The sequence below is a fragment of the Proteus genomosp. 4 str. ATCC 51469 genome (assembly GCF_003144375.1).
Lineage (GTDB): Bacteria > Pseudomonadota > Gammaproteobacteria > Enterobacterales > Enterobacteriaceae > Proteus.
In genome coordinates this window covers 1-57,671 of record NZ_PENV01000001.1, presented here as the reverse complement: position 1 = coordinate 57,671, position 57,671 = coordinate 1, and the positions used below count along the sequence as shown (strand labels likewise).

44 protein-coding genes and 4 tRNA genes (1 of these 48 running past the window's edge) are annotated in these 57,671 nt (G+C 39.4%); 32 read left to right on the top strand and 16 right to left on the bottom strand.

The genetic code is table 11. The features are described 5' to 3' along the window. Positions 1-692, top strand: the 3' portion of a protein-coding gene (alr, locus tag DK866_RS00250; RefSeq protein WP_109407250.1) for an alanine racemase. The gene continues 532 nt to the left of window position 1, outside the view; the window shows 692 of its 1,224 coding nt (coding positions 533-1,224); its start codon lies off the left edge, out of view; its stop codon occupies positions 690-692. Between the two features lie 25 nt (positions 693-717). On the opposite strand, the gene DK866_RS00245 is transcribed toward alr, so the two are convergent. The 3 genes from DK866_RS00245 to ackA all read right to left on the bottom strand — a co-directional run bounded on the left by DK866_RS00245 (position 718) and on the right by ackA (position 4,483). Further along, on the bottom strand, positions 718-906 hold the full coding sequence (locus DK866_RS00245; protein WP_109407249.1) for a Hok/Gef family protein: 189 nt from the start codon (positions 904-906) through the stop codon (positions 718-720). Positions 907-1,058: 152 nt separating this feature from the next. Beyond that, complete coding sequence (gene pta / locus DK866_RS00240) at positions 1,059-3,203, bottom strand: phosphate acetyltransferase (protein WP_036935553.1); 2,145 nt, start codon at positions 3,201-3,203, stop codon at positions 1,059-1,061. Between the two features lie 77 nt (positions 3,204-3,280). Further along, complete coding sequence (gene ackA, locus DK866_RS00235) at positions 3,281-4,483, bottom strand: acetate kinase (RefSeq protein ID WP_072068617.1); 1,203 nt, start codon at positions 4,481-4,483, stop codon at positions 3,281-3,283. 392 nt (positions 4,484-4,875) lie between these two features. On the opposite strand from ackA, the gene yfbV reads away from it, so the two are divergent. From yfbV to DK866_RS00215, 4 genes are all read left to right on the top strand, one after another. Continuing rightward, a complete protein-coding gene (gene yfbV, locus DK866_RS00230) occupies positions 4,876-5,331 on the top strand; it encodes a terminus macrodomain insulation protein YfbV (protein WP_072068616.1) in 456 nt (151 codons plus the stop codon). 139 nt (positions 5,332-5,470) lie between these two features. Next, positions 5,471-5,965 (top strand): YfbU family protein, encoded by a 495-nt coding sequence (locus DK866_RS00225; protein WP_072068750.1) that lies wholly within the window; start codon positions 5,471-5,473, stop codon positions 5,963-5,965. 34 nt (positions 5,966-5,999) lie between these two features. Continuing rightward, positions 6,000-6,662, top strand: a complete 663-nt coding sequence (locus DK866_RS00220) for a sugar phosphatase (RefSeq protein ID WP_109407248.1) — start codon at positions 6,000-6,002, stop codon at positions 6,660-6,662. Positions 6,663-6,771: 109 nt separating this feature from the next. Then, a complete protein-coding gene (locus DK866_RS00215; RefSeq protein ID WP_109407247.1) occupies positions 6,772-8,601 on the top strand; it encodes an SLC13 family permease in 1,830 nt (609 codons plus the stop codon). Positions 8,602-8,659: 58 nt separating this feature from the next. Here DK866_RS00215 and yfbR read toward each other — a convergent pair whose 3' ends face one another. Then, positions 8,660-9,241 carry a 5'-deoxynucleotidase gene (gene yfbR, locus DK866_RS00210; protein ID WP_004243705.1) on the bottom strand — a complete coding sequence of 194 codons (582 nt, stop codon included), beginning with the start codon at positions 9,239-9,241 and terminating at the stop codon, positions 8,660-8,662. 135 nt (positions 9,242-9,376) lie between these two features. Continuing rightward, positions 9,377-10,591, bottom strand: coding sequence for a pyridoxal phosphate-dependent aminotransferase (locus tag DK866_RS00205; RefSeq protein WP_072068611.1), 1,215 nt, complete (start codon positions 10,589-10,591; stop codon positions 9,377-9,379). A gap of 853 nt (positions 10,592-11,444) precedes the next feature. Here DK866_RS00205 and hexA point away from each other — a divergent pair. From hexA to nuoN, 14 genes are all read left to right on the top strand, one after another. Continuing rightward, positions 11,445-12,362 carry a transcriptional regulator HexA gene (hexA, locus tag DK866_RS00200; RefSeq protein WP_109407246.1) on the top strand — a complete coding sequence of 306 codons (918 nt, stop codon included), beginning with the start codon at positions 11,445-11,447 and terminating at the stop codon, positions 12,360-12,362. A gap of 801 nt (positions 12,363-13,163) precedes the next feature. Then, entirely contained in the window at positions 13,164-13,616 is a 453-nt protein-coding gene (locus DK866_RS00190; RefSeq protein WP_072068609.1) for an NADH-quinone oxidoreductase subunit A, read from the top strand. A 17-nt stretch (positions 13,617-13,633) separates the two neighbouring features. Next, a complete protein-coding gene (locus DK866_RS00185) occupies positions 13,634-14,308 on the top strand; it encodes a NuoB/complex I 20 kDa subunit family protein (RefSeq protein WP_004243697.1) in 675 nt (224 codons plus the stop codon). A 76-nt stretch (positions 14,309-14,384) separates the two neighbouring features. Continuing rightward, entirely contained in the window at positions 14,385-16,181 is a 1,797-nt protein-coding gene (gene nuoC, locus DK866_RS00180; protein ID WP_109407245.1) for an NADH-quinone oxidoreductase subunit C/D, read from the top strand. A gap of 2 nt (positions 16,182-16,183) precedes the next feature. Continuing rightward, complete coding sequence (nuoE, locus tag DK866_RS00175) at positions 16,184-16,729, top strand: NADH-quinone oxidoreductase subunit NuoE (protein ID WP_109407244.1); 546 nt, start codon at positions 16,184-16,186, stop codon at positions 16,727-16,729. Further along, positions 16,726-18,090 carry an NADH-quinone oxidoreductase subunit NuoF gene (gene nuoF / locus DK866_RS00170; protein WP_072063177.1) on the top strand — a complete coding sequence of 455 codons (1,365 nt, stop codon included), beginning with the start codon at positions 16,726-16,728 and terminating at the stop codon, positions 18,088-18,090. Before nuoE ends, nuoF begins: the two co-directional genes overlap by 4 nt. Before the next feature lie 53 nt (positions 18,091-18,143). After that, positions 18,144-20,876 carry an NADH-quinone oxidoreductase subunit NuoG gene (nuoG, locus tag DK866_RS00165; RefSeq protein WP_109407243.1) on the top strand — a complete coding sequence of 911 codons (2,733 nt, stop codon included), beginning with the start codon at positions 18,144-18,146 and terminating at the stop codon, positions 20,874-20,876. Next, positions 20,876-21,853, top strand: a complete 978-nt coding sequence (gene nuoH, locus DK866_RS00160) for an NADH-quinone oxidoreductase subunit NuoH (RefSeq protein WP_006533300.1) — start codon at positions 20,876-20,878, stop codon at positions 21,851-21,853. The genes nuoG and nuoH overlap by 1 nt, the downstream gene beginning before the upstream one ends. A 14-nt stretch (positions 21,854-21,867) precedes the next feature. Then, positions 21,868-22,410: an NADH-quinone oxidoreductase subunit NuoI gene (nuoI, locus tag DK866_RS00155; RefSeq protein ID WP_006533299.1), complete on the top strand. Its 543-nt coding sequence runs from the start codon at positions 21,868-21,870 to the stop codon at positions 22,408-22,410. Positions 22,411-22,422: 12 nt separating this feature from the next. Further along, entirely contained in the window at positions 22,423-22,956 is a 534-nt protein-coding gene (nuoJ, locus tag DK866_RS00150) for an NADH-quinone oxidoreductase subunit J (protein ID WP_072063175.1), read from the top strand. Then, positions 22,953-23,255: an NADH-quinone oxidoreductase subunit NuoK gene (nuoK, locus tag DK866_RS00145; protein ID WP_023581731.1), complete on the top strand. Its 303-nt coding sequence runs from the start codon at positions 22,953-22,955 to the stop codon at positions 23,253-23,255. The genes nuoJ and nuoK overlap by 4 nt, the downstream gene beginning before the upstream one ends. Then, positions 23,252-25,087 carry an NADH-quinone oxidoreductase subunit L gene (gene nuoL, locus DK866_RS00140; protein WP_109407242.1) on the top strand — a complete coding sequence of 612 codons (1,836 nt, stop codon included), beginning with the start codon at positions 23,252-23,254 and terminating at the stop codon, positions 25,085-25,087. Before nuoK ends, nuoL begins: the two co-directional genes overlap by 4 nt. A gap of 19 nt (positions 25,088-25,106) precedes the next feature. Continuing rightward, entirely contained in the window at positions 25,107-26,636 is a 1,530-nt protein-coding gene (nuoM, locus tag DK866_RS00135; RefSeq protein ID WP_109399896.1) for an NADH-quinone oxidoreductase subunit M, read from the top strand. 6 nt (positions 26,637-26,642) lie between these two features. Then, positions 26,643-28,112 (top strand): NADH-quinone oxidoreductase subunit NuoN, encoded by a 1,470-nt coding sequence (gene nuoN / locus DK866_RS00130; RefSeq protein WP_109407241.1) that lies wholly within the window; start codon positions 26,643-26,645, stop codon positions 28,110-28,112. A 59-nt stretch (positions 28,113-28,171) separates the two neighbouring features. Here nuoN and DK866_RS00125 read toward each other — a convergent pair whose 3' ends face one another. Continuing rightward, on the bottom strand, positions 28,172-29,218 hold the full coding sequence (locus DK866_RS00125) for an alpha-xenorhabdolysin family binary toxin subunit B (RefSeq protein WP_109407240.1): 1,047 nt from the start codon (positions 29,216-29,218) through the stop codon (positions 28,172-28,174). A 15-nt stretch (positions 29,219-29,233) separates the two neighbouring features. After that, positions 29,234-30,445, bottom strand: coding sequence for an alpha-xenorhabdolysin family binary toxin subunit A (locus DK866_RS00120; RefSeq protein ID WP_109407239.1), 1,212 nt, complete (start codon positions 30,443-30,445; stop codon positions 29,234-29,236). A 211-nt stretch (positions 30,446-30,656) separates the two neighbouring features. On the opposite strand from DK866_RS00120, the gene DK866_RS00115 reads away from it, so the two are divergent. The 6 genes from DK866_RS00115 (at position 30,657) to menE (ending at position 38,033) form a co-directional block, all read left to right on the top strand. After that, positions 30,657-31,988, top strand: a complete 1,332-nt coding sequence (locus tag DK866_RS00115) for an isochorismate synthase (RefSeq protein ID WP_109407238.1) — start codon at positions 30,657-30,659, stop codon at positions 31,986-31,988. A gap of 352 nt (positions 31,989-32,340) precedes the next feature. Beyond that, complete coding sequence (gene menD, locus DK866_RS00110) at positions 32,341-34,035, top strand: 2-succinyl-5-enolpyruvyl-6-hydroxy-3-cyclohexene-1-carboxylic-acid synthase (RefSeq protein WP_109407237.1); 1,695 nt, start codon at positions 32,341-32,343, stop codon at positions 34,033-34,035. Then, positions 34,010-34,777, top strand: a complete 768-nt coding sequence (gene menH, locus DK866_RS00105) for a 2-succinyl-6-hydroxy-2,4-cyclohexadiene-1-carboxylate synthase (protein ID WP_109407236.1) — start codon at positions 34,010-34,012, stop codon at positions 34,775-34,777. Before menD ends, menH begins: the two co-directional genes overlap by 26 nt. 12 nt (positions 34,778-34,789) lie before the next feature. Beyond that, entirely contained in the window at positions 34,790-35,647 is an 858-nt protein-coding gene (gene menB / locus DK866_RS00100) for a 1,4-dihydroxy-2-naphthoyl-CoA synthase (RefSeq protein WP_109407235.1), read from the top strand. Beyond that, entirely contained in the window at positions 35,647-36,618 is a 972-nt protein-coding gene (gene menC / locus DK866_RS00095; RefSeq protein ID WP_109407234.1) for an o-succinylbenzoate synthase, read from the top strand. The genes menB and menC overlap by 1 nt, the downstream gene beginning before the upstream one ends. Continuing rightward, positions 36,606-38,033, top strand: coding sequence for an o-succinylbenzoate--CoA ligase (menE, locus tag DK866_RS00090; protein WP_109407233.1), 1,428 nt, complete (start codon positions 36,606-36,608; stop codon positions 38,031-38,033). Before menC ends, menE begins: the two co-directional genes overlap by 13 nt. Positions 38,034-38,211: 178 nt before the next feature. Here the strand turns inward: menE and DK866_RS00085 are convergent, their stop codons facing one another. After that, positions 38,212-39,666, bottom strand: a complete 1,455-nt coding sequence (locus tag DK866_RS00085; protein ID WP_109407232.1) for a catalase — start codon at positions 39,664-39,666, stop codon at positions 38,212-38,214. 284 nt (positions 39,667-39,950) lie between these two features. On the opposite strand from DK866_RS00085, the gene DK866_RS00080 reads away from it, so the two are divergent. Further along, positions 39,951-40,493 (top strand): YfaZ family outer membrane protein, encoded by a 543-nt coding sequence (locus DK866_RS00080; RefSeq protein WP_109407231.1) that lies wholly within the window; start codon positions 39,951-39,953, stop codon positions 40,491-40,493. An 83-nt stretch (positions 40,494-40,576) separates the two neighbouring features. Here the strand turns inward: DK866_RS00080 and tyrP are convergent, their stop codons facing one another. The 6 genes from tyrP to ubiG form a co-directional block, all read right to left on the bottom strand. Beyond that, the gene (gene tyrP, locus DK866_RS00075) at positions 40,577-41,788 is read right to left on the bottom strand and encodes a tyrosine transporter TyrP (RefSeq protein ID WP_109407230.1); all 1,212 of its coding nucleotides are present in this window, start codon (positions 41,786-41,788) and stop codon (positions 40,577-40,579) included. Between the two features lie 182 nt (positions 41,789-41,970). Then, positions 41,971-42,204, bottom strand: coding sequence for a YgdI/YgdR family lipoprotein (locus tag DK866_RS00070; protein WP_072068590.1), 234 nt, complete (start codon positions 42,202-42,204; stop codon positions 41,971-41,973). Positions 42,205-42,294: 90 nt separating this feature from the next. Continuing rightward, a complete protein-coding gene (yfaE, locus tag DK866_RS00065; protein WP_109407229.1) occupies positions 42,295-42,573 on the bottom strand; it encodes a class I ribonucleotide reductase maintenance protein YfaE in 279 nt (92 codons plus the stop codon). Between the two features lie 25 nt (positions 42,574-42,598). Beyond that, positions 42,599-43,729 carry a class Ia ribonucleoside-diphosphate reductase subunit beta gene (gene nrdB / locus DK866_RS00060; RefSeq protein ID WP_109407228.1) on the bottom strand — a complete coding sequence of 377 codons (1,131 nt, stop codon included), beginning with the start codon at positions 43,727-43,729 and terminating at the stop codon, positions 42,599-42,601. An 11-nt stretch (positions 43,730-43,740) separates the two neighbouring features. After that, complete coding sequence (gene nrdA / locus DK866_RS00055) at positions 43,741-46,032, bottom strand: class 1a ribonucleoside-diphosphate reductase subunit alpha (RefSeq protein WP_109407227.1); 2,292 nt, start codon at positions 46,030-46,032, stop codon at positions 43,741-43,743. A gap of 348 nt (positions 46,033-46,380) precedes the next feature. Further along, positions 46,381-47,118 (bottom strand): bifunctional 2-polyprenyl-6-hydroxyphenol methylase/3-demethylubiquinol 3-O-methyltransferase UbiG, encoded by a 738-nt coding sequence (gene ubiG / locus DK866_RS00045; RefSeq protein ID WP_109407225.1) that lies wholly within the window; start codon positions 47,116-47,118, stop codon positions 46,381-46,383. 172 nt (positions 47,119-47,290) lie between these two features. Between ubiG and gyrA the strand changes: the two genes are divergently transcribed. Next, positions 47,291-49,918 (top strand): DNA topoisomerase (ATP-hydrolyzing) subunit A, encoded by a 2,628-nt coding sequence (gene gyrA, locus DK866_RS00040; RefSeq protein WP_109407224.1) that lies wholly within the window; start codon positions 47,291-47,293, stop codon positions 49,916-49,918. A 192-nt stretch (positions 49,919-50,110) separates the two neighbouring features. Then, positions 50,111-52,945 carry a two-component system sensor histidine kinase RcsC gene (gene rcsC, locus DK866_RS00035; RefSeq protein ID WP_109407223.1) on the top strand — a complete coding sequence of 945 codons (2,835 nt, stop codon included), beginning with the start codon at positions 50,111-50,113 and terminating at the stop codon, positions 52,943-52,945. Positions 52,946-53,252: 307 nt separating this feature from the next. Here the strand turns inward: rcsC and rcsB are convergent, their stop codons facing one another. Together rcsB and rcsD are read right to left on the bottom strand one after the other, a co-directional pair. Then, positions 53,253-53,909, bottom strand: a complete 657-nt coding sequence (rcsB, locus tag DK866_RS00030; protein ID WP_036935620.1) for a response regulator transcription factor RcsB — start codon at positions 53,907-53,909, stop codon at positions 53,253-53,255. Positions 53,910-53,911: 2 nt separating this feature from the next. Next, positions 53,912-56,620: a phosphotransferase RcsD gene (gene rcsD / locus DK866_RS00025; protein WP_109407222.1), complete on the bottom strand. Its 2,709-nt coding sequence runs from the start codon at positions 56,618-56,620 to the stop codon at positions 53,912-53,914. A gap of 202 nt (positions 56,621-56,822) precedes the next feature. Between rcsD and DK866_RS00020 the strand changes: the two genes are divergently transcribed. From DK866_RS00020 to DK866_RS00005, 4 genes are all read left to right on the top strand, one after another. Then, a tRNA-Ser gene (locus DK866_RS00020) sits at positions 56,823-56,910 on the top strand. A 6-nt stretch (positions 56,911-56,916) separates the two neighbouring features. Then, positions 56,917-56,992, top strand: a tRNA-Thr gene (locus DK866_RS00015). Between the two features lie 293 nt (positions 56,993-57,285). Continuing rightward, positions 57,286-57,373, top strand: a tRNA-Ser gene (locus tag DK866_RS00010). Positions 57,374-57,379: 6 nt separating this feature from the next. Then, positions 57,380-57,455 (top strand) — tRNA-Thr (locus DK866_RS00005). Positions 57,456-57,671: the final 216 nt, after the last annotated feature.

The following is a 57,671-nucleotide window of genomic DNA, read 5'->3' as shown; positions in this document are numbered from 1 at the left end:
TTAATAACAATGCGGGGCTTGAAGAAGCAAAGCAAATTGCTCAATTAGCTAACCTTAAAGTGGTTGGCATTATGTCTCATTATCCTGAAGAAGATGCGGATAAAGTAAGAGAAGATCTCGCTCGTTTTAAACAGCAATCACAAAAGGTATTGGATGTTACTGGGCTAAACCGTAAAGACGTTACTCTGCATATGGCAAATACTTTTGCCACAATTACCGTACCTGGATCATGGTTAGATATGGTGCGTGTAGGCGGGATTTTTTATGGTGATACCATCGCAAGTACAGATTACAAACGTGTTATGACTTTTAAATCCAATATTGCCTCAATCAATTATTATCCTAAAGGTAATACTGTTGGGTATGATCGCACTTACACACTAAAACGTGATTCAGTATTAGCTAATATCCCTGTTGGCTATGCAGATGGTTATCGTCGAGTCTTTAGTAATGCAGGACATGCTTTAATTGGTGGTCAACGTGTGCCTGTTTTAGGTAAAACATCAATGAATACGGTGATTGTTGATATTACCGATCTTAAAAATATCAATTCAGGGGATGAAGTCGTGTTCTTTGGTAAGCAAGGTAATGCAGAGATCACTGCTGAAGAGGTTGAAGATATTAGTGGTGCACTGTTTACAGAGATGTCGATTTTGTGGGGGGCGACCAATCAGCGTGTACTCGTGGATTAAAGTAGGGTACTTGTGATCACCAATCTCAACAACTTTTGAGAGAAATTGTGGGGGAATTTCCCCCACAAAACGATTTATCGCAAGATAAAATAGCTTGAACTACGGTGTCGCCACTACTGATATTAAAAGAACATAATCTTTCATGTTTCAGTAAAGCAAAACACCAAACTGTAATACATACAGTAATCAGCCCTAATAGGGCAAGCTTAGTCACTTCTCTTGACACTCTTTTATAAAGGAGACAGAATCAAGTTGGTTGTTTTTGAGACTGCCTCGAATTTTAGTCAAATAAGAAATCTGTAGAATAAAAAACGCCAAATGAAATTAATCATCTGGCGTTTTTTTATTTGAAGCGAACTTCAATAATTATGCGTTTTCTTGTTGGCTTGCTTGAATAGCTGTCAACGCAACGGTGTAGACGATATCGTCTACTAATGCACCACGAGAAAGGTCATTCACTGGTTTACGCATACCTTGTAACATTGGTCCGATTGAAACCAAGTCAGCTGAACGTTGTACCGCTTTATAAGTGGTATTACCGGTATTCAGATCAGGGAAGATAAACACAGTCGCTTTACCTGCAACTGGTGAGTTTGGTGCTTTAGATTTAGCAACATCAGCCATAACAGCTGCGTCGTATTGTAAAGGACCATCAATCATCAGATCAGGGCGTTTTTCTTGTGCTAAACGTGTTGCTTCACGAACTTTCTCTACATCGCTACCTGCACCAGAGTTACCAGTAGAATAAGAGATCATCGCAACGCGAGGGTCGATACCGAATGCAATTGCAGAGTCTGCAGATTGGATTGCGATTTCAGCCAGTTGTTCCGCTGTTGGATCTGGGTTAATTGCACAGTCACCATAAACATAAACTTGTTCTGGTAACAGCATAAAGAACACAGAAGACACTAATGAGCTACCCGGTGCAGTTTTGATTAACTGTAGTGGTGGGCGAATAGTGTTAGCAGTTGTATGAACAGCACCAGAAACTAGGCCGTCTACTTCGCCTTTTTCCAGCATTAATGTGCCAAGAACAACGTTATCTTCTAACTGTTCACGAGCAACAACTTCCGTCATACCTTTATTTTTGCGCAGTTCAACTAAGCGAGGTACATAGATTTCACGTACTTCTTTAGGATTGACTAATTCAATGCCTGTGCCTAATTCAACACCTTGTGCAGTTGCTACGCGACGAATTTCTTCAGGATCGCCTAACAGTACGCAAGTAGCGATACCACGATCAGCACAAATTGCTGCTGCTTTAACAGTACGTGGCTCATCACCTTCTGGTAAAACGATACGTTTTTTCGCTTTACGTGCTAATTCTGTTAATTGGTAACGGAATGCTGGTGGTGATAAACGGTTAGGGCGTTCAGAGTTAGCGGTCAGTGAATCAATCCATTGTGTATTGATATGTTGAGCAACGTAGTTCTGAATTTTTTCAATACGTTCATGGTCATCAGCAGGCACTTCTAAGCTAAAGCTTTGAAGATTTAAAGAAGTCTGCCAAGTGTTTGCATTAACCATAAAGATTGGTAAGCCAGTTTCGAATGCACGTTCACAAAGTTGTTTGATAGGAGCATCGATTTGGTAACCACCTGTTAGTAGGATTGCACCAATTTCAACGCCATTCATTGCTGCAAGGCACGCTGAAACTAATACATCTGGGCGATCCGCAGAAGTTACTAAAAGTGAACCAGGGCGGAAGTGCTCTAACATGTGTGGAATACTACGGGCACAGAAAGTCACAGACTTAATACGACGGGTTTCAATATCGCCTTTATTGACGACAGTCGCATTTAAGTGTTTTGCCATATCTGTTGCACGGGTAGCGATTAAATCGAAGTTCCAAGGAATGCAACCCAGTAAAGGCAGTGGGCTATTCTTTTCAATGGTTTTTAAATCGACATTAGAGATAATCGCTTTACTTGAATCATCAAATATTTCAGATAAGTCAGGGCGAGTACGGCCTTGATCATCAACAGGTGCATTTAGTTTGTTAACAATAACACCGGTGATATTTTGGTTTTTTACACCGCCAAATTCAGCACGTGCAAATTCAATACGCTCTTTTAGCTGTTCAACCGTGTTGTTACCTAATGCAGTAACGAAAACAATTTCAGCACCTAATGTTTTTGCAATTTCATAGTTTAATGATTGTGCAAAAGGGTGCTTACGCATAGGTACCAGACCTTCGATGAGAATAACTTCTGCATCAGCGGTGTTTTCATGGTATCTAGCAACAATTTCTTCCATCAGAACATCTTTTTGGTTTGAGCTGAGCAGAGACTCAACATAATCCATGTTTAAAGGTTCTGATGATTGAATAGTGGAGTGAGAACGGATAATTGCAGTTGTCTGATCTAATGCGCCTTTTACACGAGGTTGTGCAATAGGTTTGAACACGCTAAGGCGAACGCCTTTTTGTTCCATAGAACGGATAACACCCAAGCTGACGCTGGTTAAACCTACGCGTGTATCAGTTGGGACTAACATAATTGTACGGGACACGGAAACCTCTTTAAATATCGGTTGCTCGTTATGTAAAACAGTACTGCCAGCATGACACTGGCAGTACATCAAAGAACTTAAGCGGTCAGGCGACTTGCGTCCTGAGCGATAACTAACTCTTCGTTAGTTGGGATAACAACAGCAAGACGGCTGTTATCGGTAGTGATAGTGCCTGATTTACCGAAACGTGCATCTAAGTTACGTTGATGATCAACTTCAAAACCTAATAGAGCCAGTTTTTTCAGAGATAATTCACGTACCATTGCTGCGTTTTCACCGATGCCACCAGTAAAGATAATAGCATCTAAACGACCTTCCATCAGTGCACAGTAAGAGCCGATGTATTTCGCTAAACGATGGCAATAAACGTCCATTGCACGTTTAGCATCTGCTTTAGTTTCGTAGTTATCTTCAACATAACGGCAGTCACTAGTGACTTCAGTTAAACCTAATAAGCCTGATTCTTTAGTTAGCAGTTTATTAATATCATCAACGCTCATACCTAAAGTATCGTGTAAATGGAATACGATAGCAGGGTCGATATCACCACTACGTGTACCCATCACTAAACCTTCTAATGGAGTCAGACCCATAGAAGTATCAACACATTTACCGTTAACGATAGCAGATACAGAACCACCATTGCCTAAGTGGCAAGTGATTACATTCAGTTCGTCAACAGGTTTGTTTAACATTTTAGCGGCTTCACGGGAAACGAAGAAATGGCTAGTTCCGTGAGCACCGTAACGACGGATGCTGTGATCTTTATATAAGCTGTATGGCAGTGCATACAGATAAGCTTCTTCTGGCATTGTTTGGTGGAATGCAGTGTCAAATACCGCAACCATTTTCTCAATTAAATGAGGGAATGCTTTACGCGCTTCTTCAATACCAATAAGGTGAGCTGGGTTATGTAATGGAGCAAATGGGATAGCAGCTTCAATACCTTTGATAACTTCGTCAGTGATCACGACAGATTTAGTGAACTTCTCACCACCGTGAACAATACGGTGACCAATTGAAGCGATTTGTGCAGACAGTTCTGGTTTTTCAGCCAGAATAGTATTTACGATAAAGTTTAATGCTTCGCTATGAGCAGCACCTGCGCCTAACGCAGCTTCATGTTTTTGGCCATCCATTTTCCACTTCAGGCGGGCTTCAGGAAGGTTGAAGCATTCAGCCAAACCTGAAAGGAATTCTTCACCATTTTCTGGGTTGATAATTGCAAATTTAAGAGAAGAACTACCGCAGTTCAGTACCAGCACCAGCTTACTTGACATGGAATTACCTATTTATCTTGTTGTCGTAGTGTCTTTTATATTATAAAGACGGTGGTTAATAAAACGTCAATCATAAAAGCCTATCGCATTACTATGATGACATTAATGACGCGCATCATGCTTAAAGTAAAAAACTTGATGCTAATTATAGTTGCCAATCATTAATTGGACGATTTTTATTCACCCATTAGCTTTTCGCGTTAAAATCGGCGAAAAGGGTTGAAAATCACGCCGGCAAACAAAATATAGCGCTTTATTGCCACAAACCTTTAGAATGGGCACAGGATACAGAGTAAAGGCAACAAAGACAAAATATACTTAATTCTACTAAAAGATTTTTATTCTTTATAGATATTTTTTAAAAGTTACAGAAGAAATTGATTGAGGTCATTATGAGCGAACCGACAGTGACTCCTCCCGGCTTTTTTAAGAAGCTTCGTTTGGGTAATGAGTATTTAAAAACCTGGCCGGTTGAAAAGCAATTAGCGCCCGTATTCCCTGAAAATCGCATTGTCAAAGCAACACGATTTGGCATTCGCTATATGCCGCCGATCGCCATTTTTACAATGACATGGCAAATTGCTTTAGGGGGAAGTTTAGGGCCTGCAATTACAACAGCGTTATTTGCCTGTAGCCTGCCAATGCAAGGGTTATGGTGGTTAGGTAAGCGTGCAGCAACCCCTCTTCCAGGCACATTATTACGCTGGTTTTATGAGATACGTGAGAAATTTGAAGAAGCAGGCATTGCTTTAGCACCTGTGGAACAAACGCCGACTTACCTTTCTCTAGCACATTTATTAAAACGTGCTTTTAAGCAACTTGATCGCTCTTTTCTTGATGATGTGTAGAACATTTGTTCTACCTTCGTCATTTGTCATTATAGTCCTTAGAATTACCCCGTTGAGATCAAAAAACGCGTAGTTAACACTACTCAATACTTTTGATTAATGTCATGCTCTCCTCAATGATTTCTTTGGAGAATTAATGATGGAAATGACACACGCACAACGCTTGATCCTCTCTAATCAATATAAAATGATGACTATGATGGATCCTGATAACGCTGAACGTTATCGTCGCTATCAGACAATCATTGAACGCGGTTACGGATTACAATTACGTGAACTAGACCGTGATTTTGATGAAATGTCAGAGGAGACTTGCCGTACCATTATTAACGTCATGGAAATGTACCATGCACTGCAAGTTTCTCGCGATAACTTAAAAGACCAAGAAATGCCGGATGCTCGTCGTGTTGCATTTATTGGCTTTGATGCGGCGACAGAATCCCGTTATCTTAGTTATGTGCGTTTTATGGTGAATACAGAAGGGCGCTATACGCATTTTGATAGTGGCAGTCATGGTTTCAACTCACAAACACCAATGTGGGAAAAATACCAAAGAATGCTGGCTGTTTGGTTAGCCTGTCCTCGTCAATATCACCTTAGCGCCGTTGAAATCCAACAAATTCTTAATGCGTAATAAGTAACGCATCATTCTAAGGTAGGCATAAATTATGGCGATCACATGTAAAGGCTTTCTGTTTGATTTAGATGGAACATTAGTTGATTCATTACCCGTTGTTGAATATTGTTGGGCGTTATTTGGTGAACGCGTTGGCGTATCAACACAAGAGATTAATGACTATATTCATGGAAAGCCAGCCATTGAGTCGATTCGCCATTTTATGCCTAATGCTTCTGAACAAGAGATAACAGATACCTTTCGTTGGTTAGAAAAATTAGAATCAACACAAACAGAAGGTTTAGCACCGCTTCCGGGGGCTATTGAGTTAATTAATCACCTTAATGAATTAGATATTCCGTGGGCAATTGTGACTTCAGGTACCGTACCAATCGCATCAACGCGCCAATCTGTCACTGGTATTCCTGAACCTAAACATTGGGTTACAGCGGAATGTATTAGTAAGGGTAAACCTAATCCTGAGCCTTATCTTTTAGGAGCCAAAAAATTGGGTTTATTGCCTCAAGAGTGTGTAGTTTTTGAAGACGCAGCGGCCGGTATTTACTCTGGTTTAGATGCAGGATGTCAAGTCGTTGCTGTTCATGCCCCTTTATCCCTTCCTCGCCGTAATGAGATTCATTTAATTATTGATTCTTTAAATGATATTCAAATCGAGAGGCAAGCTGAAAAAGTGATAATAACGCACAAAAGATAGTCTTTTCTTTGATCATACTAGAAGACTTATCGATGTAAAAATGGTCTACTTATCAATGTAGTGAATTGATGTCTTAACCTGTTTTCACTTATTGCTGATCGAGGCCATTTTGAATAGCGAATTATTATGGGTTTTAAGCCTGCTATTGATAGCTATTGTCCTTTTTACGACCAACAAAATCCGCATGGATGTGGTCGCTTTACTTGTCATCATCGCATTCGTTCTTAGCGGTACACTTACATTAAATGAAGCCACAGTAGGATTTAGTGATCCTAACGTATTACTTATTGCTGCCCTTTTTGTTATTGGCGAAGGGTTAGTGAGAACAGGCGTGGCTTATCAAATGGGTGACTGGCTTGTACGTGTTGCGGGTAGCAGTGAAGTTAAAATGCTTGTGCTATTAATGATATGTGTTGCAAGTTTGGGGGCTTTCATGAGCTCAACAGGCGTGGTAGCTATCTTTATCCCTGTTGTGCTGAGCGTTGCTGCTCGGATGAAAACATCACCAGGTCGTTTAATGATGCCGCTAGGTTTTGCGGGCCTTATCAGTGGATTAATGACCTTAGTGGCGACTCCGCCTAATATGGTTGTTAACAGTGAATTAGTCAGAGAAGGATTGCCAAGTTTTCAATTTTTCTCCATTACACCAATTGGTATTGCTGTATTGTTTGCCGGTATTCTATATATGCTGGTAGTACGTCGTTGGTTAGGAAATAACGATAATGGGAAGCAAAAAGAGGCTTATCGTCGTACTTTCCGTGATCTTATTCGTGATTATCAATTAGCAGGACGTGCTCGTCGTTTAGCCATTCGTAAAGGCTCCCCACTTATAGGTCATTCACTTGATGAATTGCACCTACGTTCTCGTTATGGTGCAAACGTTGTTGGTATCGAACGCTGGAGGCGGTTTCGGCGTGTGATGGTCAGCGCAACAGGGGGCACTGAATTAAGAGAGCGTGATGTTTTATTGGTAGATATGTCTGCCAGTGATGTTGATTTGCGCGAATTTTGTCGTGAACAGATGCTAGAGCCGATGGTATTACGAGGAGAATATTTCTCTGAACAATCCCGCGATGTCGGTCTTGCTGAAGTATCTATGAATCCAGATTCAGAGTTATTAGGCAAATCATTAAGAGAGATAAAATTCCGTACTCGCTACGGGTTAAACGTTGTTGCTATTCGGCGAGAAGGTAATGCGTTACCGGGTAAAATTGTTGATGAGCCATTACGTCTTGGTGATGTGTTGTTGGTTATTGGTGATTGGAAGCTTATTCGGGTTTTATCGACTAAACCACGTAATTTTATCGTGTTAAATTTAGCCGCAGAAATTGAAACGGTTGCGCCAGCTTCATCACAAGCACCTCATGCATTATTTTCGTTAGCATTAATGGTGGCATTAATGGTGACAAATGAAGTGCCTAACTTTATTGCTGCACTTATTGCTTGTTTATTAATGGGTAAATTCCGTTGTATTGATATGGAAAGTGCCTATCGTTCTATCCATTGGCCAAGTATTATCTTGATTGTGGGTATGATGCCATTTGCCGCGGCATTACAAAAAACGGGCGGTATTGAGCTTATTGTAAATGGTTTAATGGATGTCGCTGGTAGTGCAGGGCCTCAAGTGATGTTGGTATGTTTATTTGTACTCTGCGCATCAATTGGGTTGTTTATCTCAAATACCGCAACGGCGGTATTAATGGCTCCTATTGCGATTGCCGCTGCAAATCAAATGAATGTTTCACCGTTACCATTTGCAATGGTGATTGGTGTTGCTGCATCAGCCGCATTTATGACACCTGTATCATCACCAGTTAATACACTTATTCTTGAACCTGGCGGTTATAAATTTGCAGATTTTATTAAGATTGGTGTGCCATTTACGATTATTGTAATGTTTATTAGCGTATTCTTGATCCCGCTATTATTTCCATTCTAATATTTTGCATTTTTCTAAAACGCCGTTTAGTTATTATAAACGGCGTTTTTTTGATCATTTACTCACTAATTTCATCAAGAGATAAACTAAACCCAGGTACAAACACCTTCATAAAATAGTCCATTTCAGGGCTGTGTCTTTCTGCCAATGTTTTTTCTAAGCGATTTTTTGCTAGATTAAATTCACTGTTACCTGCAGCAAGTTCTTCAAGGCATTTTAAATAAGCACATAAACTATCCGCTTGTTTGACAATAAAGGTTTCTTCCTCACTATGTAATTGTTCATCAATAAGAGGACGAAAATCTTCTTGTAATTCTTCGGGTAGCATTTCAATTAATTTTTGCTGTGCGTATTTTTCTATTTTTTTATATTCATGAGCAATCTGTGGATTATGGTACTTAATTGGGGTTGGCATATCGCCAGTGATCACTTCGCTGGCATCATGATACATCGCTTGTAATGCAATACGCTCCGCATTGACATTACCATCAAACTTACGATTTTTAATCACCGCTAAAGCATGGGCGACAAAAGCGACTTGTAAACTGTGCTCAGAAACATTTTCTTGGCGAATATTACGCATTAAAGGCCAACGAGTAATGAGTTTCAAGCGAGAAAGGTGGGCAAAAAAGTAACTCATAATATCTCCCAATTGCGTGATTGAAGACATTATTGTGAGTGGATAACTAACAGATGTAAACGTCAATAAAAAAGAAAATAAAAAAACGCAATATAACGGGTTGTTATACTGCGTTTTCTCTAATAGAAGACAATTTTATTGGTGATAACCCACAATAAAGCGTCCAAATTTTTGAATTGCCATATCTAAATCATCTTCACGGGGAAGGGTGACGATACGGAAATGGTCTGGATATGGCCAGTTAAAGGCCGTACCTTGTACCAGTAATACTTTTTCTTGCAGTAATAAATCAAGGATCATTTTCTGATCGTCTTTAATACTGTAGCGATTAAGGTCTATTTTAGGGAACATATACAATGCACCCATAGGTTTAACGCAAGACACACCAGGAATTTGATTGATCAATTCCCAAGCTCGATTGCGTTGTTCGTATAAGCGACCACCCGGTAGAATAAATTCGCTAATACTTTGATAACCACCTAATGCAGTTTGAATGGCGTGTTGCATCGGAACGTTGGCGCATAACCGCATGGAAGCCAGCATATTTAAGCCTTCAATGTAGCTTTTAGCATGCTTTTTAGGGCCGTTTAATACCATCCAACCTTGGCGGAAACCTGCAACGCGATAGGTTTTTGATAAACCGTTAAAGGTGACTGTTAATAAGTCAGGTGCCATCGCTGCAATAGAGTGATGTTCGGCATCATCATAGAGAATTTTATCGTAGATTTCGTCGGCGAAGATAATTAGGTCATGTTGACGAGCTATTTCAACGATTTCCATCAAAATATCTTTGCTATATACAGCACCTGTTGGATTGTTTGGATTGATAATGACAATACCACGGGTATTTTTTGTAATTTTGCTACGAATATCATCGAGATCAGGGAACCAGCCTTGTTGTTCATCACACATATAATGAACTGCGTTTCCCCCGGAAAGGGAAACAGCTGCTGTCCATAAAGGATAATCTGGAGCTGGTACCAGCATTTCATCGCCATTATTTAATAAGGCTTGCATCGCTTGTACGATTAATTCAGAAACACCGTTACCAATATAGATGTCTTCAACAGTGACGTCACGCATGTCACGAGCTTGATAATGCTGCATGATTGCTTTGCGCGCAGAGAACAGTCCTTTTGAATCACTATAGCCCTGTGAGCTTGGTAGATTGCGAATAACATCTACTAAAATTTCATCAGGTGCTTCAAAGCCAAAAGGTGCCGGGTTACCAATATTGAGTTTTAAAACTTTATTACCTTCTTCTTCCAGACGTTTTGCTTCTTGCAAAACCGGACCTCTAATGTCGTAACAGACATGTTCGAGTTTGTTTGATTTTTTAATCTGATTCATAGCGCGTTTACCTAATAGGGTCTGACGTGTATCTCTACTGTGGCGACTTAGCGACATTTATCGCCAATTGCTATTCATATAGAAAGATACAAATGAAAAGGCTGTCCCAGCAAATAACTGTTCTATCACTCTACTCTTACGTTACAAACTTTTGAAGATGCTAGGTAATTTTTGGTGTAAAAGGTCAGTTTATTCTTAGAATGTTATTTTGATGACTGATTGCGTGGCTTATGTAAGGTTTATATTTCAGTTTCAAGAATAATTCTGGATTATTATTCTGGTGAATAAGGGCTTTTTAGTGTGGTTATTAGAAATAAGTTGATGTGATACATAGGTAGATGGAATGTTGCATAATCAATTATTGAATAATTTTATCGGATTTGTATTATCTGACTTAATATATTAAATTTTCAAATAATATGGTTAAATCTACTTTATTCTATAGCAATCAATCAGTTTAAGTATAAATTAAATTTAAATCTTAAATTTAATTTATAGGGGAAGATACTTAAATCGGAATACATAGTTAAGATAATTTAAATTATTTTCAAAATGTTAAAATTTATGTACGAGAAAGCAATATAGTATGATCCAAGTCTAACTTGTGATGATGGTATGCAGTTCTTTCTTGTGAATGCTTGAAATGATAATAAAATTTAATTTGTTACAAAAAGATGCAATTCCTTTCTATCTAGGAGGTGTAAACGATAAGAAACAAATGTAAAGTATTCGGTATGTCTTTGCTCTCCTTTTCAGAGTAGAGTACTGTCTAATTAGAAGTCTTTTTTAGACTTTTGATAAAAAACACCAGGTATATGTAATTTAAAAATCAAAAATAAGTGAAGAATAAACAATGATTAATGCAAATCGTCCGATAATGAATCTCGACCTCGATCTGCTTAGAACGTTTGTAGCTGTAGCAGATTTAAACACGTTTGCAGCCGCAGCGGCTGCCGTATGTCGAACCCAGTCTGCTGTTAGTCAGCAGATGCAACGTTTAGAGCAATTGGTGGGCAGAGAGCTTTTTGCCCGTCATGGTCGTAATAAGTTACTTACAGAGCATGGCCTTCAATTATTAGGTTATGCACGTCAAATTTTACGTGCGAATGATGATGCAACTGCGTCATTAACGTATAGCGATGCGGAAGGGGAGTTACGTATTGGTGCCTCTGACGACTCTGTTGATACTTTATTGCCTTTTTTATTAAATCGTATCGCATCAGTATATCCGCGTTTAGCGGTTGATGTACGTATTAAACGTTCTCAATATATTGAAACAATGCTAGATAATCATGAAATTGATTTAGCATTAACAACAGCCCGTATTGGTCATCATCCGCGTACAGCGTTACGCACCGCACCTGTGTTATGGCACTGTGCGCCTGATTTCCAAATACAAATGAATGAGCCGATCCCTTTAGTTGTGATGGATGAAACAAACCCATTCCGTCAATTAGCAACGAACACACTAGATGATGCGGGCATTCAATGGCGTATTGCTTATGAAGCGGCTTCTTTATCAGCTGTTCGTGCTGCCGTAAATGCAGAAGTGGGTATTACAGCGCGTCCACTTGAAATGCAAAATGCCGATTTACGTATTTTAGGCGAAAGCGAAGGTTTACCTCGTTTACCTGAAACACAATATTGGTTATATCGTAACTTTGATGAACAAAATGAAGCGGTGTTAACAGTATTCAATGCAATTGAAAACAAGAAAACACCTTATACCGTCACTGCACCTGAAGATATTAGCTCTACTGATCTGGAATAATCACATTAATCGTTGTGTAAATATTGAGTGTTAAAACACAAAAATTAAAGATTAAAAAAAACAGTCAAATAAGACTGAATAGTGATGAATAATGATAAACGGGAATAGATGCAATTAAGCGCATTTATTTCCGTTTTTTTATTGTCATATTTGGATATAGTAACATTATGTTAATATTTATGTTGGTTTATGTATTTATCTTTGTGACATTTCATTCCATAACCGCCTTAACTACTTGTTAAAAAAATGTTTACCTTCCTCCTTGGTTAATCAGTTGTAGGATTTGTTAACAAATAAAAAGATTGTCTAGGTTTTTAGAGAATAAAAACGCAAATCAAAACGGATATTTGACCTCCTCCACAATATTGGAAAGTTAATTTGTTAAAATTTGGATAAATTTTAAACTGATTAAGTATTTTTTCGACTATTTTGTGAGTTTGATCAAGAAAATAAGGCACATTTGCCTGTGTTGAGTCAGGTTTTTCCTGAGATACTGGTGTAGTAAAATCGAATTATCGGTTAGACTAAGCGTGTTAGCAAAAATTTTGTAGATTGACTGACACGTTTTAGCATTAGCCAGTAATTGGGTGTTAAAAATGAGTGTTAAATTTGTTAAATCGCGATAGAAAACAGCGTAATTTATTACAAAGTTTTCTAAAAAATAAGAAAGGTATAAATAGACTGTTATTATTTCTTTAATTAGCAAGCCTGTTTAATTCGCCTTTTTTTTCGTAATTAGAAATGTGGTGTAAACCGCCGGATAAGAGTTGGTTAATTGACACCACCTTTGATGAGTAAGCAATGAGTATGTCTACAACCACCGAAGTTATCGCCCATCATTGGGCATTTGCTGTCTTCCTCATAGGCGCATTGGGGTTATGTTCGCTCATGTTGTTGGGTGCCCGCTATTTAGGCGGACGCGCACAGGCAAGGGCAAAGCATGTTCCTTATGAATCTGGTCTTGATTCTGTTGGCAGCGCTCGTCTGCGCATGTCGGCTAAATTCTATTTAGTTGCCATGTTTTTCGTTATTTTCGATGTTGAAGCACTGTTTCTTTATGCCTGGGCTGTTTCCGTTCGTGAAGTCGGCTGGTTAGGCTTTATTGAAGCATCAGTCTTCATCGCTATTTTATTAGCTGGATTATTCTATTTGGTTCGTATAGGTGCATTAGATTGGACGCCTATTCGCTCTCGCCGTGAAACTGCGAGTAAAAGCCATGTTCGATTAACCAGCGGCAAACATCCGCAGCAGTAATAAGCGAGGCATTAGAAATGGATTATACCCTCACCCGCATAGATCCGAACGGTGAGAATGACCGTTATCCCCTGCAATCACAGGAAATTGTCAGTGACCCATTAGATGCTCACGTTCATCGCAGCGTGTATATGGGAAAACTGGAACATGCGTTGCATGACGTTGTGAACTGGGGACGGAAAAACTCTTTATGGCCATATAACTTTGGTCTTTCTTGTTGTTACGTTGAAATGGTGACGTCATTTACAGCTGTGCATGACGTGGCTCGTTTTGGTTCAGAAGTATTACGTGCATCCCCTCGTCAAGCTGACTTTATGGTGGTTGCAGGTACTTGCTTTACAAAAATGGCACCGGTTATTCAGCGTTTATACGATCAGATGTTAGAACCTAAATGGGTTATCTCTATGGGTGCATGTGCTAACTCTGGTGGTATGTATGACATCTATTCCGTAGTGCAAGGTGTGGATAAGTTCATTCCAGTTGATGTGTATATTCCTGGATGTCCGCCACGCCCTGAAGCTTATATGCAAGCATTAATGTTATTACAAGAGTCCATTGGTAAAGAACGTCGCCCATTATCATGGGTTGTCGGCGACCAAGGCGTTTACCGTGCCAATATGCAATCAGAACGAGAAAGAAAACACGGTGAGCGTATCGCAGTCAAAAATCTGCGTACTCCTGACGAAATTTAAAGGCTTTTGCCTAAGACGTAACCAGAGCAATGTGTTGCGATCATAGTAACCCTGATCAAAGTTGTGGTGAATAGAAATGACCGATCAGATAGCGCAAAAAGGCGCTCGGCCAGCGTGGGAAACGACCGATCATATTGATGATCAGGTGGTTAATGAACTGCGTCAGAAATTTGGGCCAGATGCGTTTACGTTCCAGCCTACTCGTACTGGCATGCCAGTTGTTTGGGTTAAGCGGGAACAACTCATTGAGGTAATGCAATACCTCAAATCTTTACCAAAACCTTATGTCATGCTGTTTGATATGCATGGCTTTGATGAGCGCCTTCGTACGCACCGTCAAGGCTTGCCTGCAGCAGACTTTTCCGTTTTCTATCATCTGATATCAATCGATCGTAATAAAGATATTATGTTGAAAGTCGCATTAAGTGAAAATGATCTTAATGTTCCGACAATCACATCTCTCTTTCCTAACTCGAATTGGTATGAGCGTGAAGTCTGGGATATGTTTGGGATTGTCTTTAATGGGCACCCAAATTTACGCCGTATAATGATGCTTCCTGATTGGGAAGGTCATCCACTGCGTAAAGATTATCCTGCTCGTGCGACAGAGTTCGATCCTTATGTGCTGACAAAGCAGAAGCAGGATCTGGAAATGGAATCGCTGACATTTAAACCTGAAGAGTGGGGAATGAAACGCGGTACGGAGAATGAGGACTTTATGTTCTTAAACCTCGGCCCTAACCATCCATCCTCTCACGGTGCATTCCGTATTATTCTTCAGCTTGATGGTGAGGAAATCGTCGACTGTGTACCTGATGTGGGTTATCACCACCGTGGTGCTGAAAAAATGGGTGAGCGCCAATCTTGGCACAGCTATATCCCATATACAGATCGAATCGAATACCTTGGCGGATGCGTTAACGAAATGCCTTATGTACTTGCAGTGGAAAAACTTGCTGGTATCGAAGTGCCTGAACGCGTTAAAGTCATTCGTGTCATGCTGTCTGAGCTATTTCGTATTAATAGCCACTTACTGTATATCAGTACCTTTATCCAAGACGTTGGTGCAATGACACCGGTGTTCTTCGCCTTTACTGACCGTCAAAAAGTCTACAACATTGTTGAAGCGATTACTGGATTCCGTATGCACCCTGCATGGTTCCGTATTGGCGGTGTTGCTCATGACTTGCCACGCGGTTGGGAACGTTTATTACGTGAATTCTTAGATTGGATGCCAAAACGTCTAGATTCTTACGTAAAAGCAGCGTTGCAAAACAGTATTTTGAAAGGTCGTACTATCGGTGTCGCCTCATATAACTCGAAAGAAGCGTTAGAGTGGGGTGTCACAGGTGCTGGTCTTCGTGCAACAGGCGTTGAGTTTGACGTGCGTAAATGGCGTCCATATTCAGGTTATGAAAACTTTGAATTTGAAATTCCTGTCGCAAGTAATGGTGACTGTTACGATCGTGTAATGCTGAAAGTAGAAGAGTTACGCCAGAGCTTACGCATTTTAGAACAGTGCTATAAAAACATGCCAGAAGGGCCATTTAAAGCAGACCATCCACTGACAACGCCTCCACCAAAAGAGCGCACATTACAGCATATCGAAACCATGATTAATCACTTCTTACAGGTTTCATGGGGCCCGGTTATGCCTGCTAATGAATCATTCCAGATGGTTGAAGCCACTAAAGGGATCAACAGCTATTACTTAACCAGTGATGGCAGCACAATGAGCTATCGCACACGTATTCGTACGCCTAGCTTTGCTCACTTGCAACAAATCCCAGCGGTTATCCGCGGTAGCTTGGTTTCTGACTTGATTGTGTATCTGGGAAGTATTGATTTTGTAATGTCGGATGTGGATCGTTAATCATGCAAAATGAATTAAACCAAAAAGATGATGCGGTGCAGATTGAAGTTGTTGATGTCACGCATTCAAAGAAAGCGACGTTTGTATTAACTGAAGAAGAACGTGCTGAAATTGAACAAGAAAAACATCACTACGAAGATCCGCGAGCAGCATCTATAGAAGCACTGAAAATTGTGCAAAAGAACCGTGGATGGGTGGAAGACGGCGCAATCTATGCGATTGCGGATGTTCTTGGTATCCCTGCTAGCGATGTTGAAGGCGTTGCTACGTTCTATAGCCAAATTTTCCGTCAACCCGTTGGTCGTCACATTATTCGTTTTTGTGACAGCGTGGTTTGTCATATTACAGGTTATCAAGGCATTCAAGCAGCAATTGAAAAGCATCTTAATATCATCCCTGGTCAAACAACACCAGATGGTCGCTTTACATTACTGCCAACCTGCTGTTTAGGTAATTGTGATAAAGGTCCTACCATGATGGTAGATGACGATACTCACAGCTTTGTTAAACCTGAAGAGATTGAAACGTTACTGGAGCAGTATCCATGACAGCAATTTCAGGAGCAAAACCGATTATTCGTAGCGCAGAAACGCACCCGCTAACGTGGCGCTTACGCGATGATCGTCAGCCTGTATGGCTGGATGAATACCGTGCTAAAAACGGTTATAAAGCGGCAGAAAAAGCATTAAAAGGCATGTCACCGACTGAAGTTACGACAGAAGTCAAAGATGCTGGCCTAAAAGGTCGTGGTGGTGCTGGATTCTCAACAGGCTTGAAATGGAGCCTGATGCCAAAAGATGAAAGCATGAATATCCGTTACATCCTTTGTAATGCAGATGAAATGGAGCCGGGAACATATAAAGACCGTCTCTTAATGGAAGAACTTCCACATCTGTTAATTGAAGGGATGATTATCGGTGCTCACGCACTAAAAGCTTATCGTGGTTATATTTTCCTTCGTGGCGAATATATTGAAGCGGCTAAGCATTTACGCCATGCAATTGAGGAAGCAAAAGCAGCGGGTTTCCTTGGTAAAAATATCTTCGGTTCAGGTATTGATTTTGAACTGTTCGTTCATACAGGTGCTGGTCGTTACATCTGTGGTGAAGAAACAGCATTAATCAACTCCTTAGAAGGTCGTCGTGCTAACCCGCGCTCTAAACCACCATTTCCTGCAACATCAGGTGCATGGGGTAAACCAACCTGTGTCAATAACGTTGAAACACTGTGTAATGTGCCCGCGATTATTGAACATGGCAAAGATTGGTATATCGGCTTAAGTGAAGGCAAAAGCCCAGATGCGGGTACTAAATTAATGGGATTCTCAGGTCGCGTGAAATTTCCGGGCTTATGGGAATTACCATTTGGTACAACAGCGCGTGAGATCCTTGAAGATTACGCAGGCGGTATGCGCGATGGTCTTAAGCTGAAAGCATGGCAACCAGGTGGTGCAGGTACTGACTTTCTAACTGAAGATCATCTCGACCTCCCAATGGATTTTGGCACGATTGCAAAAGCAGGTAGCCGTTTAGGCACAGCGCTTGCGATGGCAGTAGATAATGAAATTAATATGGTTTCATTAACTCGCAACTTAGAAGAATTCTTTGCGCGTGAATCTTGCGGCTGGTGTACACCTTGTCGTGATGGCTTGCCATGGAGTGTCGAAATCTTACGTGCGATAGAAAACGGTAAAGGCCGCCCTGGTGATATTGAAACCCTTGAGCATTTATGTCGTTCTTTAAGTCCAGGACACACATTCTGTGCTCACGCACCGGGTGCAGTAGAACCTTTACAAAGCGCCATTAAATATTTCCGTGAAGAATTTGAAGCGGGCATTATTCAAGAAGATTATACCAATGCCAACTTAATCAGAGGTATTCAGCCTAACTTGCTGAAAAGCCGCTGGTAATTTTTCACGACACATTCTAGGTTTAACGCCTGCTGTGCAGGCCTTTGGGAAGCATGCTGACTATGGCTACGATTCATGTAGACGGCAAAGAATATGAAGTTAACGGGGCTGATAACCTGTTAGAAGCCTGTCTTAATTTAGGCTTAGATATTCCTTATTTTTGCTGGCACCCAGCGCTGGGAAGCGTTGGCGCTTGCCGCCAGTGTGCGGTTAAGCAGTATCAAAATGCTGAGGATACCCGCGGTCGTTTAGTGATGTCTTGTATGACACCAGCGACTGATGGCACGTTTATTTCTATTGATGACGAAGAAGCGAAGAAATTCCGTGAAAGCGTTGTTGAATGGTATATGACAAACCATCCTCATGACTGTCCAGTTTGTGAAGAAGGCGGTAACTGCCACCTTCAAGATATGACGGTAATGACAGGTCACACTATGCGTCGCTATCGCTTTACAAAGCGTACACATAGAAACCAAGATCTGGGACCGTTTATTTCTCATGAAATGAACCGTTGTATTGCTTGTTACCGCTGTGTTCGTTACTACAAAGACTATGCTGATGGTACTGATTTAGGTGTCTTTGGTGCACATAACAACGTTTTCTTTGGACGTGTTGAAGATGGCACATTAGAGAGCGAATTCTCGGGTAACTTGGTCGAAATTTGTCCGACGGGTGTATTTACTGATAAAACTCACTCATCACGTTATAACCGTAAGTGGGATATGCAGTTTGCACCAAGTATTTGCCAAGGTTGTAGCATGGGTTGTAACACAAGCCCAGGTGAACGTTATGGTGAATTACGTCGTATTGAAAACCGCTATAACGGGACTGTAAACCGCTATTTCCTCTGTGACCGTGGTCGTTTTGGCTATGGCTATGTGAACTTAGCAAGCAGACCTCGTCAACCTAAAAAACGTTTAGGTAGTAACTGGTTAGAGATCAATGCTGTTCAAGCAACTCAAGCTGCTGCGGATATGCTGAAAAAAAGCCAGCGTATTGTCGGTATTGGCTCACCGCGTGCAAGTATCGAAAGTAACTTTGCATTACGTGAAGTTGTGGGTGCTGAAAACTTCTATAGCGGTATTTCTGCATCAGAGCAGAAACGTTTGACATTAATGCTAGAGATTTTACAAAACGGTGGTGTTCATACTCCATCTCTACGTGAAATTGAAGATTACGATGCGGTTTTAGTGTTAGGTGAAGATTTAACGCAAACCGGTGCTCGTATGGCATTGTCTGTACGCCAAGCAGTGAAAGGTAAAGCACGCGAAATGGCTGCTGCACAAAAAGTCGCTGACTGGCAAATTGCTGCGATTATGAATATCGGGCAACGTGCGAAATATCCTCTGTTTGTGACTCATGTTGATGAAACTCGTCTTGATGATGTTGCTGCGTGGAGTTATCGTGCCCCGGTTGTTGATCAAGCACGCTTAGGTTTTGCAATTGCCAATAACATTAATGGTGAAGCACCTGCGGTTGATGGTATTGATGAAGCGCTGAATAAACATATCGAGATGGTTGTTCAAGCACTTTCTCAAGCAAAAAAACCATTAATTATCAGTGGTAGTCATGCAGGTAGCGAAGACGTTATTAAAGCCGCTGCCAACATTGCGTTTGCATTAAAAGCAAAAGGCAATGAAGTGGGACTTTCTTTCGTTGCTGATGATGCAAACAGCATGGGTCTTGCCATGATGAATGCGCAACCTCTTGATGATGCGTTAAAAATTATGCGCAGTGGTCAAGCTGACACCGTTGTTGTTATGGAAAACGATTTATATCGCCATTACGACGCTGATGTGATTGATGATGCGGTTGCGAAAGTGGATAACTTAATTGTTATTGATCATCAGCAAACAGACATTATGGCGAAAGCACATCTGGTTCTCCCTGCTTCTTCATTCGCTGAAAGCGATGGAACAATGGTGAGTCAAGAGGGCAGAGCACAGCGTTACTTCCAAGTTTTCGAACCTTCTTTCTATAACAAAGAAGTCGTGATGCATGAAAGCTGGCGTTGGTTAAGTGCGGTTGATTCACAATGGCATGAAAGAACACTGGATTGGACACAGTTAGACAATGTGATTGAACATTGTGCAACACGTCTTCCTCAGTTTGCGGGCATTGTTGATGCTGCACCGAATGCGTCATTCCGTATTCGCGGTCAAAAACTGGCACGTGAACCACATCGTTATAGTGGTCGTACATCTATGTTGGCGAATGTGTCTGTTCATGAACAGCGTCAGCCAAAAGATATCGACACGCCATTTGCATTCTCAATGGAAGGTAATAACAGCCCAACAGCGCCTCGTCAGCAAATTCCATTTGCATGGGCACCGGGTTGGAACTCACCTCAAGCATGGAATAAATTCCAAGCCGAAGTGGGTGGCAGCTTACGCTTTGGTGATCCAGGTGTGCGTCTAATTGAATGTGGTGATAATACACTAGGCTACTTCACGGATATTCCTGCGCCATTTAATGCACAGAAAAATCAGTGGACTGTCGCACCTTGCTACCGTTTATTTGGTAGTGAAGAATTATCACAACGTGCGGAAGTTATCCAATCTCGTATGGAAACGGCTTATCTAACATTGAGCGAATCTGATGCACAAGCATTAGCGTTAACTCAGGGTCAGCAAGCCATGTTTACTTACGAAGGTCGTGAATTCACCTTACCTGTGAAAATCAGTGCTCACCTGACTCAAGGTCAAATCGGCTTGCCGTTAGGTATGGCAGGTATTTCTCCATCGCTGGTGGGTGTATCGGTTCGTCAACTGCGGGGTATTGCATAATGAGCTGGTTATCTCCTGAAGTTACAGAGATTTTACTCACCGTTCTAAAAGCCGTGGTGATCTTGCTTGTCGTGGTCACCTGTGGTGCTTTTATGAGTATGGGGGAACGCCGTTTACTGGGATTATTCCAAAACCGTTATGGGCCTAACCGTGTAGGTTATGCAGGTTCAGCACAGCTAATTGCGGATATGATCAAAATGTTCTTTAAAGAGGACTGGATCCCAAAATTTGCTGACCGCTTTATCTTCACCATAGCACCAGTAATTGCGTTTTCATCTTTATTGCTGTCATTTGCCATTGTACCTGTTAGCTCAACATGGGTTGTTGCTGACTTAAACATCGGTATTTTATTCTTCTTGATGGTTGCGGGTATCGCGGTTTATGCCGTGTTATTTGCGGGTTGGTCAAGTAACAATAAATACTCATTGTTAGGTGCTATGCGTGCATCAGCACAAACCGTAAGTTATGAGGTGTTCTTAGGACTCTCAATCTTAGGGGTTGTTGCTCAAGCAGGCTCTTTTAACTTGACAGATATTGTGAATTCACAAGCGAATATGTGGAATGTCATTCCACAATTCTTCGGCTTTATTACGTTTGCGATTGCTGGCGTTGCTGTTTGTCACCGTCATCCATTTGACCAACCAGAAGCAGAACAAGAACTTGCTGATGGTTATCACATTGAATATTCCGGTATGAAATTCGGTCTATTCTTTGTCGGTGAATATATCGGGATCGTTGCAGTATCAGGTCTTATCGTGACGTTATTCTTTGGTGGTTGGCAAGGTCCTTTCTTACCATCATTCATTTGGTTTGCACTGAAAACAGGATTCTTCATGATGATGTTCATCCTTATTCGTGCATCGTTACCGCGTCCGCGTTACGACCAAGTGATGTCTTTTGGTTGGAAAATTTGCTTACCGTTAACTCTTATCAACCTGCTGGTAACTGCTGCAGTGATACTTTACAACGCTCAATAAGGGGTGATTGAACCATGACTTTAAAAGAGTTATTGACTGGTTTCGGCACCCAGGTACGAAGCATTTGGATGATTGGCTTACACGCCTTCGCCAAACGCGAAACACAGATGTACCCGGAAGAACCTGTCAATGTTGCACCACGCTACCGTGGACGTATTGTATTGACGCGTGATCCCGATGGTGAAGAGCGCTGTGTTGCTTGTAACTTGTGTGCAGCAGTTTGTCCAGTTGGCTGTATTTCATTACAGAAAGCAGAACATGAAGATGGTCGTTGGTATCCGGAATTTTTCCGTATCAACTTTTCTCGCTGTATTTTCTGCGGTTTATGTGAAGAAGCTTGTCCAACAACGGCGTTACAATTGACGCCTGATTTTGAAATGGGTGAGTTTAAGCGTCAGGATCTGGTTTATGAAAAAGACGATTTGTTGATTTCTGGACCCGGCAAATATCCTGAATATAACTTTTACCGTAAAACAGGTATGGCGATTAACGGCAAAGATAAAGGTGATGCAGATGATGAAGCTAAACCTATCGATGTCAAAAGCCTGTTACCGTAAGGAGCGATATTCATGGAATTTGCATTTTACATCGCGGGGCTGATTGCCATCCTTGCAACATTGAGAGTTATCACTCATACCAATCCAGTACACGCATTGTTGTACTTAGTGATTTCATTGATTGCACTCTCTGTGGTTTTCTTCTCGCTGGGCGCCTATTTCGCAGGTGCATTAGAAATCATCGTTTACGCTGGCGCCATTATGGTGTTGTTCGTTTTCGTGGTGATGATGCTCAACTTAGGTAAATCCGTCGTTGATCAAGAGAGAAAGTGGCTACAACCGAAGTTTTGGATTGGGCCAGCACTTTTATCTCTGATGCTATTAGTCGTGCTTATTTATGCAATTAGTAGTGTTACTCACGGTGAAATTACTGGAGAAATAATTGGCGCGAAAGAGGTCGGTATTAGCTTGTTTGGGCCTTATATTCTGGCTGTTGAGTTAGCATCTGTTCTCTTATTGTCAGGATTAATAGTTGCTTATCACATTGGTCGTGATCAGAGCCATGACGATCTCGTCGAAAACGAAAACGCAGGGGAGCAAAAATGATACCTCTTCAACATGGTTTGATCTTGGCTGCGGTACTGTTTGTGTTAGGTTTTACCTGCTTAGTACTTCGCCGCAACCTGTTGTTTATGTTGATCGGACTAGAAATTATGATTAATGCGGCTGCACTGGCATTTGTTGTCGGTGGTAGCTTTTGGGGTCAAACAGATGGTCAGATAATGTATATTCTGGCAATCAGCTTGGCAGCGGCAGAGGCAAGTATTGGTCTGGCATTGTTGTTACAGCTTCATAGACATCGCCAAAACATCAATATTGATACAGTCAGTGAGATGCGCGGATGAATATACTCTATTTAACCATTCTGCTACCACTGCTGGGATTTTTACTGCTCGCTTTCTCACGTGGTCGTTGGTCTGAAAACGTATCAGCATGGATTGGTACAGGTTCGGTTGGTTTATCGGCTTTAGTTGCACTTTGGGCTGGTATGGATTTCTTTGCCAATGGGCAAGAAACTTATGTTCTGACTTTATGGAACTGGATGTCAGCAGGGAATTTTAATATTCCATTCACTCTGGTTCTTGATGGTCTTTCATTAACCATGCTGGGTGTTATTACCGGTGTTGGCTTTCTTATTCATATGTATGCATCGTGGTATATGCGTGGAGAAGAAGGATATTCTCGCTTCTTTGCTTATACCAACTTATTTATCGCAAGTATGGTTGTTTTAGTACTGGCTGATAACATGATGCTGATGTATATGGGTTGGGAAGGGGTTGGCCTATGTAGCTACCTGTTAATTGGTTTCTATTATAGCAATCCTGCCAATGGCGCAGCGGCGATGAAAGCGTTTATCGTAACGCGTATCGGTGATGTGTTCTTAGCTATCGGTATGTTTATCCTGTTTGACCAATTAGGTACATTAAGCTTCCGTGAAATGGCAGTGCTTGCTCCTGAGCAATTAGCAGTAGGTTCAAGTGTTATTAACTGGGCAATGTTAATGGTATTAGGCGGTGCCGTAGGTAAATCTGCACAGCTTCCATTACAAACTTGGTTAGCCGATGCAATGGCAGGCCCAACACCTGTATCTGCATTAATTCACGCCGCAACCATGGTTACAGCAGGTGTGTACTTAGTGGCACGTAGCAATGCGCTATTCTTAATGGCACCAGAAGTACTGGAGTTAGTCGGTATTATCGGTGCTGTGACATTAGTGTTAGCGGGTTTTGCTGCCTTAGTACAAACAGATATTAAACGTATTCTTGCTTATTCAACCATGAGCCAAATTGGTTATATGTTCTTGGCTTTAGGCGCTCAAGCATGGGATGCCGCAATTTTCCACTTAATGACCCACGCTTTCTTTAAAGCGTTACTGTTCTTATCCGCAGGTTCGGTAATTGTAGCCTGCCACCACGAACAGAATATCTTTAAGATGGGAGGGTTACGTAAGAAGATCCCATTTGTTTATGCATGTTTCTTAATTGGTGGTGGCGCATTAGCGGCATTACCACTATTAACAGCAGGGTTCTTCAGTAAAGATGAAATCTTATGGGGTGCGTACTCAAACGGGCATTTTAACTTAATGCTAGCAGGGTTAATTGGTGCGTTATTTACGTCACTTTATACCTTCCGTTTGATTTTCATCGTATTCCATGGTGAAACCAAAACCGAAGCACACCAAGTTAAAGGTTTTACACATACTTTCCCATTAGCGGTATTAGCACTGTTATCAACGTTTATCGGTGCATTAATTACTCAACCGTTAGGTGCTGTGTTCCCTGAAGGAAGCACATCTCATGATGGTAAGTATGTGTTAGAAATACTTTCTGGTGTGGTAGCGATTGTAGGCGTTGCCATTGCAGCATGGTTATACCTGAAACAGCGTCAATGTGTTTCTAAGGTTGCCAATACTCGTACTGGTCGTTTCTTCTCAACATGGTGGTTCCATGCTTGGGGATTCGATGCTCTGTATGAAGTGCTGTTTGTCAAACCTTATAAAGGGGCGGCGTGGCTTATCCAAAATGATCCTGTGAACCAATTCTTTAATTTATTTGGTTGCTTGCTTAAAGGCACCAATAAAGGATTAAGTTTCAGTGAAAATGGATTAGCACGTTGGTATGCGGCTTCTCTCGGTTTAGGTGCAGTGCTGGTTATCGCTCTGCTGCTTCTGGTTTAATTAAGGGACACATTGCGCCATGTTATTACCCTGGCTAATACTTATTCCCTTCATCGGTGGCCTGCTAAGTTGGCAGGCTGAACGAATCGGCTCGCAAGTTCCTCGCTGGGTTGCGTTGCTGACGATGGGATTAACACTCGTTATTTCTGTGCAACTTTGGTTGCAAGGCGATTATCAACTACTCAGTGCTGATGGAGCACCACGCTGGACAGAGTATTACTTTGTGCCGTGGATACCTGCGTTAGGGATCAACATCCAGTTCGCACTTGATGGTATGTCATTGCTGATGGCTGTTTTAACCGCAATTTTAGGTATTTTGGCGGTGCTCTCTTCGTGGAGTGAAAACCAACCATCACAAGGTGCTTTTCATTTTAACCTGCTGTGGATCTTAGCAGGTGTAATGGGCGTATTTTTAGCAACAGACTTGTTCTTATTCTTCTTCTTTTGGGAAATGATGTTGATCCCAATGTATTTCCTGATTTCTTTATGGGGACACAAAGGAAGTAGTGATAAAGCACACGTCAGTGCAGCAACAAAATTCTTTATCTATACACAGGCAAGTGGCCTGTTAATGTTGCTGGCCATTATCGGTTTAGCGGTTGCTTTCTACCGTGAAACAGGTATTTGGACGTTTAGCTATGACACCTTATTACAAGCGCACACCGTATTAGGTACCGAGCTACAATTTATCCTGATGCTAGGTTTCTTCGCTGCATTTGCGGTGAAAATGCCAATTGTTCCTGTTCATGGCTGGTTAGCCGATGCGCACGCAGAAGCACCAACAGCGGGTTCTGTTGACTTATCCGGTATTTTGTTAAAAACAGCAGCTTACGGTTTATTACGTTTTAACTTACCACTGTTCCCAGAAGCATCAGCATTGCTTGCTCCTGTGGCAATGTGGTTAGGTTTAATTACCGTATTTTATGCAGCATTACTGGCATTTCGTCAGACAGATATTAAACGTCTTGCGGCTTACAGTAGTATTTCTCACATGGGCTTTATCGTGATTGCGATTTATGCTGGCTCTGTATTGGCTTATCAAGGTGCTATCATTCAGATGATCACTAACGGTTTGTCAGCTGCAGGTCTATTTATCATGTGTGGCATGCTGTATGAGCGCTTAGGTACGCGTGATATGAATCAAATGGGTGGATTGTGGAAAAGCATCCGTTTCTTACCTGCGTTTTCACTGTTCTTTGCAGTTGCCTCTTTAGGTATGCCAGGAACAGGTAACTTCGTTGGTGAGTTTATGATCCTGTTTGGTACTTATGGCAACTTTAAGCTGATCACGATTATTTCGGTCTTTGGTTTAGTCTTTGCATCTGTTTACGCACTATGGATGATGCAACAGGCTTACTACGGTTCACCGAAAACAGCTGAAAGAACCTATAAAGGGTTGGATCTGAGAGAATTCTTTATCCTGATCACCTTGGTCGTTTTACTGGTTATTTTGGGCTTCTTCCCACAACCAGTATTAGACACCTCGGCATCAGCGATGGAAAATCTCCAGACTTGGTATTCCGCTTCTATTTCAACAGTAAGGCCGTAATTCGCCATGACAATAACTCCTGAACAATTGATCGCAATGCTACCGCTATTAATCGTCGGATTGACGGTGGTGGTTGTGATGCTGTCCATTGCGTGGCGACGCGATCATTTCACCATTGCCACTTTGACAGCAACGGGTTTCATTATTGCGTTGGGATCACTCTATTACGTTAATGCATTAGGCGTCGTTGACGTGACCACGCTTTACCATGTTGATGGATACTCTAGCTTCTTTACTGCGCTAGTTATTCTTTCTGGTATTGGTACTATCGCTTTTGCTTATCCTTGGTTAGAAGGCTATCAAGATAACAAAGAAGAGTTTTACTTGCTGATTGCGATTGCAGTAGTGGGGGGGATTTTACTCTCATCTGCTCATCATTTCGCATCGATGTTTATTGGTATTGAATTGCTGACATTGCCACTGTTTGGTCTTATCGGCTATGCATTCCAACAACGTCCATCACTGGAAGCGGGTATTAAATACATGCTGCTTTCAGCAGCTGCGTCTTCTTTCTTACTGTTTGGTATGGCACTGCTCTATGCAGAAGCAGGAAACCTTTCCTTTACTGCTATGGGACAAAGTTTAAGTGATAGCAATATCCATAAACCATTAGTGCTTGCAGGTTTAGGCATGATGTTGGTGGGAATTGGATTTAAATTATCTTTATTCCCATTCCAATTATGGACACCTGATGTTTACCAAGGTGCGCCAGCACCAACGGGGGCATTCTTAGCCACTGCAAGTAAGATTGGTATTTTTGCAGTTGTGATGCGTTTATTCCTTGAAGCGCCTGCAGCAGATAGTGAAACCTTACGAATGATCTTAGGTTTCATGGCAATTGCCTCTATTCTGTTTGGTAACATTATGGCGTTAACGCAAAAAAGCGTGAAGCGCTTACTGGGTTACTCTTCGGTATCACATCTTGGTTATCTGCTAGTGGCATTAATTGTATTGCAATACAGTCCTGTGCTGGCGCAAGAAACGGCCGAAATCTATTTAGCTGGTTACTTGTTTGCAAGCTTAGGTGCATTTGGTGCAATCGCGGTAGCTTCAAGTCCTTATCGTGAAAGCGAAATGGATTCACTAGAAGATTACCGTGGATTATTCTGGCGCCGTCCTGTTGTTGCTGTAGTTATGTCCCTGATGATGTTATCACTGGCTGGTGTACCAATTACCTTAGGATTCATTGGTAAACTATATGTGATTATTGCAGGTATTAACTCAAGCTTATGGTGGTTAACTGGTATGGTCGTGCTAGGCAGTGCGATAGGTTTATTCTACTACCTACGCGCAGCTGCGATTGTTTTCTTACGTAAACCAGACAATGACAATACGCCAGCGGTTGCAACCACATCACAAAATATGGCGACATTTGTTGCATTAATCTGTGCGATTGTTGTGATTGCATTAGGTGTATGGCCACAACCATTAATTGAATTGACGAATTTTGCGATTATTGCACCTGCTGTAAATTAATCGTAAGAACAAAAAATTCAAATAATAAAACGGCTCTTTTATAGAGCCGTTTTTTATGGTTAATTTTCGGTGTATTTTAATTGTTCTTTATTACTATAATATAAAGTGAAGTTATCTAAGAATGGAAAAAGGGGGATAAGAATTTTTTCCGTTAATGACATATTACTTTTTAAAGTTGTAAATTGTGAATTTATCATTTTCCAAGACTCCTTTAACACGACTAATTGTTCAATGAACTCCCTTAAAAAAAGGTCAATATCAATTAACATATAGTAGTGTTTTAATGTAAATGAAGTATTTTGCTTCTCATTTTTTAATTGGCTAAGTTGTTTTATTTGTGAAAGAAAAAGTGTTGTGAGTTGATGACGAGTTTCAACAATTTTAGCATATGAAAAACCATGGTTTAATGTAGAAAATAACGTATTAAGTATTTCTATCAATGAAGATAAAATACTTTTTTCCTTATTTTCAATGTTAAGTGCTTCAATTTCTGATTTTAAAGGAATAGAGCCATTAAAAAGGTCAAAAAAACTCCGTTTGTTTAAAATATCTTCACTTTGGCGTATGATATCGAGTTCTTGTTTTGTCTTTTCATTTTCATGCTCTAATGTTGCAATTTGAGTTGTTAATGTATTGATGAAATTTTCTTTATCAATAATAAAAGGCATAACCCTATCACTAACAAACTGTGTTTTAAGTTGATTTATTTCTGATGAAAGAAATAAACAATGTTCATCAATGATTTTTTTAGTTTCATTGACTTCATTTAGAAATATATCTAGTATCTCTTTCTTTTCCTCTTCTAATTTTATTTTTAATTCGATACTGAGTGAATCTTTTTTTATCTCATTATCAATTTCATTAACTATTTTAAATGTATCATTAAGTAATTTTTGTCTTAATCTTGTTTTTAAAATAAGTGAGAAATAGATAATATTTTCAATATTTTTATTGTTTCTTTCTATAAATAAGGTTAATTCGTTATTGAAATCATTATTCATGTAACATTTATTATTACTTAAATAAAGAATGTTTCGATAAGCATGAAATAGTTTTGTATGCTCAAATAGTATTTCAGGAGTTACCTGTTTTTTACTATTATTCATAACAATTTCCTTTTGTTAATTTGATGAGTAAAAAGAAGAGAGTGCATTATCAAAAGAAATAAAAATCTCTTTTGAATAGCCAATAACCATATACCAAGGTGAAATGATTTTTTCTAAATAGATACTAAATTTAATGAGTTCTAATGCATTGTTTATTTTATTGAAGTTACTTATTGATGCATCTATCTCTGTTATTATGGCCTGCCAGACATATTCAATATGTTCTAATGCTATATTTGTATCTTCGATAAGTTGTTCTACATCGTCCAATTCAATATAAAGAGAATTTAAATAGAGAGATAAATTAGTATAGATATCTATCTCCTTATTAAGGCTTTTTACTTTTTCTATTGATTCATTTCTCTTTTTGCGTATTTTTTCAGCTTTAGCGCCAAAAATACCTCCTGTAATAATAACGCCAATAATACCTGCCGCAAGTCCTGTAAAAGCAAGACCAACATAGTTTTTATACTCCTCTTTTAATATTTTAATATCTTCAATCAGTAAGTCTCGTTCATCAATGAGAGAGATATTATTACTATTATTGAATTCATTAATGAGTTTTTTTTTGTTAATGACCTCATGATAAATAGATTGATATTGTATATTTCTACTATCTTTCCCACCCATTATTTTACTTCTAAAGGTAGATAAGAGATCTTTTATTTTAAGGGTTTTATCTCGTTCAGTTTCGATATCTTGTTTCATACTTTCTAATATATGAATAAGTTGGGTCGAAATTTGTTTATCCTGATCGGTATATTTAATATTAGCTAATTCTTGATCAGAAAGATCATTGATAACAGTTGAGATTTTGGTTAATAAAGGCATTTGGCTAATAAATAAGATGATATTTTCACCCGTGGATGTTATTTCCCTTCCCATGATTTCTAAATCAATAGCTTGTTGTTTTATTGCATATTCAATTTTATTCCATTCAAATGCATGTTCTCGGATACGAACAAAAAGAGACAAGATATTATCAGAGGAGAGCTGTTGTATGCTTATTTCATTGTAACCAATAAAATTGATAACATCTTCTAATTTGTAAGGGAGTGAAAGTGCTTTGTTAATATAAGATTTTATCTTAATTAAATCATGAGAAGTAACAATTCCGGGTAAGCGCCCATTTTCGTTATCTATTCCGAGTATTAAGCTGAGTGCCTCTTTGGGAATATCGGGCGTTTCGATAATTTTATCTATATGTTCATAGGTGGTTGTATCCATATAACCTCTCTTATGTATAATGATTTTTTATCTATACAGCATGTTCTTAGAATGATTTGTTTACTATTTAGGATTTACAGATTAATGCTTCTACTTTGTAACATGAAAAATACAAAACTTTGATAAATGACAAAGGTTATAATTAATCAGCTCTTTGATAATTCTTATAGAGACGTATAATCTCCCTTTTAATTAGTTGTGGGTATTTGGAGTGGAAAAGGTTAATCCTGTGTTTTCGACACTGTACGAAAAAGTTAAAAAAATAAATCTGACAGCACAAGGTAATCTTTTACATTTGAAAGTCGCCTTGCCGTCAGAGGTTTCGTTCCCATTACTCTCATGGCTTGCTGCCCAGGTGTATTATCCGCAATTTTACTGGCAGCATCGCGATGAGAGTGAAGAAGTGGCAGCATGTGGGCAATTATGTTGCTTCAATCATATTCAAGACGCTCGCCAATTTTTAGCAATTCATCAGTCTGATATAAATATTGATGATGTGCGTATTTGGGGCTTAAATGCGTGGGATACCATTATTCCTGGCCGTATAGATGAGATAAATGGGGATGATGCCTATCTTTTTTTACCTAAAATTGAAATTAGGCGCCACCAGCAACAGCTTTCTGTTCATTTAAATCTACTTGATGACGCTGATAAAAAAGACACCTTAGATTTTCTGCAAACATTAAATCAATCGCTAGATATTGAGCCTCTTTCTGTTTCTGTGACTCAAGTTAATCACTCTTTAACGCAAGAGCAGTGGACTCATTATCTTGATATTGCATTAGATGAAATTAACCAAGGTTTATTTGAAAAAGTAGTGCCAGCAAGGGCTACATGCTTAACATTAGATAATCCACTTAAAGCCATTCAATTTATGAAAGCAAGTCGTGATGTCAATCATCATTGCTATCATTATATGCTGGCATTTTCACCTTCAGATGCCTTTATGGGATCAACTCCTGAAAGATTATATAAACGTGATGATTTGATGTTGTATACCGAAGCGTTAGCTGGAACTGTAGCGAGTTCGGATAATGAGCAACAAGCGACAGCGTTTGCAGATTGGCTGATGAATGACAAAAAAAACCAGCATGAAAATTTGGTCGTCGTTGATGATATTTGTCAACGATTACAAGGTGGTGTTGACGGTATTGATGTCTCTCCAGCTGATGTTATCCGTTTACGTAAAGTACAACATCTTCGTCGTTATATTCATGGAAAATTAATTAATTCAGATGATATTGATTGTTTAAAACGATTACAGCCAACTGCGGCGGTGTGTGGATTACCAAGAAGTGTTGCGCGCACTTTTATTCGTAAACATGAGCCTTTTGAGCGTCGTTGGTATGCTGGATCTGCAGGGTATTTATCGCTTCCTCATGCCGAATTTGCAGTAAGCTTGCGTTGTGGTGAGTTGCACGATGATACCTTGACGCTGTATGCAGGTGCGGGTGTTGTGGCAGGCTCTGATCCACAGCAAGAGTGGACAGAAATTGAAAATAAAGCGGCGGGTTTACGAACATTGCTAGAGAAAGAGAGTTAATTTTCTACTAAAAGTCTGAGTTAGAATAAATAGCATCAGCAATAATCATCATAATTTGATGGGTGTTTTTTTACAGTCAGTTATTTAGTGCTACTCTTCAAATAACCACTGCTAGTTGTTAACTAATTGATGCTATTCTTTAGCACTGTAGCGTTATTTATTCTTGTTCTTAACGATAAAAAAGAGCGCTTTGAAAATAAGGCGGACAATTCGCCTAAATAATGCACTCTTTGAGTGTTTTCTTTAACGATTTATTTAACGAAAACTTCTGTTCATTGAACTAGGCTAAGGAAAAGTATTTAGGAACAGATATTATAATAGCAATTGCAGGTTTTCGTTGTTGGGATGATCAATGTCTAATAGTTCGTTTAATCGCCAATGGGCTAAAGTTATACTCGAAACTTTGACTCGTCATGGTTTACGCCATATCTGTATCGCACCCGGATCACGTTCGACTCCTTTAACACTCGCAGCTGCCGCTAATCAAAAATTAATATGTCATACGCATTTTGATGAACGTGGGCTTGGTCATTTAGCTTTGGGGTTGGCAAAAGCAACCAAAGATCCTGTTGCAGTGATTGTGACATCAGGTACCGCTGTCGCTAATTTGTATCCGGCATTAATTGAAGCGGGATTAACAGGGGAGCGAGTTATCTTTTTAACCGCAGACCGACCGCCCGAATTAATTGATTGCGGTGCAAATCAAGCTATCCGTCAGCAAGGTATTTTTGCAACGCATCCTTCACAAACACTCTCTTTACCACGACCGACAACGGATATTCCCGCAAGCTGGTTAGTTTCTACACTTGATAATGCGATGAATACATTGGTTCATGGCGCATTACACGTTAATTGTCCTTTTGCTGAACCGTTATATGGTGATGATGTTGAAACATTAACACCATGGACTGAGGCTTTAGGGAATTGGTGGCAAAATGATAAACCGTGGTTACAAGAAACTCGCTTTAACGCAGTTTCAACACATCCTCAATGGAATGAGTTACGCCAGAAAAAAGGTGTTGTGATCGCAGGGCGTATTAGCCCAGAAGAAGGTGTTGAAGTCGCAAAATGGGCATCACAATTAGGTTGGCCTTTATTAGGTGATGTATTATCCCAAACTGGACAACCATTACCTTGTGCCGATTTATGGTTGAATAACTCACAAGCAAAATCAGAACTTAATAATGCCGAAATCGTTATTCAATTTGGCTCAAGCTTAACAGGTAAACGTTTATTGCAATGGCAGGTGGGATGTTCTCCCAACACTTATTGGATTGTTGACCCTATTCCAGGACGCTTAGATCCCGGTCATCATCAAGGTGAAAAATTCACATTATCACCCATGCAATGGTTAAGGGCACACCTAGCTGTTGATAATTTACCTTGGGCTAAAGCATTAACGAGTATAGCTACACAAACCTATCAAAAGGTAAGTGAAATAACGAATTATTTTGGTGAAGCACAGGTTGCACATCAATTAGATAAATTACTTCCTAGTGATGGACAGTTATTTGTTGGCAATAGTCTGATAGTGAGATTAATTGATGCTTTTGCTCGATTACCACAAGGTTATCCGGTAATGAGTAATCGAGGTGCAAGTGGTATTGATGGTTTAATTTCAACCTCTGCAGGTGTTCACCGCGCGACAAAAAAGCCAACATTAACAATTTTGGGCGATTTATCGGCACTGTATGATTTAAATAGTTTGGCGTTACATCAACAAGTTTATGCACCTAATGTTATTATCGTAGTGAATAATAACGGTGGGCAAATATTTTCTATGTTACCTACGCCAGAGGCAGAACGAGAACGTTTTTACTGTATGCCTCACTCATTAAATTTCAAACATGCAGCCGCAATGTTTGGTTTGCATTATGTATCACCAACAAGTTGGGATGCACTGTTAACGACTGTTCAGGATTGCTGGACAGGGGCGCCAACAACAACATTAATTGAATTAATTGTTGATGATACTGATGGTGCAAAAACATTAAATCAGCTGGTAAAACAGGTAACATCTCATGACTTTAGCATGTCAGCGATATAATACCCATAATGAAGGGCCTTGGTTAGTTTGGTTGCATGGGCTATTAGGTGAAGGTTGTGAATGGGAGCCTGTCATTCAGGCTTGCCATGAATATCCATCACTTGTGATTGATTTGCCTCGTCATGGTGGTTCTGCATCTATCAGCGCAAAAGATTTTGTTGAAGTGAGCACTTTGTTAACAGACACTCTAAAAGAGCAAGGTATTGATCACTATTGGTTAATTGGTTACTCGTTAGGTGGCAGGATCTCGATGTATCATGCATGTTTTGGTGATACGGCAGGGTTAATGGGATTGATTGTAGAAGGTGGCAACCCAGGTTTAAATGATGCAACAGAAAGGCAAAATCGTATTGCACATGATAAACGTTGGGCTGAGCGTTTTCGTAATGAACCTATTTGTGATGTATTAACACAATGGTATCAACAACCTGTATTTGCTGATCTAAGTGATGAAAACCGACAATTACTGATTGAAAAACGTCGCCATAATGCGGGGTTTTGTATTGCAGAAAGTTTAGAGATGCTTTCTTTAGGTCATCAGCCTTGGCTAGTCTCTGAATTGCAGCAACTCACTTTGCCATTTATTTGGCTTTGTGGTGAGAAAGATAAAAAATTTCAAGCGATAGCGCAGCAATATTCGCTACCATTAACGACTATCCCGCAAGCTGGACATAATGCACATCAGGCACAGCCAGCTGCTTATGCTGCGGTGATAAATCATGTTTTATCCCTCTTTGGTTAAAGGAACCTAATTATGCTTTACCCGAGCGAAGAAAAGTTATATGCACCGATTGAATGGCTAGATTGTTCTGAAGGTTTTGAAGATATTCTCTACCATAAATCAGTCGATGGCATTGCAAAAATTACGATTAACCGCCCGCAAGTGCGTAATGCTTTCCGTCCTTTGACAGTGAAAGAGATGATCCAAGCATTAGCCGATGCACGTTATGATGACACAATTGGTACTATTATTTTAACAGGTGCAGGTGAAAAAGCATTCTGTGCTGGTGGTGACCAAAAAATTCGTGGTGACTACGGCGGATACCGTGATGATAGCGGTACGCATCACCTGAATGTGTTGGATTTCCAACGCCAAATCCGTACTTGTCCGAAACCTGTTGTGGCAATGGTCGCTGGTTATTCTATTGGTGGTGGTCATGTGCTTCATATGATGTGTGACTTAACTATCGCGGCAGAAAACGCTATTTTTGGTCAAACAGGCCCTAAAGTGGGTTCTTTTGATGGTGGTTGGGGTGCTTCTTATATGGCTCGTATTGTTGGCCAAAAGAAAGCGCGCGAAATTTGGTTCTTATGCCGTCAATATGATGCAAAAGAAGCATTAGAGATGGGCTTGGTTAACACTGTTGTACCTTATGCTGATCTTGAAAAAGAAACCGTTCGTTGGTGTCGTGAAATGCTGGAAAACAGCCCAATGGCATTACGTTGCTTGAAAGCAGCATTAAATGCGGATTGTGATGGTCAAGCAGGCCTGCAAGAATTAGCGGGTAATGCAACTATGCTGTTCTATATGACGGATGAAGGTCAAGAAGGCCGCAACGCCTTTAACGAAAAACGTCAACCTGATTTCTCTCGATTTAAACGTAACCCATGATGCGAAACGCCAAACTCTATTCATTCAGCCTACCTGTAGATGCAGGCGTTGTTCTGCGCTATCAAAGGCTAAAAACGCGTGATGGTTTTCTTGTCTGTTTAGAGCAAAATGGCAAACAAGGATGGGGTGAAATTTCACCTCTTCCTGAGTTTAGCCGTGAAACTTTAGAGCAAGCACAAGCATCAGCGCAATCTTGGTTAACTGCGTGGTGTGCGGGTGAAAACCCAGAGCACAGTGAACTGCCAAGCGTGGCTTTTGGCCTAAGTTGTGCATTAGCAGAGCTTGAAGGTACATTGCCACTAGAGGCAAACTATCGCGCGGCTCCTTTATGTAATGGCGATCCTGATGATTTGATTTTAAGCCTTAATGATATGGAAGGTGAAAAAGTCGCTAAAATCAAGGTGGGATTATATGAAGCGGTACGTGATGGGATCGTTGTTAACCTGCTATTAGAAGCCATTCCAGACTTAAAATTAAGATTGGATGCGAACAGAAGCTGGACACCAGCCAAAGCAGAAGGATTTGCGAAGTATGTAAACCCTGCATGGCGTGATCGTATCGCATTCTTAGAAGAGCCTTGCAAAACACCAGAAGAGTCGCTGGCTTTTTCTCAAGCAACAGGAATTAATATTGCTTGGGATGAAACAGTGCGTGATGACGGTTTTGAAGTAAAACTACAAGCCGGCGTTACTACGATTGTGATAAAACCTACGCTGGTGGGAAGCCTTGAACGCTGTCAACTGCTTGTTAAACAAGCGCATGCGTTAGGATTAGATGCCATTATCAGCTCAAGTATTGAAAGTAGCTTCGGGCTGACTCAATTAGCAAGAATTGCACAGTGGTTAACACCTAATAGCATTCCGGGGCTCGATACTGTTGATTTAATCAAACAGCAACTTATTCGTCCTTGGCCAAATGTGGATATTCCACTTATCTCTCTTGAACAGCTAGAGACAGTATGGCAACAGTAGTTCCATTTAAACAATGGCCGTGGCATCACTGGGCACAATTAACCCCAAATGAAACGGCCATCATTTCAGGCAATTCGCCTATTACATGGCAACAATTAAGTTGTCATATTAATCAATTAGCGAACCATTTTATTAAGCAGGGTGTTAATACTCAAAGCACAGTATTGTTACGAGGCAAAAATCATATCAATCTTGTTTTTACACTACTCGCTATTTTTCAATGTGGTGCGAAGGTTTTACCTTTAAATCCACAGCTTCCAAAATCTTTACTTGATGAATTATTACCTCACTTATGTATTGATTTTTATGCTGATTTGAGTGAGATACCGCTAGATTTAAATGCAACATTGCTTGATCTTAGAGGTATTGAGTTAGATAACACGTCACGTCAATATAAAACTCAAACTATAAATGATGTCTTATGGGAGCCATCTCGTATGGCAACACTTATTTTGACATCAGGCTCATCAGGTTTACCCAAAGCTGCGGTGCATACCTTTGATGCGCATCTTTGTAGTGCAACGGGGGTTTTGTCATTAATGCCTTTTGAAAAAGGCGATAGTTGGTTACTTTCTTTACCTCTATTTCATGTCTCTGGGCAAGGTATTTTTTGGCGTTGGTTGTTACGTGGCGCAACTCTAGTGGTACGTGATATGCACCCTTTTGAAAAAGCGTTACAAGGTTGCACTCATGCTTCTTTGGTTCCCACACAATTATGGCGCTTCTTACAAAGTAGAACGCAACAAGATAAGCAACCTGTTACCTTAAAGTCGGTTCTATTAGGGGGAGCAATGATCCCTATTGAGCTAACGCAAGAAGCAGAACATTGGGGAATTCAATGCTGGTGTGGTTATGGTATGACCGAAATGGCATCAACTGTTTGTGCAAAACGTGCAGATGGTAAAGCAGGAGTCGGGTTTCCACTAAAAGGTAAAGAAGTTAGGTTAGTGGATGATGAACTCCAGATAATGTCTGATAGTGTCGCATTAGGTTATTGGTTTGATGGTAAATTAAAACCGCTATCGCTTACGGCTGATGGCTGGTATTCAACGCGAGATAAAGGCTGTTTTAGTGCAGATGAGTGGTGTGTTTTAGGGCGCTTGGATAATCTCTTTTTCAGTGCCGGTGAAGGAATTCAACCAGAAGATATTGAAAAAATCCTTAATACACATCCAAGTATTAGCCAATCTTTTGTGGTCCCTATTGATGATGCTGAATTTGGGCAGCGTCCAGTCGCAGTTGTGGATGCTGATATTGAAATAATCAATCAATTACCACAGTGGTATCACTCTCTATTAGCCGGATTTCAACGACCTGTTGCTTGTTTACAACTTCCTGAAAGCCTTAAAAATGGCGGAATTAAAATCTCTCGTAAACAAGTGCAAGAATGGGTGAAAGGGCAAATGTTGAAGTGATATCTATGCATTTTTCGAACTTCCCCTCAAAAATATATATAAACTTAGTTTGAAGAATGCCTATTTTTGATAATTTATTTTAATAACAGTAAACCATAAAAATTATTAGAGATAATGAAGGCGCCCGAAGGCGCCTTTCTGTTTTGCCGAGTTGCTCACAAGGCTTCTTATTATGCAGTTACTTAACTTCTGCTTTCGCTAAAGCTTTCATTGCTTTTTCAACGCCTGCGCCGTATTCAGGATGGACTTTCTTAAATAAGGCAATTTGGCGTTTTTGTGTATCTTTACTTGCCTGTATTAATTCACCCGCGATACGAGCAAACATACGTTGATGCTCTTCATCACTCAGTAATTCATACAGTGCACGAGGTTGGCTGAAATAATCTTCGTCTTCACGATGGTTCCAGTGATCTGCTGCACCTTCAATAGATAATGGTGGCTCTTTAAAATTAGGCTGTTCTTGGAACATGCCACCATTATTTGGCTCATAAGTAATACCGCTACCACTATTACCATCAACACGCATTGCACCATCACGGTGGTAATTATGGAACGGGCATTTTGGTGCATTAACTGGGATCTGATGATGGTTAACACCTAAACGATAACGGTGAGCATCACCGTAAGAGAATAGGCGACCTTGTAGCATTTTATCTGGAGAGAATCCGATACCAGGAACAATGTTAGCAGGACTAAATGCTGCTTGTTCAACATCAGAAAAATAGTTCTCAGGATTACGGTTTAATTCAAAGTAACCCACATCAATTAATGGATAATCCGCATGAGGCCAAACTTTGGTTAAATCAAAAGGATTATAAGGTACAGTTGATGCTTCTTTTTCTGGCATCACTTGAATTTGTAAATTCCAACGTGGGAAATCACCGCGCTCAATAGCATTAAATAAGTCACGTTGTGAACTTTCTCTATCTTGACCTACGAGTGTTTGTGCTTCGTCATCCATCAGGTTTTTAATGCCTTGTTGGCAACGGAAGTGGAATTTAACCCAAAAACGCTCATTATCTTTATTAATAAAGCTGTAGGTATGGCTACCAAAACCATGAATAAAACGGTAGCTTTGTGGTAAACCACGGTCACTCATATCAATGGTTAATTGGTGTAATGCTTCTGGTAAATGAGAGAAGAAGTCCCATTTGTATGCCATATTACGTAGGTTAGTTTTAGGATCACGTTTTACAACGTGGTTTAAGTCAGGGAATTTCAGCGCATCACGAAGATAGAAAACAGGGGTGTTGTTACCCACCATATCCCAGTTACCTTCTTCGGTGTAAAATTTTAACGCAAAACCACGAATATCACGTTCTGCGTCTGCGGCACCTCTTTCACCAGCAACTGTTGAAAAGCGAGCAAACATTTCTGTTTTTTTACCCACTTTAGAGAAAATTTTAGCGCGAGTATATTGTGTAATATCGTGAGTAACTTTAAATGTACCAAAAGCGCCAGAGCCTTTTGCGTGCATACGTCTTTCAGGAATAACTTCACGATCAAAGTGAGCAAGTTTTTCTAGAAACCAGACATCTTGAAGCAACATTGGGCCACGTGGGCCTGCGGTCATTGAGTTATTATTGTCTACAACAGGTGCGCCAGACGCCGTTGTTAGCTTTTTCTTTTCCATCACATATCTCCAGTTTATGAAATAGTAAACGTTCTAAAAAAATAGCATGTGTGAATAAAACGAAGCGAACAGCCTTATATTTATTATGGTTAATATTGACTGCAATTCCACTTTAACAATATTAAACTCATTAATAAAACCAATTAGACCAATAATATTGATAGACGTAACTTATTTACATAGATTGAAAATTCTACAGATTAGCTTTCAATTTTGACTCAAGTTGTTTAATAAATTTGTTGTATAATTATAAGTTAGGACAATTATTTGCTGGAGTAATAACAATGAAAAAATATTTATTGGTCGGCGCTATAAGTACATTATTTATGGCGGCAAATGCCAATGCAGTATCAATGAATATTCAAGCGGGTGAGCATTATACGGACGTTCGTGCAGGACTAGGTAATCCTAATGCGGGCCTTTCTTTTAATGGTAACTGGGCTCGTAGTGATCATGATGGTCAGTTAGGTAGCTTAGGTGCGAAGTTTGCTCTGCCTTTAGGGCCTTTTTCAGCAAGTGTTGGTGGTAAAGCGCTCTATTTATCACCAAAAAATGGTGATGATGGCGCTGCTTTAGCGGGTGGTGTTGGGCTTAATTGGGATGTTTTACCTTCTTTAAGTGTTTATGGTGAGGCTTATGGCTCTCCTGAAGGATTAACGTCTGGTAGCAAATCTTATTATGAAGCCGATGTGGGCGCGCAATTAACGGTATTTAAACCATTGCATGTCAATGCAGGTTATCGTGTGATTGAAATCGAAAACTCACATAATAGAAGTAATAATAAATTAGCTGATGGTTTCTATGTTGGTGCAGGTTTAAGTTTCTAAGCAAAAACTTGTAGTAACGTTAAATGAAAAGCAGGTGTTGAGCAATCAACACCTGCTTTTTTGTTGTCTGTATAAAAAAGTGATTAACCGACTTGAGGTAATAAACCAAAAGTGATGGCGACTTGAATACCGACCACAACTAAGCCACAAGTAAAGACAACAGCTAATGCACCTTTTCCACCTTTGACTTTGTATTTATCCGTGCTGTGTTGCTCTTGTCTTACTTTCCAAACTAATAAAGCAGGTAGTAGCAATGCCAAAATAGATAATGCAATAGCTGCATAAGCTAATGCTTGTACAAAGTTAGGAAAATAAAGAGCACAAAGTAAAGGCGGAACGAAGGTTAATAAGCTTGATTGCATACGACCTGTAGCACGATTACTGCGTTTAAATAGGTCAGCAAGATAATCAAATAAGCCTAGTGCAACACCAAGGAATGAGGTAGCTAACGCCAATGCAGCAAATAGGTTTACTGCAATATTGACGCGAGGCGTTGCAACGACATCGCGGATAGCGGTAAGTAGGCCATTTAAACCTGATTGTTGCGCCATAATTCCCATAAAGGTATTTGTAGGAATGGCTCCTAATGTGGCAATTTGCCATAAAATATAGGCAACAAGAGGGATTGCACTACCAGTAATAAAGATAATACGTAACTTTTTAATATCGCCATTCATATAACTTACAATACTTGGCACGCTACCGTGGAAACCAAATGAAGTAAAAATAACGGGAATAGCAGAAAGAATAAGCCCGTGAGCGACTGGCATTGACGTTAAATTGACACTTTCAACGTGGGGTAACATCACAACCAGCATAAAGATTAAGAAGAAAACTTTTGCTGTAAATAGCAGCCGATTAATCATATCAACTGATGTGGTACCAATACCTACTACAGCACCACCAATCACTGTAAAGATTATAATACCTTGAGTGACAGAGAGTTCATGACCAATCCAAGAGGATAGGGTAGATGAAAGCAATTCGCCAGCACCGCTGATGTAAGCTGTCGTCAATGCATACATCAATAAGAGTAGAGCAAGTCCAGTGATCACTTGACCACCAACACCAAGATAACGCTTAGCGATTGAACCAAGACCAGTATGAGGATCGTTGTATTGATAAACTTCCACTAGCAAGAGCGCGGTATAACTCATTAATAACCACAGTCCTACGAGTAATAGCATAATAGTACCAAAGCCAATACCCACCGCAGCCAGTGGCATTGCCAACATGCCTGCCCCAATTGTTGTTCCTGCAACAATAAAAACACTACCTATAGTGCGATTTTTCACTAAGTCCTCTGCTCGCTAGCTATTTTATTTATATAAAATGCAGAGTATAAGAATGGTAAATATCTGTCAAATTTTAATTACGTATACTGTAATTATTTCTTTACGGAAAATAAAAAATGAATAAAAAAACGCCAATTAATAAGTATCAATTGGCGCTTAATAGAGGTGATTAATTAAGAATATTAATCGTCAAGCTCTACCATTCGTCTTATCTGGTCACGATTAATTTGTTTCAATTGCCCAGTTTCTGCATCTTTATAGGTAATTAATCCGGTCTTTTCATCTTCTTGGGGCTTATCTGTTGTTAAAATCGTTTCCCCATTTACTGTTTCTATTTTTTGTGGAGTTGAACAACCCGCAACTAATAAAAGTGATGCAGAGATAGCAACAACTGAGAAAATAGAATTTAATTTCATAATGTTTTTCCTTTTTTCATCAATGTAATTTAATTCTAGTCAATGATGGACAACTGTGTTAGAAAAAAAGGAAAATTAAGATAATTCAAATCATTCAGAGCAAATTTCTATTTCAATGTCACTAATCGGATGACAGCTACAAGGTAAGATTTCATCGGGTTGGATAAATGCTAAAGGTTCATTGCGATAGCAAACCTTGCCTTTCACTAAACGTAGACGACAAGAGCCACAATAACCTTCACGGCATTGGTATTCGACTTGGACTTTCCCATGCTCTAAAGCATCAAGCAATGAAGGGTGGGCGTCAGTATGAAATTCTAGTGGTGTTGAAAGACCCTGCTGATGCAGGGTCACTTTATGAGATGCCATAACGTATCAGTGTTATTTCTCGGTATTACAGTTCGAAATTACTCAAGTCATCAGTATCAACTTGTGAATCAATTTGGCCCACAAGATAAGAACTGACTTCAACTTCTTGAGGTGCTACTTGAACGTTGTCAGACACTAACCATGCATTGATCCATGGAATAGGATTTGAGCGCGCTTTAAATGGTAATTTAAGACCTACTGCTTGCATACGAATATTTGTAATATATTCAACATATTGGCAGAGAATTTCTTTATTTAAACCAATCATCGAGCCTTCTGAGAACAGGTATTCTGCCCACTCTTTTTCTTGCTCTGCGGCTTCAACAAACAAGTCATAACATTCTTGTTCACATTCTGCGGCTATTTCTGCCATTTCAGGATCGTCTTGACCTGAACGCAGTAGATTCAGCATGTGTTGCGTACCCGTTAAGTGCAATGCTTCATCACGTGCAATCAATTTAATGATTTTAGCGTTACCTTCCATTAACTCTCGTTCAGCAAAGGCAAATGAACACGCAAAGCTTACATAGAAACGAATCGCTTCTAACGCATTTACACTCATGATACACAAATAAAGTTGTTTCTTTAATTTGCGTAAAGTCACATTAACGGTTTTACCTTGAACATGATGATCACCTTCACCATACATGTGATAAAGGTTAGTTAATCTGATCAACTCATCGTAGTAAGAAGAAATATCACGCGCACGTTTTAAAATTTCTTCATTTTCAACGATATCATCAAATACGACAGAAGGATCGTTAACAATATTACGAATAATATGAGTATAAGAGCGCGAGTGAATGGTTTCAGAGAATGACCATGTTTCAACCCATGTTTCTAACTCAGGGATCGAGATTAAAGGTAAGAATGCCACGTTAGGGCTTCTGCCTTGAATCGAATCCAACAGAGTTTGATATTTTAAATTACTAATAAAAATGTGTTTTTCATGATCAGGCAATGCATTGTAGTCAATACGATCACGAGAAACGTCCACTTCTTCTGGACGCCAGAAGAAGGAGAGTTGTTTTTCAATTAGCTTTTCAAAAATAGGGTATTTTTGCTGATCATAACGCGCTACGTTAACAGGCTGCCCAAAAAACATGGGCTCCTGAAGTTGATCATTTTTAACTTGTGAAAAAGTAGTATAGGACATAGCTTCCTCAATTAAATTTTACACGCGCCGCCTTCACAATCTGAATCTTCCGTCTCAACGACTTCTTCCAGATCACCCTGTACATCATCTGCACCATCACGGGTGTTGTGATAATAAAGTGTTTTCACACCATATTTGTAAGCGAGCAGCAAATCTTTCAGCAGCTGGTTCATTGGAACCTTACCGCTAGGGAAACGAGTAGGATCGTAGTTAGTGTTCGCTGAAATCGCTTGGTCAACGAATTTTTGCATAATGCCCACTAACTGCAAATAACCTTCAATACTTGGCATTTGCCACAGTAATTCATAAGCGCCTTTCAAACGCTCATACTCAGGAACCACTTGACGTAAAATACCGTCTTTAGAGGCTTTAATACTGATATAACCACGAGGTGGCTCGATACCATTGGTTGCATTCGAAATCTGAGAAGAGGTTTCTGATGGCATCAGTGCAGACAATGTTGAGTTACGTAAGCCGTGCTCTTTAATGTCTTTGCGTAAGCCTTCCCAGTCGTAATGCAGAGGTTCTTTTGTCAGAACATCTAATGATTTTTTATAGGTATCAATAGGTAAAATACCTTCAGCATAAGTGGTTTCATTAAACCATGGGCATGCGCCTTGTTCTTTTGCTAATTCATTAGATGCTTTTAATAAATAGTATTGAATTGCTTCAAATGCACGATGAGTTAAGTTATTTGCACTACCGTCAGAGTAGCGAACACCGTGTTTAGCTAAGTAATAAGCAAAGTTAATAACACCAATACCTAAGGTACGACGGCCCATTGCGCCTTGTTTAGCGGCTAAGATTGGATAATCTTGGTAATCTAATAGCGCATCCAGTGAGCGAACAGCTAAACGAGCTAGCTCTTCTAAATCATCAAGATTTTCAATTGCACCTAAGTTAAAGGCTGACAAGGTACAGAGTGCAATTTCACCATTAGGATCTTTAATATCGTTTAATGGTTTAGTAGGTAGTGCAATTTCTAAACACAGGTTTGATTGGCGGATAGGTGCAATAGCCGGATCAAATGGGCTGTGTGTATTACAGTGGTCAACATTTTGAATGTAAATACGGCCCGTAGATGCACGCTCTTGCATCATTAATGAGAATAACTCAACCGCTTTAACTTGTTTTTGGCGGATGCTCTTATCTTTCTCATATTGTACATATAAGCGTTCAAATTCATCTTGATCGGCAAAGAAAGCATCATATAAACCAGGAACATCAGAAGGGCTGAATAAGGTAATATCCTGGCCTTTGATTAAACGTTCATACATTAATTTGTTTAATTGCACACCGTAATCTAAATGACGAACACGGTTATCATCGACACCACGATTGTTTTTCAGTACCAGCAGGCTTTCAACTTCTAAATGCCACAATGGGTAGAACAGTGTGGCAGCGCCACCACGAACACCACCTTGCGAGCAAGATTTTACCGCAGTTTGGAAGTGTTTGTAGAAAGGAATACAACCGGTATGAAACGCTTCGCCATTACGAATAGCACTGCCTAATGCACGAATACGACCCGCATTGATACCAATACCCGCACGTTGAGAAACGTATTTTACAATAGCGCTTGATGTTGCATTGATAGAATCAAGGCTATCGTCACACTCAATTAATACACAAGAGCTAAATTGACGAGTTGGTGTTCTGACGCCAGCCATAATTGGCGTTGGTAATGAAATTTTGAAAGTAGAAATCGCATTATAAAAGCGTTCGATATAGTCCATACGTGTTGCTTGTGGATAACGAGAGAACAAGCAAGCTGCAACTAAAACATATAAAAATTGTGCACTTTCGTAAATTTCGCCAGTAATACGGTTTTGAACGAAATATTTACCCTCTAGCTGTTTAACCGCAGCATAAGAGAAGTTCATATCACGTTGATGAACAATAAAGTTATTCATCTGCTCAAATTCTTCTTGGGTGTAATCTTCAAGAAGATGACGGTCGTATTTGCCTAGATCAACTAATTTTTTAACGTGCTCATAGAGCGTTGGTGGCTCAAATTGGCCATAGGCTTTTTTACGTAAGTTAAATACGGCAAGACGGGCAGCAAGATATTGATAATCAGGAGTTTCACCTGAAATTAAGTCTGCAGCAGCTTTTACCAGTGTTTCATGGATATCAGCAGTTTTGATACCATCATAAAACTGAATCTGAGAACGTAATTCAACTTGAGATACAGAGACATTTTCTAGGCCTTCAGCGGCCCAGGCGATTACACGGTGAATTTTGTCTAAGTCAATGCGTTCTTTATGACCATCACGTTTTGTGACGAGCAGGCTGTGATTCATGAGCGATGCACCTTTCTTGCATTAGTGCTACCTGAAATTTTATACCGCAAAAAAACGCTCCCGATGACAAAGAGTGTCAAGGAGTCTTGTGGTGTGAAATTTAAGGAAACACAATATATAGGGGTTGGTTCAAATGGTGATAACAAGATAAAGGTAATTGAGAGATTGATCAAGTGTACAAATCTGATTGTTTCTGTGGATAAATAGGGGATAAATTTTTTAATAACTGCCCGTACCCTGCATAAATACAGGCAGTAAGAAACTCAAATTCAGGTGACAATGATGTAAAGTCAATTTTAAAAAATGTGATCGTTTGATGTTTTATTAAACCAAATCAAACTTTCAGTTTCACGAATTCGAGTTATGTGTCGATTGTGTGTGCACCATATAATTCACATCGACGTTTGGCGCTAATCGGAATTTGTCAGTGATTGGGTTATAATGTAAGCCAATCATATTTTTGCTACGTAAGTCGGTTTCATCAACCCAACTGAGCAGTTCTGATGGACGAATAAATTTATTAGCATCATGTGTGCCCTTAGGTACCATATTTAGAATATACTCCGCACCTACCACCAGCATTAGCCATGCTTTTTTATTACGATTGATAGTTGAAAAGAAAACATGCCCACCTGGTTTTACTAATTTTGCACAGGCTCTTACAACAGATGAAGGGTCTGGAACGTGTTCTAACATCTCCATACAGGTAACAACATCGTAAGCTTGCGGGTTTTCATTTGCATGGTTTTCAACGGTATCTTGAATATAAGTCACAGGAATACCTGACTCTAGTGAGTGCAAGCGTGCAACTTGTAATGGCTCTGTGCCCATATCAAGGCCAGTAACTTCGGCACCGACACACGCCATACTTTCAGATAAAATACCGCCACCACAGCCAACATCGAGGACTTTTTTTCCAAATAAGCCGTCAGCGCGTTCTTGGATATAGTTAAGTCTTAGTGGGTTTATACGGTGCAATGGCTTAAATTCACCTTCAAGATCCCACCAGCGTGATGCGACGCTTTCAAACTTGTCGATTTCATGCTGATCCACGTTAGCATGTAAAGAGGTTGTTTTATCATTCATCAGAAAGTATTACTCCTATTTTCATATTGCCATGATTCTACCAACGTTAGACGGTGAAATCGAAGAGAATAGCGAAAGGATCATTAATTTAGTTGTTTCCTTTTTCCAAAAATTGGCGATTTGTGGTATAGTTCTAAACCTTTGAATCCGTAGTATGAGGGACAGTGGCTCCATGAGCGACATTGCCAGAGAAATCACACCAGTTAATATCGAAGAAGAGCTGAAAAGCTCATATTTGGATTATGCGATGTCTGTTATTGTAGGACGCGCATTACCCGATGTTCGAGACGGACTGAAGCCAGTACACCGCCGAGTTCTTTTCGCGATGAATGTACTAGGAAACGATTGGAATAAACCTTATAAAAAATCAGCCCGTGTTGTTGGGGATGTTATCGGTAAATATCACCCGCACGGTGACAGTGCTGTCTATGAAACGATTGTTCGTTTAGCACAGCCTTTTTCTATGCGCTACATGTTGGTTGACGGGCAGGGTAACTTCGGGTCAGTTGATGGTGACTCGGCGGCTGCAATGCGTTATACCGAAGTTCGTATGGCGAAAATCGCCCATGAACTGCTGGCGGATTTGGAAAAAGAAACGGTTGATTTTGTTCCTAACTATGACGGAACAGAACATATTCCGGCAGTTATGCCAACCCGTGTTCCAAACTTGCTAGTCAATGGTTCATCAGGGATTGCGGTGGGGATGGCAACAAACATTCCTCCACATAACCTAGGCGAAGTTATCGACGGCTGTCTTGCTTATGTTGATAACGAAGACATCACTATTGAAGAGTTGATGGAACATATCACGGGGCCTGATTTCCCGACTGCCGCTATTATTAATGGTCGCAGAGGAATTTTAGATGCTTACCGTACTGGTCGCGGAAAAATTTATATCCGTGCTCAGGCTGATATTGAAACTGATGAGAAAACCGGTCGCGAAACAATTATTGTGACAGAAATTCCTTATCAGGTGAATAAAGCGCGTTTAATTGAAAAAATAGCAGAGCTTGTTAAAGATAAACGCATTGAAGGTATCAGCGGATTACGCGATGAGTCTGATAAAGACGGCATGCGTATTGTTGTTGAAATAAAACGTGATGCTGTGGGTGAAGTGGTATTAAATCACTTATTCTCACAAACACAAATGCAGGTTTCTTTTGGTATTAATATGGTTGCGCTTCACCAAGGCCAGCCAAAACTATTAAATCTAAAAGAAATTATTTCTGCCTTTATTCGTCACCGTCGTGAAGTCGTTACTCGTCGTACAATTTACGAATTACGCAAAGCGCGTGACCGTGCTCATATCTTAGAAGCGCTGGCTGTTGCATTGGCGAACATTGATCCTGTTATTGAAATGATCCGCCAAGCACCAAACCCAGCAGAAGCAAAAGCAGCATTAATTGCACAACCTTGGGATTTAGGTAGTGTTTCTACCATGTTAGAGCGTGCTGGTGACAGCAATGTTGCTCGTCCTGAATGGTTAGAGCCACAATATGGTGTGCATGACGGTAAATACTATCTTACAGAACAACAAGCTCAAGCTATTTTGGATCTGCGTTTGCAGAAACTAACTGGTCTTGAACATGAAAAACTGTTAGATGAATACCGTGACTTATTGCTGCAAATTGCTGAATTACTGCATATCTTAAGAAGCCCTGAGCGTTTGATGGAAGTCATTCGAGAAGAGCTAAATGCGATTAAAGATCAATATAACGATCCACGCCGTACTGAGATAACTGAGAATACAGCAGATATTAATATCGAAGACCTGATTAATGAAGAAAATGTAGTTGTTACACTCTCTCATCAGGGTTACGTTAAATATCAGCCACTTACCGATTACGAAGCACAACGTCGTGGCGGTAAAGGTAAGTCTGCAGCAAGAATTAAAGAAGAAGACTTTATTGATCGCCTGCTGGTGGCTAACACCCATGACACCATTTTATGCTTCTCAAGCCGTGGTCGTCTCTATTGGATGAAAGTTTACCAGTTACCAGAAGCAAGTCGCGGTGCTCGTGGCCGTCCGATTATCAACTTATTACCTCTTGAGCAAAATGAACGTATTACGGCTATTTTGCCAGTGAGAGAGTATGAAGAAGGTAAGTTTGTCTTTATGGCAACGGCAAGCGGTACAGTGAAGAAAACACCTCTGCAAGATTTCAGTCGCCCTCGTAGCGCAGGTATTATCGCGGTCAACTTAAATGAAGGCGATGAGCTAATTGGTGTTGACTTAACCGATAGCACGAACGAAGTTATGCTGTTCTCTGCTGATGGTAAAGTGGTTCGTTTTGCAGAAGATTGTGTTCGTCCTATGGGTCGTACTGCGACAGGTGTTCGTGGTATGAAACTGAGTGGTGATGATAAAGTCGTTTCTCTGATCATTCCTCGTGGTGACGGTGATATTTTAACCGTCACTGAAAATGGTTATGGTAAACGAACTGCACAAAGCGAGTACCCAACGAAGAATCGTGCTACACAAGGCGTTATCTCTATTAAAGTGAGTGAGCGTAACGGTAAAGTAGTAGGTGCAATTCAAGTTGAAGAAACTGACCAAATTATGATGATCACCAATGCAGGTACATTAGTTCGTACTCGTGTTTCAGAGGTCAGCATTGTTGGACGTAATACACAAGGTGTTACCTTAATTCGTACAACAGAAGATGAGTTGGTTGTTGGCTTGCAACGTGTTGAAGATGAAGATGACGCATTAGATGATGATGAAGTTAATGAGGTTATTAACGAGACATCACCTGAAGAGTCGGGATCAGATTTAGCCGATGATGCAGATGAAGAATAATATTTATCATTATTGTGATGTATAAATAAAAGAAAGCAGGCATAATTGCCTGCTTTTTTTATGTGGTAGGATCAGAGTATCATCAGAAATAATTATCCTGATGATAAAGATCATATTATTCAGACATACAGTAACTTCTGCTAGAATAGAATAAGTTTCTTATGCGGTAGGAATATTGATTAGGGTGGTTGTTTGAGATATCTCTCGTCCTTTAAAACATCGTTAAAAATTTCCCGCTACCTTTTTCGCGTATTAGGTATCATGTTGTGGGCGATGGGGGCATTATTAACGATGTTTTACCTCATCAACATCTTTAATGATACTAAGTCAGATATTCGGCAAGAGTATAGTAATAACTACACTAATCTCCTCGGTTTTTTTCGACAAACTTCTGGCACTATCCGTGATTTACAATACCTCGCAGAACGTCATCAAGAGCAAATTAATTTAAATCCAGGTATAAAAAATTCATTATTTTATGAAGGACCATTTTCACTTCATAAACTCAATGAAACGGCGGACTGTGAATTATTTAAAGGACAAACCAATAACTATTTTCGTTCGTTTAACAGTATCTTATATTATTGGAAAGATAATACCCCTGCATTACAAGGAATAAACCAGGTTTTCATGGTAGGTTCGCACAGTATGTGCATGATTAACTTCCCTTTGCGCGCATCACCTGTAGATACTGAGATGTTGAAAAAAATGGTTTACGAAAATACACGTAACTACATTAATCAACGGGCGCAAGGCAAAGAAGTTAATCAATATTGGATAGTTCCAGATGCAAAAGGGGATAGTGGTATTTTATATGTTATGTCACCTGTTTATGCTTCTGGTAAATTTATTGGATTAATTGGTATTGAAAGAGCCATTCGCCTTGAATACTTCTCTCCTGCCAAAGACAGAGTAATTTCTATCCATCTTCTAAATAGCCGAAATACCACGGTATTAAGCTATCCTGCAGAAAATAATTATCGTTCAGTTAAGCAAGTCGCTGATGTGAGCGCACCTTATTTTGGTTTTGATGAAGATTTCAGTGACTTAGTTGCAAAACGAAAACTATTGCCATCCTCTTTTAGTGTGGTGTATTCATTACCACTCAAGCAAATTTTAAATGAATTTAAATTCACAATTTTTAATGCACTGATTTTAAATATTATTTCTGCCATTTTTATTTTTATTTTTGTGTGGATCTTCGAAAGAAAAATATTCTCACCAGCAGAAAATAATGCTTCCCGATTAGAAGAGCATGAACAGTTTAACCATAAAATTGTGGCATCGGCACCTGTCGGAATTAGTATCCTGAGAATACGCGATGGCATGATCATTTTAAGTAATGAATTAGCACATAACTATTTTCGGTTACTCAGTCACAGTGATAAGCAAAATATTTTATCTATTATTGCTGAAAAAAGTAGCAATATGGTTGATGTAGTGACGAATAACCGTAATCACTTACAAATCAGTTTTGTTAATTCACGCTATCAAAATGAAGATGTGGCTATCTGTGTTTTAGTGGACATTAGCGCTCGTGTCAAAATGGAACGTTCGCTACAAAATATGGCAACAGCGGCAGAACAAGCTAACCAAGCAAAATCGATGTTTTTAGCTACGGTGAGTCATGAATTACGTACACCACTTTATGGCATTATTGGTAACTTAGAATTATTACAATCCTTTGCACAAAACGATGATACAAGTCGATTATTAAAAACGATGGATAACTCCTCATCATTACTGCTAAAAATTATTAGTGATATTCTCGATTTCTCAAAAATTGAATCTAAACAATTAAAGATTGAGATTAAACCGTTTAATTGTCGCCAAGTACTCTCTTTTGTTATTTCTAACTATTTACCCTTGATTGCGAAAAAAGATTTAGCTATCTACTGCTTTATCGAACCAGATGTACCTAAAATTGTAAATAGTGATCCTGTTCGGGTACAACAGGTTATTTCTAATCTATTGAATAATAGTATTAAATTTACTACAACAGGGTGTATCACCTTACATCTTTATAAAGATGAGTATTACCTGTATTTTGATATTCATGATACAGGACGAGGGATTGGTGAGAAGGCATTACATGAGCTTTTTGAGCCATTCTTCCAGGTTTCACAAAATACAGAAAGCGCATCTGAAGGTACAGGATTAGGTTTAGCTATTTGTGAAAAACTAATTAACTTAATGGATGGCGATATCAGTGTTGTTTCACAAGAAAATATTGGTAGCCGATTTACAGTTCGAATACCACTTTATGGTGCGTTAGAAGAGAATGAACTTGCTACCGAAAAGGATATTTATAAAGAGAGCACCGTTCGTTGTTTTATTGATATCAAAAACCTTTATTTAGAAGGGTTTATTGGGCGATACCTCAATTACTTTGGGTTGAACTGTGAATTATTAACAGAAGAAACAACACTCTCTTCAACGGATTTTATTATCACGGACTATGATTATCCGAGAGAGCATCATTGCCAATTTATTAGGCTCAATGAACATTACCTCGAACCATCCAAAAAAATAGCAGAAAACATATGGGTATGTAGTACTTATAAACTAAATGAATTAACAAAAATAATACTACAACTACCACAAAATAAAGTTGAAGCAAATTGTGTTGATATGGTTGAGTTGAATACCGATTGTGGTTTACAAGCGTTGACCATCTTGATTGTTGATGATCATCCAATAAATCGCTTATTGCTGACCGATCAACTGAAAAAAATTGGTTTTAACACAGCAACTGCAGAAGATGGGTGTGATGCATTAGCCTATTTAGCGAAAAATCATATCGATATCATTCTAACTGATGTCAATATGCCAAATATGAATGGTTATCAGCTTGCAACTCACATACGAGAAATGGGGAGTGATATGCCAGTAATTGGTGTAACAGCGAATGCGATAGCAGAAGAAAAGCAACGTTGTATTGATGCCGGAATGAATGATTGTGTGTCTAAACCGGTATCACTTTCCATCTTAAGAGAAGTTCTGGTAGGACATATACCTAAAAAGTAGTTTATGTAGCCACCATAAAAATAAACAAATAGAAAAGAGATTAATTTATTAATCTCTTTTCTATTTGTTAAGTAATAACAATATTAACTGCATGTATAAGATAGACATAAAGAATGATATCGTAAATAACACATCCTATAGCTTCTAAGGCATTATCAGACAAAAGATGAGTGTAGGGTATATTACATCCGTTTAGCGCTTAGCGGGGGGGGTGGCGCGGGAGAATAAAGACAAAAAAGCAGAGAAGCTCCCAAAATAGGTTGAGCTTCCTGATTTTATCGGTACTGCAAACAGTCGCTTGAAAAAATTAATCTGGGCCGTTAATTTCCTTATCAATAGTTACTGATGATAGGTAATTAAGTAATGCAATATCGTTATCAACACCCAGTTTCATCATTGCTGATTTTTTCTGGCTACTAATCGTTTTAATACTACGATTAAGTTTTTTTGCGATCTCAGTGACGAGAAAGCCTTCAGCAAATAATCTTAGTACTTCACTTTCTTTAGGTGACAAACGTTTATCGCCATAACCATTTGCATTTACTTTCTCAAGTAGTTTCGCGACACTTTCAGGCATAAATTTCTTGCCTTTTTGCAACGCTGCCAATGCTTTTGGTAGATCCGTTGGAGCACCTTGTTTAAGTACAATACCTTCAATTTCAAGATCAAGGACAGCACTTAAAATAGCTGGGTTGTTATTCATGGTAAGTACAATAATCGACAAATTCGGGTAATGTCTTTTGATGTACTTAATTAGGGTAATACCATCACCATACTTATCACCAGGCATAGATAAGTCAGTAATTAATGCATCTGCATTTAACTTAGGTAAGTTATTGATAAGTGACGTTGAATCTTCAAACTCACCAACAACATTGACCCATTCAATTTGTTCTAAAGATTTACGAATACCGAATAAAACGATTGGGTGATCATCGGCAATAATAATATTAAGGTTATTCATGTTTAATTGTTACCTTGCTGCAGCAACTGTTGAATCCATTTATCCAGTTGAGTGATACGTTCTTTGATCTCTAATTCATTATGATTTTTTATGTCATGCTCTAAATATTCACAGCTTTCTCTGAGATATTCTAAATCTAACATGGCAAAAACCCCTTTTAGACGATGAGCTGTCTGGGCTAGAGAATAAAAGTCTTTATTTGTTGCTTCTAAGTGTAGTTTCTCAACATCAATAGGAACAGTACTGATAAATAATTCCTTATAATCACTACCATTCAACTTCTTCCTATAATTATTAAGAATTACTTCGTAATTATCAAGGTTATTATTTTCATCCAAAATACTCTCTTCAGTTGTATCTAGAGAAAATGACTCATTTTCTTCAATTAAATAAGTAATAGCTTCTATTAAAGGATCACCGAAGTTAAAGTTACACTTTATTAAATTTTTTGATATTTTTTCAAATCCAACAATAGAGCTCATTAATAATATTGTTGGAGACTCTGGACTATCATCCGGAGTATCTTTAAGTATGATATCGTATTCGGGATAAAGATTCTCTCTATTTTTATCAAAGTATGTCGCGCCGTATTTATCAAGTTGTCGGCAGATGATTTTTTCTATTTCAGGGTTTTTTATGGCGAGTTTTGCGCTTATTCCTTCCAATAATACGTTAAAAGTTCGTTCTTCCGTATCTATATGCTGGTATGGGAGTGCAATCCGGAAATGAGAACCAATACTTTCTTGGCTCTTAATTGTTAACTCACCCTGAATTTTATTACATAACAAATGACATAAATAAAAAATAATCCCAGAATTGGAGTAATATTTATCTCCCATCGCTTGTCCGAGGAATGGGTATTTTATATTAGCAATGTCTTGTGGTGTTAGCCCACTTCCACTATCAATAATATCAATAAGTATTTCTTCTTTATCTTTATTTTTAACTAAATTTAAATTAACAGTTATTTTTCCATAGTTAGTCGTACTAATGGCATAATTAATCAATGATAAAATAATCTTACTTAATGCTGGCCCATCATTAATTAAAAGTAAACCAGGCCTTATATTATTATGGAAATAAAGGGTTAAGCCTTTTCTTATCATAAATGGTGATGCAGTTATCAAAATAGATTCAACTAATGTTGAAAGCTCAAATTCATCTTTGTGAATTTTCCATTCTTGATTTTCTAACTTATTAATTAACGTAATATTTTCTATCCATTCGGAAATGTAATTTGTTTTTTCTAATAATAAGTTAAGCAATTGCTGATGCGTGCTTTCGGGCAATAGTTCTTTGAATTGATAAACCATCTCATTTATATCTTTAATCGGACGCATTAATTCTAATGACATATTAGATAAGATCTTACGTCGCGCGATGGTATTTTTTTCATATTCTTGCTGTGCAAGTTGTAATTTTTTATTGATAAGTGCTTCATTGTCTTTATTCAGAAATATGAATAATGACGTATTGTCAATATTGCTGTTATTGCTGGTTCTAATCTCATAAATCTCATTATTGATCGCTGTTTGGATTAAACCATTATGCTCAATCGCCATCTGTCGGATCTTTGATAAATCGATATGAGGTAATAGTTTTTCAGCATGGCTGTTGCTAATAATTTTATGGTTAGAGGAAAAGTTGTATACCAATAAGCCGATAGGAAGATTAGAAATAATGTCGTTAGTCATCTCTTCTTTGATGCGTAGATTACGAGTCATTGAGATGTACGGGAAAACATATTTGTTACGTATATAGATGTGTCCGAAAACAGAAACTGAAATAAAGGCAAGTAGGCTAATTAACAACCAGATGTTTTTATAAGCAATCTCTTTGATAATGAGTTTCAACGGATATTCATAAGAGAGTGAATAGGGAATGCCCGCAATAGGTTGAGAAAAAATCAAAGAAGAGCCATCGGTTGAAATTTCAATACTGTTTTTATCATAGACCGACTGTTGGCCTGTTGGCAGTAATCTCAAGTAGTGTGGTGATAGTTCTGAGGGTAAAAAATTATTGATAGGTAAATCAAAAGCGACCACGCTTGTAAGTTGCCCTGGCACATTAAACATAATGCGGTAGGTATAGTAATAGATATTTTCTGTAGACATCTTTCTAATAGGAGAAAGACTCTCTTTTTCATCTAAAGCGGTTGATTGCATCAGCAGCTCAGAACGTTTGTTCTCAGCGGTTAACGTCAGGTAGCTTTCTTTGTAACGAATTTCTGGTTTAAGCACAGAGTGGGTCGTAATTAAGATAAGATCATTTCCTTTACCATTTAGATAATAAAGTGAACTGTAATCATTACGTACACCCCAGATAATTTCGAGTGAATTTGCAAAGCGTTGTGCTAGCTGGAACGTTTGTTCGTTAGGTTTACCAAATATAATGGCATCTATAGTTTGATCCCGACCTTCAAGCCAAAAGACATCAGAGCGTAGTTTTATTGGAGTCAGTGGTAAGGATGGGAAAAAGGCCGTGTCTGATATTTTATTTGATAACTGAAAAAGCTGATTAGAGTGATAACGGTAATCTTCAACCTGCAAAGCAAATTTATGAGTCGTGTTGTTGATAGCATTCTTTTTACTATCGAGCCAAGTATCAAAATAACTGTAAGCGTATAAAAAAAGTGATATGACCATAAAAAGAAGAAACAGGACATATAAGCGAGTTAGTGTATTTGGCTTGAGTTGGTTCAATGTACGCATTCAGTTTGCGAGCCTTTAAGAGACAATGTAGTTAAAAAAGAAAAGTTGAATAAACAATCACCATTATTCAGCCATTATATTAACAGGTTATCGCTTTAAAAGGGATATTCGAATGAACTTTGAGCAAACAAACAAAAAAAATAGATTTTTTTACAATAGAAGCTAGACAGCGAGGTCATAGATAGGCATAATTCCGCGCTATGGAAGGATGGCCGAGTGGCTGAAGGCAGCGGTCTTGAAAACCGCCGATGGGAAACCATCCTAGAGTTCGAATCTCTATCCTTCCGCCAGAATTAGCCGGCTTAGCTCAGTTGGTAGAGCAACTGACTTGTAATCAGTAGGTCACCAGTTCGACTCCGGTAGCCGGCACCATATAAGAACCCGTTATCTCGCAAGAGGTAGCGGGTTTTTTCTTACCTGTATTTTATTTATCCTCATATTGCTATCATCAACTTTTTAAGTTTTTTTCCTTCTCTGTTGTTCCATATCTCTCACAATACCTTCTTGTTTATTATTTTAAATTATCAAAATTTAACCACTATATTAGTGGTTTAGCATTTTTTAAGCAAAAAAAGACTGAGAATTGAGCAAACGGATAAAAAAGTCATTTTTTTTACAATCAGGACTAGACAGCAGGGTCAGAGATAGGCATAATTCCGCGCTATGGAAGGATGGCCGAGTGGCTGAAGGCAGCGGTCTTGAAAACCGCCGATGGGAAACCATCCTAGAGTTCGAATCTCTATCCTTCCGCCAGAATTAGCCGGCTTAGCTCAGTTGGTAGAGCAACTGACTTGTAATCAGTAGGTCACCAGTTCGACTCCGGTAGCCGGCACCATATAAGAACCCGTTATCTCGCAAGAGGTAGCGGGTTTTTTCTTTGGTCAAATCTTAATGCTAAAGTATATATGTACTAAAAAACACCACATTAATAAATGAACTGCACCCCAAAAGTTGGACACCAACTTTGGGGTGTTTTTCTATGGCTAAATATTCTCTTGATTTTAAACTAAATGTGATTAATTTTTATCTCGAAGGTAATGGTTTTCTATCA

Bases quoted from the DNA above. Each gene is read 5' to 3' on its own strand.
- menB (WP_109407235.1), top strand. From the start codon at position 34,790: ATGCTTTACCCGAGCGAAGAAAAGTTATATGCACCGATTGAATGGCTA.
- nuoI (WP_006533299.1), top strand. From the start codon at position 21,868: ATGACTTTAAAAGAGTTATTGACTGGTTTCGGCACCCAGGTACGAAGC.
- menC (WP_109407234.1), top strand. From the start codon at position 35,647: ATGCGAAACGCCAAACTCTATTCATTCAGCCTACCTGTAGATGCAGGC.
- yfaE (WP_109407229.1), bottom strand. From the start codon at position 42,573: ATGGCATCTCATAAAGTGACCCTGCATCAGCAGGGTCTTTCAACACCA.
- menD (WP_109407237.1), top strand. From the start codon at position 32,341: ATGTCTAATAGTTCGTTTAATCGCCAATGGGCTAAAGTTATACTCGAA.
- DK866_RS00225 (WP_072068750.1), top strand. From the start codon at position 5,471: ATGGAAATGACACACGCACAACGCTTGATCCTCTCTAATCAATATAAA.
- DK866_RS00185 (WP_004243697.1), top strand. From the start codon at position 13,634: ATGGATTATACCCTCACCCGCATAGATCCGAACGGTGAGAATGACCGT.
- yfbR (WP_004243705.1), bottom strand. From the start codon at position 9,241: ATGAGTTACTTTTTTGCCCACCTTTCTCGCTTGAAACTCATTACTCGT.
- DK866_RS00125 (WP_109407240.1), bottom strand. From the start codon at position 29,218: ATGAATAATAGTAAAAAACAGGTAACTCCTGAAATACTATTTGAGCAT.
- nuoH (WP_006533300.1), top strand. From the start codon at position 20,876: ATGAGCTGGTTATCTCCTGAAGTTACAGAGATTTTACTCACCGTTCTA.
- menH (WP_109407236.1), top strand. From the start codon at position 34,010: ATGACTTTAGCATGTCAGCGATATAATACCCATAATGAAGGGCCTTGG.
- DK866_RS00070 (WP_072068590.1), bottom strand. From the start codon at position 42,204: ATGAAATTAAATTCTATTTTCTCAGTTGTTGCTATCTCTGCATCACTT.
- hexA (WP_109407246.1), top strand. From the start codon at position 11,445: ATGATTAATGCAAATCGTCCGATAATGAATCTCGACCTCGATCTGCTT.
- gyrA (WP_109407224.1), top strand. From the start codon at position 47,291: ATGAGCGACATTGCCAGAGAAATCACACCAGTTAATATCGAAGAAGAG.
- ackA (WP_072068617.1), bottom strand. From the start codon at position 4,483: ATGTCAAGTAAGCTGGTGCTGGTACTGAACTGCGGTAGTTCTTCTCTT.
- DK866_RS00120 (WP_109407239.1), bottom strand. From the start codon at position 30,445: ATGGATACAACCACCTATGAACATATAGATAAAATTATCGAAACGCCC.
- rcsD (WP_109407222.1), bottom strand. From the start codon at position 56,620: ATGCGTACATTGAACCAACTCAAGCCAAATACACTAACTCGCTTATAT.
- nuoN (WP_109407241.1), top strand. From the start codon at position 26,643: ATGACAATAACTCCTGAACAATTGATCGCAATGCTACCGCTATTAATC.
- DK866_RS00205 (WP_072068611.1), bottom strand. From the start codon at position 10,591: ATGAATCAGATTAAAAAATCAAACAAACTCGAACATGTCTGTTACGAC.
- nuoE (WP_109407244.1), top strand. From the start codon at position 16,184: ATGCAAAATGAATTAAACCAAAAAGATGATGCGGTGCAGATTGAAGTT.
- nrdB (WP_109407228.1), bottom strand. From the start codon at position 43,729: ATGTCCTATACTACTTTTTCACAAGTTAAAAATGATCAACTTCAGGAG.
- DK866_RS00220 (WP_109407248.1), top strand. From the start codon at position 6,000: ATGGCGATCACATGTAAAGGCTTTCTGTTTGATTTAGATGGAACATTA.
- ubiG (WP_109407225.1), bottom strand. From the start codon at position 47,118: ATGAATGATAAAACAACCTCTTTACATGCTAACGTGGATCAGCATGAA.
- DK866_RS00085 (WP_109407232.1), bottom strand. From the start codon at position 39,666: ATGGAAAAGAAAAAGCTAACAACGGCGTCTGGCGCACCTGTTGTAGAC.
- nrdA (WP_109407227.1), bottom strand. From the start codon at position 46,032: ATGAATCACAGCCTGCTCGTCACAAAACGTGATGGTCATAAAGAACGC.
- nuoC (WP_109407245.1), top strand. From the start codon at position 14,385: ATGACCGATCAGATAGCGCAAAAAGGCGCTCGGCCAGCGTGGGAAACG.
- nuoJ (WP_072063175.1), top strand. From the start codon at position 22,423: ATGGAATTTGCATTTTACATCGCGGGGCTGATTGCCATCCTTGCAACA.
- DK866_RS00190 (WP_072068609.1), top strand. From the start codon at position 13,164: ATGAGTATGTCTACAACCACCGAAGTTATCGCCCATCATTGGGCATTT.
- DK866_RS00080 (WP_109407231.1), top strand. From the start codon at position 39,951: ATGAAAAAATATTTATTGGTCGGCGCTATAAGTACATTATTTATGGCG.
- nuoL (WP_109407242.1), top strand. From the start codon at position 23,252: ATGAATATACTCTATTTAACCATTCTGCTACCACTGCTGGGATTTTTA.
- nuoM (WP_109399896.1), top strand. From the start codon at position 25,107: ATGTTATTACCCTGGCTAATACTTATTCCCTTCATCGGTGGCCTGCTA.
- nuoF (WP_072063177.1), top strand. From the start codon at position 16,726: ATGACAGCAATTTCAGGAGCAAAACCGATTATTCGTAGCGCAGAAACG.
- yfbV (WP_072068616.1), top strand. From the start codon at position 4,876: ATGAGCGAACCGACAGTGACTCCTCCCGGCTTTTTTAAGAAGCTTCGT.
- nuoK (WP_023581731.1), top strand. From the start codon at position 22,953: ATGATACCTCTTCAACATGGTTTGATCTTGGCTGCGGTACTGTTTGTG.
- menE (WP_109407233.1), top strand. From the start codon at position 36,606: ATGGCAACAGTAGTTCCATTTAAACAATGGCCGTGGCATCACTGGGCA.
- rcsB (WP_036935620.1), bottom strand. From the start codon at position 53,909: ATGAATAACCTTAATATTATTATTGCCGATGATCACCCAATCGTTTTA.
- nuoG (WP_109407243.1), top strand. From the start codon at position 18,144: ATGCTGACTATGGCTACGATTCATGTAGACGGCAAAGAATATGAAGTT.